This is a genomic window from Paenibacillus sp. Cedars (assembly GCF_003184205.1).
Classification (GTDB): Bacteria; Bacillota; Bacilli; order Paenibacillales; family Paenibacillaceae; genus Paenibacillus_AQ; species Paenibacillus_AQ glucanolyticus.
This window is the reverse complement of record NZ_CP020864.1, coordinates 173,014-230,684: the sequence shown is the minus strand read 5'-3', so window position 1 is coordinate 230,684 and position 57,671 is coordinate 173,014. Positions and strand designations below refer to the sequence as shown.

The 57,671-nt window shown below is 40.5% G+C and carries 50 protein-coding genes (1 of these 50 running past the window's edge); 39 read left to right on the top strand and 11 right to left on the bottom strand.

Translation table 11 applies throughout. From position 1 onward, the window contains the following. Window positions 1-726, bottom strand: partial view of a hypothetical protein gene (locus B9D94_RS01070; RefSeq protein WP_119851504.1) — the 5' end (the start) only. The gene continues 1,845 nt to the left of window position 1, outside the view; the window shows 726 of its 2,571 coding nt (coding positions 1-726); its start codon is at window positions 724-726; its stop codon lies beyond the left edge, outside the window. Between the two features lie 546 nt (window positions 727-1,272). Between B9D94_RS01070 and B9D94_RS01065 the strand changes: the two genes are divergently transcribed. After that, window positions 1,273-2,103, top strand: coding sequence for an ATP-dependent DNA ligase (locus B9D94_RS01065; RefSeq protein ID WP_172963875.1), 831 nt, complete (start codon window positions 1,273-1,275; stop codon window positions 2,101-2,103). 359 nt (window positions 2,104-2,462) lie between these two features. Here B9D94_RS01065 and B9D94_RS01060 read toward each other — a convergent pair whose 3' ends face one another. Further along, on the bottom strand, window positions 2,463-2,810 hold the full coding sequence (locus B9D94_RS01060) for a DUF4181 domain-containing protein (RefSeq protein WP_119851506.1): 348 nt from the start codon (window positions 2,808-2,810) through the stop codon (window positions 2,463-2,465). A gap of 300 nt (window positions 2,811-3,110) precedes the next feature. Between B9D94_RS01060 and B9D94_RS01055 the strand changes: the two genes are divergently transcribed. From B9D94_RS01055 to B9D94_RS00945, 23 genes are all read left to right on the top strand, one after another. Then, the gene (locus B9D94_RS01055) at window positions 3,111-4,253 is read left to right on the top strand and encodes a hypothetical protein (RefSeq protein WP_119851507.1); all 1,143 of its coding nucleotides are present in this window, start codon (window positions 3,111-3,113) and stop codon (window positions 4,251-4,253) included. Between the two features lie 1,507 nt (window positions 4,254-5,760). Beyond that, entirely contained in the window at window positions 5,761-6,522 is a 762-nt protein-coding gene (locus tag B9D94_RS01050; RefSeq protein ID WP_119851508.1) for a hypothetical protein, read from the top strand. Between the two features lie 93 nt (window positions 6,523-6,615). Next, complete coding sequence (locus B9D94_RS01045; protein ID WP_119851350.1) at window positions 6,616-6,999, top strand: PadR family transcriptional regulator; 384 nt, start codon at window positions 6,616-6,618, stop codon at window positions 6,997-6,999. 70 nt (window positions 7,000-7,069) lie between these two features. Next, window positions 7,070-7,732, top strand: coding sequence for a hypothetical protein (locus B9D94_RS01040; protein WP_119851351.1), 663 nt, complete (start codon window positions 7,070-7,072; stop codon window positions 7,730-7,732). A 622-nt stretch (window positions 7,733-8,354) separates the two neighbouring features. Further along, window positions 8,355-10,025: a serine-rich family protein gene (locus B9D94_RS01035; protein WP_139787294.1), complete on the top strand. Its 1,671-nt coding sequence runs from the start codon at window positions 8,355-8,357 to the stop codon at window positions 10,023-10,025. A 14-nt stretch (window positions 10,026-10,039) separates the two neighbouring features. Then, window positions 10,040-10,384, top strand: coding sequence for a hypothetical protein (locus B9D94_RS01030; RefSeq protein WP_006211803.1), 345 nt, complete (start codon window positions 10,040-10,042; stop codon window positions 10,382-10,384). 267 nt (window positions 10,385-10,651) lie between these two features. Then, entirely contained in the window at window positions 10,652-11,569 is a 918-nt protein-coding gene (locus tag B9D94_RS01025) for a tyrosine-type recombinase/integrase (RefSeq protein ID WP_006211804.1), read from the top strand. Window positions 11,570-11,583: 14 nt separating this feature from the next. Beyond that, the gene (locus B9D94_RS01020) at window positions 11,584-14,553 is read left to right on the top strand and encodes a Tn3 family transposase (protein WP_028598545.1); all 2,970 of its coding nucleotides are present in this window, start codon (window positions 11,584-11,586) and stop codon (window positions 14,551-14,553) included. A gap of 333 nt (window positions 14,554-14,886) precedes the next feature. Beyond that, the gene (locus tag B9D94_RS01015; RefSeq protein WP_119851352.1) at window positions 14,887-16,806 is read left to right on the top strand and encodes an ATP-dependent DNA helicase; all 1,920 of its coding nucleotides are present in this window, start codon (window positions 14,887-14,889) and stop codon (window positions 16,804-16,806) included. A 14-nt stretch (window positions 16,807-16,820) separates the two neighbouring features. Further along, complete coding sequence (locus B9D94_RS01010; protein ID WP_119851353.1) at window positions 16,821-17,537, top strand: metal-dependent hydrolase; 717 nt, start codon at window positions 16,821-16,823, stop codon at window positions 17,535-17,537. 3 nt (window positions 17,538-17,540) lie between these two features. After that, entirely contained in the window at window positions 17,541-17,894 is a 354-nt protein-coding gene (locus B9D94_RS01005) for a helix-turn-helix transcriptional regulator (protein WP_119851354.1), read from the top strand. A 301-nt stretch (window positions 17,895-18,195) separates the two neighbouring features. Further along, window positions 18,196-18,522, top strand: coding sequence for a hypothetical protein (locus B9D94_RS01000; protein WP_119851355.1), 327 nt, complete (start codon window positions 18,196-18,198; stop codon window positions 18,520-18,522). Window positions 18,523-18,588: 66 nt separating this feature from the next. Then, a complete protein-coding gene (locus B9D94_RS00995; RefSeq protein ID WP_119851356.1) occupies window positions 18,589-19,062 on the top strand; it encodes a hypothetical protein in 474 nt (157 codons plus the stop codon). Window positions 19,063-19,577: 515 nt separating this feature from the next. Further along, complete coding sequence (locus B9D94_RS00990; RefSeq protein WP_119851357.1) at window positions 19,578-19,934, top strand: hypothetical protein; 357 nt, start codon at window positions 19,578-19,580, stop codon at window positions 19,932-19,934. Window positions 19,935-19,949: 15 nt separating this feature from the next. Further along, window positions 19,950-20,684 (top strand): hypothetical protein, encoded by a 735-nt coding sequence (locus B9D94_RS00985; RefSeq protein ID WP_119851358.1) that lies wholly within the window; start codon window positions 19,950-19,952, stop codon window positions 20,682-20,684. Continuing rightward, the gene (locus tag B9D94_RS00980; RefSeq protein ID WP_119851359.1) at window positions 20,681-21,400 is read left to right on the top strand and encodes a hypothetical protein; all 720 of its coding nucleotides are present in this window, start codon (window positions 20,681-20,683) and stop codon (window positions 21,398-21,400) included. Before B9D94_RS00985 ends, B9D94_RS00980 begins: the two co-directional genes overlap by 4 nt. A gap of 40 nt (window positions 21,401-21,440) precedes the next feature. Next, entirely contained in the window at window positions 21,441-22,874 is a 1,434-nt protein-coding gene (locus B9D94_RS00975; protein ID WP_148246190.1) for a hypothetical protein, read from the top strand. Between the two features lie 16 nt (window positions 22,875-22,890). Continuing rightward, the gene (locus B9D94_RS00970; RefSeq protein WP_148246188.1) at window positions 22,891-23,298 is read left to right on the top strand and encodes a ThiF family adenylyltransferase; all 408 of its coding nucleotides are present in this window, start codon (window positions 22,891-22,893) and stop codon (window positions 23,296-23,298) included. Between the two features lie 623 nt (window positions 23,299-23,921). Beyond that, window positions 23,922-25,742: a reverse transcriptase domain-containing protein gene (locus B9D94_RS00965; RefSeq protein WP_148246186.1), complete on the top strand. Its 1,821-nt coding sequence runs from the start codon at window positions 23,922-23,924 to the stop codon at window positions 25,740-25,742. Between the two features lie 77 nt (window positions 25,743-25,819). Continuing rightward, a complete protein-coding gene (locus tag B9D94_RS00960) occupies window positions 25,820-26,323 on the top strand; it encodes a hypothetical protein (RefSeq protein ID WP_119851363.1) in 504 nt (167 codons plus the stop codon). A 293-nt stretch (window positions 26,324-26,616) separates the two neighbouring features. Further along, a complete protein-coding gene (locus B9D94_RS00955) occupies window positions 26,617-27,438 on the top strand; it encodes a phosphoadenosine phosphosulfate reductase domain-containing protein (RefSeq protein WP_119851364.1) in 822 nt (273 codons plus the stop codon). Window positions 27,439-27,474: 36 nt separating this feature from the next. Further along, window positions 27,475-27,855: a hypothetical protein gene (locus tag B9D94_RS00950; RefSeq protein WP_119851365.1), complete on the top strand. Its 381-nt coding sequence runs from the start codon at window positions 27,475-27,477 to the stop codon at window positions 27,853-27,855. A 129-nt stretch (window positions 27,856-27,984) separates the two neighbouring features. Beyond that, window positions 27,985-28,227, top strand: a complete 243-nt coding sequence (locus B9D94_RS00945; RefSeq protein ID WP_119851366.1) for a type II toxin-antitoxin system HicB family antitoxin — start codon at window positions 27,985-27,987, stop codon at window positions 28,225-28,227. A gap of 136 nt (window positions 28,228-28,363) precedes the next feature. Here the strand turns inward: B9D94_RS00945 and B9D94_RS00940 are convergent, their stop codons facing one another. Further along, window positions 28,364-28,699: a helix-turn-helix domain-containing protein gene (locus B9D94_RS00940; protein ID WP_244235586.1), complete on the bottom strand. Its 336-nt coding sequence runs from the start codon at window positions 28,697-28,699 to the stop codon at window positions 28,364-28,366. 166 nt (window positions 28,700-28,865) lie between these two features. Between B9D94_RS00940 and B9D94_RS00935 the strand changes: the two genes are divergently transcribed. After that, window positions 28,866-29,051 carry an aspartyl-phosphate phosphatase Spo0E family protein gene (locus B9D94_RS00935; RefSeq protein ID WP_119851510.1) on the top strand — a complete coding sequence of 62 codons (186 nt, stop codon included), beginning with the start codon at window positions 28,866-28,868 and terminating at the stop codon, window positions 29,049-29,051. 130 nt (window positions 29,052-29,181) lie between these two features. Here the strand turns inward: B9D94_RS00935 and B9D94_RS00930 are convergent, their stop codons facing one another. Next, window positions 29,182-30,129, bottom strand: a complete 948-nt coding sequence (locus B9D94_RS00930; RefSeq protein ID WP_119851367.1) for a tyrosine-type recombinase/integrase — start codon at window positions 30,127-30,129, stop codon at window positions 29,182-29,184. 238 nt (window positions 30,130-30,367) lie between these two features. Here B9D94_RS00930 and B9D94_RS00925 point away from each other — a divergent pair, with 238 nt between their 5' ends. The 9 genes from B9D94_RS00925 to xerS all read left to right on the top strand — a co-directional run bounded on the left by B9D94_RS00925 (window position 30,368) and on the right by xerS (window position 44,129). Then, window positions 30,368-31,792, top strand: coding sequence for an ApeA N-terminal domain 1-containing protein (locus B9D94_RS00925; protein ID WP_119851368.1), 1,425 nt, complete (start codon window positions 30,368-30,370; stop codon window positions 31,790-31,792). A gap of 398 nt (window positions 31,793-32,190) precedes the next feature. Further along, window positions 32,191-35,985 carry a DUF4073 domain-containing protein gene (locus B9D94_RS00920; RefSeq protein ID WP_119851369.1) on the top strand — a complete coding sequence of 1,265 codons (3,795 nt, stop codon included), beginning with the start codon at window positions 32,191-32,193 and terminating at the stop codon, window positions 35,983-35,985. Window positions 35,986-36,172: 187 nt separating this feature from the next. Continuing rightward, a complete protein-coding gene (locus tag B9D94_RS00915; protein ID WP_162939249.1) occupies window positions 36,173-37,474 on the top strand; it encodes a competence protein CoiA family protein in 1,302 nt (433 codons plus the stop codon). A gap of 188 nt (window positions 37,475-37,662) precedes the next feature. Further along, window positions 37,663-38,346 (top strand): SOS response-associated peptidase, encoded by a 684-nt coding sequence (locus B9D94_RS00910; RefSeq protein ID WP_119851371.1) that lies wholly within the window; start codon window positions 37,663-37,665, stop codon window positions 38,344-38,346. 100 nt (window positions 38,347-38,446) lie between these two features. Beyond that, complete coding sequence (locus B9D94_RS31305; protein WP_006210604.1) at window positions 38,447-38,770, top strand: helix-turn-helix domain-containing protein; 324 nt, start codon at window positions 38,447-38,449, stop codon at window positions 38,768-38,770. Next, complete coding sequence (locus tag B9D94_RS00900) at window positions 38,713-39,597, top strand: IS3 family transposase (RefSeq protein WP_210190097.1); 885 nt, start codon at window positions 38,713-38,715, stop codon at window positions 39,595-39,597. The genes B9D94_RS31305 and B9D94_RS00900 overlap by 58 nt, the downstream gene beginning before the upstream one ends. A gap of 804 nt (window positions 39,598-40,401) precedes the next feature. Continuing rightward, complete coding sequence (locus tag B9D94_RS00895; protein ID WP_119851373.1) at window positions 40,402-40,938, top strand: hypothetical protein; 537 nt, start codon at window positions 40,402-40,404, stop codon at window positions 40,936-40,938. Window positions 40,939-41,319: 381 nt separating this feature from the next. Continuing rightward, a complete protein-coding gene (locus B9D94_RS00890) occupies window positions 41,320-42,297 on the top strand; it encodes a DNA/RNA non-specific endonuclease (protein WP_244235587.1) in 978 nt (325 codons plus the stop codon). A gap of 761 nt (window positions 42,298-43,058) precedes the next feature. Beyond that, window positions 43,059-44,129: a tyrosine recombinase XerS gene (xerS, locus tag B9D94_RS00885; RefSeq protein WP_119851375.1), complete on the top strand. Its 1,071-nt coding sequence runs from the start codon at window positions 43,059-43,061 to the stop codon at window positions 44,127-44,129. 349 nt (window positions 44,130-44,478) lie between these two features. Here the strand turns inward: xerS and B9D94_RS00880 are convergent, their stop codons facing one another. The 4 genes from B9D94_RS00880 to B9D94_RS31850 form a co-directional block, all read right to left on the bottom strand. Further along, window positions 44,479-46,722, bottom strand: coding sequence for a hypothetical protein (locus B9D94_RS00880; RefSeq protein ID WP_172963874.1), 2,244 nt, complete (start codon window positions 46,720-46,722; stop codon window positions 44,479-44,481). A gap of 341 nt (window positions 46,723-47,063) precedes the next feature. Next, window positions 47,064-48,035 carry a PstS family phosphate ABC transporter substrate-binding protein gene (locus B9D94_RS00875; RefSeq protein ID WP_119851447.1) on the bottom strand — a complete coding sequence of 324 codons (972 nt, stop codon included), beginning with the start codon at window positions 48,033-48,035 and terminating at the stop codon, window positions 47,064-47,066. Window positions 48,036-48,197: 162 nt separating this feature from the next. Continuing rightward, window positions 48,198-48,638 (bottom strand): arsenate reductase/protein-tyrosine-phosphatase family protein, encoded by a 441-nt coding sequence (locus B9D94_RS31855; protein WP_162939253.1) that lies wholly within the window; start codon window positions 48,636-48,638, stop codon window positions 48,198-48,200. Between the two features lie 8 nt (window positions 48,639-48,646). After that, entirely contained in the window at window positions 48,647-48,943 is a 297-nt protein-coding gene (locus B9D94_RS31850; RefSeq protein WP_367613772.1) for a winged helix-turn-helix domain-containing protein, read from the bottom strand. A gap of 533 nt (window positions 48,944-49,476) precedes the next feature. Here B9D94_RS31850 and B9D94_RS00860 point away from each other — a divergent pair. Continuing rightward, complete coding sequence (locus B9D94_RS00860) at window positions 49,477-49,929, top strand: MarR family winged helix-turn-helix transcriptional regulator (RefSeq protein WP_103111013.1); 453 nt, start codon at window positions 49,477-49,479, stop codon at window positions 49,927-49,929. A gap of 222 nt (window positions 49,930-50,151) precedes the next feature. Continuing rightward, a complete protein-coding gene (locus B9D94_RS00855; protein WP_148246180.1) occupies window positions 50,152-50,646 on the top strand; it encodes an arsinothricin resistance N-acetyltransferase ArsN1 family A in 495 nt (164 codons plus the stop codon). 840 nt (window positions 50,647-51,486) lie between these two features. Here B9D94_RS00855 and B9D94_RS00845 read toward each other — a convergent pair. Both B9D94_RS00845 and B9D94_RS00840 read right to left on the bottom strand, forming a co-directional pair. Further along, window positions 51,487-52,146: a citrate/2-methylcitrate synthase gene (locus B9D94_RS00845; RefSeq protein WP_148246177.1), complete on the bottom strand. Its 660-nt coding sequence runs from the start codon at window positions 52,144-52,146 to the stop codon at window positions 51,487-51,489. A gap of 13 nt (window positions 52,147-52,159) precedes the next feature. Beyond that, a complete protein-coding gene (locus B9D94_RS00840) occupies window positions 52,160-53,437 on the bottom strand; it encodes an MFS transporter (protein ID WP_253805977.1) in 1,278 nt (425 codons plus the stop codon). Window positions 53,438-53,503: 66 nt separating this feature from the next. Between B9D94_RS00840 and B9D94_RS00835 the strand changes: the two genes are divergently transcribed. Continuing rightward, window positions 53,504-53,932, top strand: coding sequence for a universal stress protein (locus B9D94_RS00835; protein WP_148246175.1), 429 nt, complete (start codon window positions 53,504-53,506; stop codon window positions 53,930-53,932). A gap of 26 nt (window positions 53,933-53,958) precedes the next feature. On the opposite strand, the gene B9D94_RS00830 is transcribed toward B9D94_RS00835, so the two are convergent. Then, window positions 53,959-55,347: a SulP family inorganic anion transporter gene (locus B9D94_RS00830; RefSeq protein WP_253805980.1), complete on the bottom strand. Its 1,389-nt coding sequence runs from the start codon at window positions 55,345-55,347 to the stop codon at window positions 53,959-53,961. A gap of 340 nt (window positions 55,348-55,687) precedes the next feature. On the opposite strand from B9D94_RS00830, the gene B9D94_RS00825 reads away from it, so the two are divergent. Together B9D94_RS00825 and B9D94_RS00820 are read left to right on the top strand one after the other, a co-directional pair. Beyond that, complete coding sequence (locus B9D94_RS00825) at window positions 55,688-55,876, top strand: helix-turn-helix domain-containing protein (RefSeq protein WP_148246171.1); 189 nt, start codon at window positions 55,688-55,690, stop codon at window positions 55,874-55,876. A 190-nt stretch (window positions 55,877-56,066) separates the two neighbouring features. After that, window positions 56,067-57,662 (top strand): ribonuclease J, encoded by a 1,596-nt coding sequence (locus B9D94_RS00820; protein WP_253805979.1) that lies wholly within the window; start codon window positions 56,067-56,069, stop codon window positions 57,660-57,662. Window positions 57,663-57,671: the final 9 nt, after the last annotated feature.

The following is a 57,671-nucleotide window of genomic DNA, read 5'->3' as shown; positions in this document are numbered from 1 at the left end:
GTTGTTTCTCACTTGTTTGGCTGCATGATTTTGAAAAGAAGGATCATCCCATTGGTACCCACCAGCGCTAACTCTTTTGATATCGCGATATACGTCATGTAGTACAGGAACAGATAGACTAGAGGGATCAAACAAGTAAAATGTCCTTTGACCAAGACGAATAAAACCAATTATTCCGATGCCAGCCAAGATACAAATAAAAGGAATTGCGATATGATTCCTTGGTAAACCGAGTGCTCTCATAGCGATAAAACAAAAACTTATGAACGTGGTAAATGATAAAAGTCGCATATATACAAAGCCGATCTTTTCATTCGCCAACAGATTTCTTACTTCATTGGGAACTTTCGAATATATTGAACTCCCTACTGCGCTAATCCCAGCATAGTAGAGACCAATAAATACCCCTCCGATAGCACTAATCGCGCTGAATAAGGTGCCATATAATCCGTCCTCAGGTATATTAATATTTAGCTCCTTATAATAAGGCAAGAGATAATGGTCTACAACTTGAAGAAGAATTGAGATAAGTATTGCAAAAAGTAACTGAGTCACGGCTATTTTAGTAAGACTACCCATGCTTAAGATATTGTCCTTCTCTTCCCTAAACCCATAAATGAACTTGTATCGGAGAGTTTGCAATTTAAAAATAAGTCTTTTGGTTGTAGCTCGTAAACTCCAGAAAACCTTCCATTGTGAAAAAAGAAGTATAAATTTAGCTCCCATTAATTTGCCCCCATATGAATAATTCATTTAAATATTCGACATGATTTACCAAAAACCTCCACAAAAGAATCGACCTGTATTTTAGTAAGTGTAACTGCCATGAGTCGGTGAGATAATGCAGTTTCTTCATTCGAACGGAATATGAAGTATTTCATGCTTTAAATGCTGCAAAATTACGGTTCAACTATCACTTAAACAATTCCTACCCACCTCTGAAAGAGGGTGGGGGGTAAACAATCGCTCAGTTGTCGCGATTACACCCGGATTTTTTGTTTCGGACGGAATATAAAACGTTAACAACTTAGTTTCCCACGATAAATTGATGGTTACTATGTCACATGTTGCATCACTAAACTACTCTATCTTTAAGTGGGTGCATAACTAACAAGCTCGTCAAATTCCTCAGTACATAATTAAAATTATGTAAACAATAAATGGACAAGTTCCCTTATGAAACTTTACTGACCAACATATACCTGTAGGATTGTGAAAATTCGCATGCTACCGTTATATGTAGGTGGTGAGTTTTTGATGGAGTTTGAACCTATGTTATTAGCAGATACAAAAGAAGCGTTTGAGGACGATCGATATATTGCCGAATTAAAGCTGGATGGCATCAGAGCGGTCGCAGAAATCGATCATCACACGAGAATATATACGCGGCACAATAACGAAATCACTTTTAAATTTCCGGAAATCGTGAGTGGGGTTAAAGCTGCCGTCCCGAAAGGAACTGTGTTGGATGGCGAGCTCATTGTATCGGATCCAGACGGTAAGCCCAACTTTGAAGCCATGATGCGCCGTTTCATGCAAAACCGAACTCCCGCTCCCTCGCCAGGTCTAACTTTCGTAGCTTTCGATATTTTGAAGAAATGTGGCGAGGATGTCCGCCGGCTGCCGTTAATGGACCGGAAAGAGTTATTGGAGCAAACTCTCCGAGAGAATGATCTGATCAAGAGGATTCGGTATGTTGATCATAACTTCATCCCTTTTTACAGCGCTGTTGAGCGGGCGGCCCTGGAGGGCATTGTACTGAAACTCCGGAACAGCCGATATTATTCGGGGGCGAGGAGAGATGTTTGGCAGCGTGTTGTTTGCTACAGCCGGGAAACGGTCTTTGTCACCGGATATTCTCGAAAAAAACTAGCCTGGTCCATTGCCCTTAAGGAAGATGATCGTTTGATCCCGGTAGGGGTTGTTGAGTACGGTTTAACCGAGACCGTACGTAAGAGAGTGTTCCCGTTGCTGCAGCGTAAAATAATTCGAGAGACGAGAGATTTTGTCTTTGTCGAACCCCATGTACAGATAGGTGTTCGGTTTCGAAACTGGACGAGCACTGGAAAGATGCGTTTAGCTGTGCTGGAGTATGTCGTTTAAATAAAAAAAGAAGGGCCCGGTGGGTTCTTCTTTTTTTTATAGTATACAAGGAGCTTAGTATCCTTTAACAGCATATTAATGACACAGAAGGGGTGTTATAAGTTATAATTTTGAGAAAACTATGTGATTTATAGAGAGGAAAAATCCATGACATCTGAACATACTATATCTACTGTTGGACAAGACATTCCTTGAAGAGTTAAATTTTTCAGGTGTAAATTTGGATACGGATTCGACATGTCATTGAGAAGCGGGATGCACGGGCAGTAAATTAACTTATTTGGACGGTGTGGCTTAAAGATACATCTAACTTTTTGATACAGACATACTAACAGTTTAAGATCTTTGGCATCCCCGATTTACCACACTACAGTTAAAGCGTAAAGAGTTGTACCAATTACAGATAAGGCCATCATCGATAGTGAAATAATATGTTTTTTTGAATTTCGAATATATTTCCATTGAAATATTGCTCGAACACCGAACACTAGAGTGAGTAATACCCCAATCGAAACATAATTATAAGGAGGTTCTTTAATAAAAATAACTGACAAAATTATCGCAATTGCCCCAAACACGACGAACCCCCTGTATGGGATAACACCATCCGTATCTGATATCTTCTCATCTGTTTTGCTGATAGTTTTATCCAGAACCAGTTGAATAACAGCAGCAATAAATAATACAACAGTAAAAATATATTTCATTAGAATCACATTCACCTTCTTTTACCATTTGTTCAAATATACTACACTAATACAAACTTTTCATGCATCAATAGACATATGTACCAAATTCGATGTTTTGTACATATGTCTGAACATTCATAACAAATCTATGGGGGTATATTTACACCAAATAACAAGTCGTTTTTTCCTAATATTACAGTAGCACTTACATCTACATCGTGAAGTTATTTTTGTGGCATGGAAAAATTTGATGTGAAGTATTACTCCTTAATGCTAGACTTAAGTTAATATACTAAATTACTTAAACAGAGGGATATTATGATTAATCAAGAAATACTCTCACAATTAGAATCACACTTTTCTGAACATATTCCTGATTTTTCTGAAGTATTTGAAATCTTGAGGCTTGATTCAGAGCAGTTTATACTTATGTGTCAAGAGAGTGATTTGAAAATTGTGATTAACTGGAATGATCTCAGAAAAAAACTTCCAGTATATATTAGTGCAAAACTTAATAAAGACAACGAATATAGCAGTCTAATAGAGGATCTATACGATCATGATTTTAAGGAATTCAATAAAGGATTTTTGTTCATTGAATCTTGCGGATATCACTATAAAAGATATGGTGAGTTTCTCCTCACTTATCAAAATTACTTTTACTACAAGACTCCCAAAATTAATCAGTTTAAAATTGGAGATGTGGAGATAGAGATAGCCGTGCCTAGCAGCCTATATAGATTAATGTTTAATCATTTTACTAACGATGATAATTTCGTTGATGGGTGGGAGGGTTTATTTACATTAAGGGTAGTTGGTTGTGATAAGACTGACTTAGAAAGAACACTTCAACAGGCATTATTTCTTATCGCAAAATATGATCCACCTGAGTTAGTTGGAGACTACCCACAAATAATTCCTTTTGAGTTTGAAGGTGATAATTATCTATGGAATGATTCTTCAGTGGATGAACCTGAGAGTTATGATTTTGTAGCATTTAATTACACTGAACCTATCGCTTTCTATAATATAGGCAGAAAATTAAACGATCCACTATATTTTTACCGAGTTCTTGAATATTTTTTCATAATCAACAAGAAGTCGGAAATTCAAGGATTGGTGGATAATTACAATCAAGCCAATAAAATTGACACATTCGTTGAATCAATAACAAAACTGTACGGTACTCGGGAAAATGTTCTTTTAGAGAATCTGTTATCTAATTTATATGACATAGATAGTATAGTTTATGAAGCGTATAAGGACGGACTTATTCAGGTTAATGATATTCCTACATTTTCACAAAAACTATATGAATATAGAAATAGTATTGTACATGGAAAGAAAGATGTAAAACTTGATTTGAATGTTCCTAAAATACTTGACCCTTCACCTAATGATTATCATTGGAATGCAATAATTCAATCACTGGCAGAGAAAGTAATCGAGCAATTTTGTTGATATCCATCCTTGAGCTTCCTATATTCGGAACCACACTATGGACTAGTCGAAATATTCGACAGGTTCTAAACACTGTAAATTCATACATGTTCTTTCCTTAAATTTATAACTATGGCGTATTGAATTATCAATCTATTGTTCCAGACATAACAATTGAAGTTGAAAATAGTGAAACAATCCTTGAAGAGTTAAATTTTTTAGGTGTAAATTTGGAAAGCATCTATGGCGATTTTGATAATATAGCAAAATCTTAAAGTAAAATACTGATTAGATTATGTATATGAAGAAAAAACCTATCAAAATAGTATGTCTTTCAAACGGAGCGCAGTTATTCTTGGAATATCTAGGTGTCGGATAATACCATAACTTGCTATAATATAAATAGGACAAAGTGCGGTGGAGCGATCACGGATGTAGCCTCATGATAAAGGAGGTGACGCCTGTGATCGCACTAGACATTCTGAAGGGTATTGCAGCAGTCTTGAGCATCGTTCTCAGCCTGCGGAAGTTATACCGCTGGACTCGTCGGAAGCCAAACAAAAGAAAGACCACCTCTTAGCTTGGCGGCTAGGTGGTCTTTCGCAAAAGAATAGAACAAGCACATACCGTGGACAATCCACAGCCTTTGTTCTTCAGAGCCTTAACCGTTGCATCGGTGTGGGCTCTTTTTTTATTATAGGTACTTACCATTCGGAAAATACCTAATGATATCGTATATACAGCGTATATATGATATCTATCTCATACATCCATAATACCACAAAGTGTTCAGTTTTATGAATAGATTAGTATTCAGTTTTTTGAATACACGCGAAACTTATCAAAGGGGACCAGGATCGATGAAGTATGAACACAGGGCAAGTACTTTTTGAAAGGATGACTGCATATATCAATATTCGTGTTTTCACTAAGCGTGTTTGCACGGTTATTCCCTCACGTCGACCATTCCCCGCTTCATTTCCTTCCACCGCCTATCGTCATCACCAATCTGCCGTTCGGTCGGCTGTTCCACCCTAGAGACATAACTTCATGATTAACTTTTGACCTCCACAGTCCCACAGATGGCTCCCGCTCCTTTTTATCCGGATATTCGTAAACCTTCGACGATTTTGATGTATCTTGTTTTCGGATCCCTATATTGTGGGTTTGGTCACCTTTTCAACCCGGTTTTCGCGCAGCGCGCGCGGCCCCCCCGGCGGTCGGAAATCTGCTACTGAATTCGGATTAAGAGGCAAAGTTTAAATCTGCAGCTAAGTACGTACATGGCAGAAGAATAAATACGAATTAAGTAGCAGATTTAAATTTTGCAACTAGGTTCGAATCTAGATACCCAAGGAGTAGAAGGATGGTATAAAAGGGGCTGGATGTGAGAGTGCGACGTATGAAGGGGAGAGGGGGAGGCGAATCCGTGCAAACACGGATAGTAAAAACACGCTTTGAGTCTGCCTTTATACCATGATACAATTAGTTCATGAGTAAATCATACTTTTTTTAAGGTGGCGTTTGAATGAGAATTTCAACACGGTGCACTGTTTGCGAAATCCTAGAAAATGACTATGAATCTTATTTCATGTTCGACATCACTGATGAAATCATAATTCAGTCTGTTACTTGTCCTAAAGGGCACCCCAGTGTATTGATACTAACCCACCAAAGGTTCGAGCTGCTTTTTGACATGGGACTACACGCATTGAATGATGGTTACTGCCGTGAAGCCGCAACCAATTTTGCTGTCGCTGTTGAACGTTTTCACGAGTTTAGTATTGAGGTTATGACAGCTGCATTAAAAAACAACTTTGGAAAACCCCATGAGGGAAACAACTTTAATTCCCAATACTTAACCACTTGGAAGAAAATGTCCCAGCAATCAGAACGTCAACTTGGAGCGTATATGATGTTATATCTGCTTTCTTTTAATAAATCCCCTGATATGTTAAGCAATAAGACTACTCAATTCAGGAACGAAGTAACCCACAAAGGAACTTTTCCAAGTAAAGAGAGAGTAATGGAATACGGAGAAACCGTGTTTAACTATATCAAAGATAAGCTCGAAGAGCTCCGCCACACTTTTCCTGAAGCGTTTGAGTATGTTAGCCAAAAGCAGTTAAATCAGGCATTAGAGCAAAATGCTAACGGTGTTCTCGTTCAAATCAATCAAACCGCATCATTTAACATCGACGAGGAGACAGGGGAGTTATACCATAATTCTTTTGAAGAAGCCCTTTTTACCTGCTCCAAGTTTCAATTCTTAAAATCTGACCCGGTTTAGACTTATTCATTAGAGAAAGGTGCACTACGCATACACATAGTACATTTATATTGATAGCGCTCATTTATCGAACAATAGAAAGGAGAATCTTCTATGCCTCGAGACGATAATCCCATTGAAAAAGAAGGTACACTTGGTTACGTCATTAAAGTGCAGCAGGTGATTGATTTCGTAGTATTATCGGAACTTCAGGACGGTAAACAGCTTTATGTCAGTGAACTGGATAAGAAAATCGCAGCTATCCTGGGCGGAATCGGTGTGAACGATTCATACCTTAGCGCGAGGCTAAGGAAACTGGCTGAGAATGGACATGTTATTCGAGAATGGGGGGGCGATGATCGGTATAATCGCTACTATAGCATCACGGATTCAGGTAACGAATATTTGATGCAGATGTTGCGGGAGCTACCGGAGCGGGTTCGGCTGGCGCGGAAAGTATATTCGAATTTCGAAAAATACATAGCGCGATACAATTAATGTAGACTGAGGGAATCCCCATAAGTTGATGTGGCCGTGAAGTTAGAGAAGAATTCTCGGGGAGGAAAATATGGACGAGATGAGTTACTCGGAAATTATTCTTCGATTGAAGGAATCGTTTCCAAATGGTACTGTGAAGTTTCGATCCGATAACAATAAAGCCTATATACCGAATCAAATCTATACGGATAGGCTGGAGGCAGCCACTCAAGGGAAGTGGAATAAATCGATAAAAGACATTGAAATCAACCTTGAACATCTATATGTGAAGGTCATAGTCACGGTTACGATCGGTGACCACAGTCGTGACGGATACGGTTTAGCATATATCGATAGCGATAGCAAAGGGCGCCCTAAAATCTCCAATACACTAGATCAAGCTGCTGCCAGTGCATTTGTCGATGCCTTAGACACTTGGCAGATGGGTTGGAGGGACCTTGCCCCACATAATAAGATGGACTGGGGAGGTAATCCAGGTATTCGGCACCTATTGGACAGCGATCCGTCTATAGAGGGGCAGAACCAGGTACGTTTGGCAAATCCAAATCATAAGGTTGAGAGAAAGTGCATTATGGCTGGTTGTCATAAGACTTTAAGTGCGGATGAATGGGACTTGCTAAAGCAGGTACCGAATCTAAATAGAAACAAGATGGTATATTGTTTTGAACATCTACCGGATCATTACAAGAGAAAGATCCCTGAGCAGTATCTCAAAGCCTTTTTACGCGAGTAGCTCATGAGCTTACTCCAGTCCCGTGACGGAAATAAGATCATACACGATCTTAATTTTTCCGATCGATCCTTCAAGAACTATAGATGAATCTTGAATATAGATAGGGGTCCATCCAACATTTTGACGAAAATATACTCTAAGGATTTTTCTATATAAAAAAGCCAACGTTTCTTATACTTAAGGAATCACCGACTATTTGAGGTTGATCTTATTTCCGATTCTTTTCTCTTTTATATTCTTGGTAATCCCCCTAGCCCTTGCAAAGTAGGGAGGGTTTGCTTCTTTTGGATGGAATCATTTGGATAGATTGAGGCTAATAAATTTCAAGGTTTCTTAGCGTACGCTTTCCGCGTTTTGTTGGCAATACCCCGGTTGACTGTCCAGGGCAAGGGGAGCGAAAACCCGTCCTCCTGCATATATCAAACATAGGGTAGCTACACCTCCTTTGTCATGGACCTTACCTTGTCTTGCCGAGAGCGAGACAAGGTCTTTTTTTGCCCATTTTCTGTGTATTTGATAGATGGACAAAAATTTATAGGTAGATTCGCCGTTTCCGAGTTAATAGCAGGCAAATATACTAAAGGGTAGTCAACTACCCCCATCAAAGGAGAGGATAGAAGTAATGACAAAGGAATTTAGAAAAAGAAAAACAACCTGCAAAAAAAAATCTTCCCAGCAAACAGCGTGTAGCTGTCATCGTAAAAAACACAAACACCGCAAGCCGCCTGTCAAAGTGACGATTTCCTTAGCCAAGGCGATCGACAAGGCGATTGCCAAAAGCCTTGCTAAAAACCTTGCTAAAAACCTTGCTAAAAACCAAGCTCATGCCATTAGTAATGCCACAAGCACAAATGATAACGACAGCGGATCCACCATTAACGATCAACTTACAAGCGAAAGTGGCGCTAAAAATCATTCGGAAAGCGACAGCGACTCGAAAATTTTCGAAAAAGTCGATAACCAAAGTACGGCAACGAACGCCACTAATACCGATAGTGACTCTACCATTAACGAAACGGTTAATTCCACCAGTGGTGCAACCAACACCAGTGATAACGATAGTTCGGCTACTGTCAATGACACATTAACAAGCACAAGCGGCTCGAACAATACCTCTAATACCGATAGTGACTCTACCATTAACGAAACGGTTAATTCCACCAGTGGTGCAACCAACACCAGTGATAATGATAGTTCGGCTACTGTCAATGACACATTAACAAGCACAAGCGGCTCGAACAATACCTCTAATACCGATAGTGACTCTACCATTAACGAAACGGTTAATTCCACCAGTGGTGCAACCAACAACAGTGATAATGATAGTTCGGCTACTGTCAATGACACATTAACAAGCACAAGCGGCTCGAACAATACCTCTAATACCGATAGTGACTCTACCATTAACGAAACGGTTAATTCCACCAGTGGTGCAACCAACAACAGTGATAATGATAGTTCGGCTACCGTGACCGATACATTAACCTCAACTAGCGGCTCGAACAACGCATCAGACGCCACCAGCACTTCGTCATCGGGTGATAGTACCTCCACCAATGGAGATAATACCTCCACCACAAGTAGTGGTCCTGCGGCCAACTCATCGGATACGGACGCCACCAGCAGCTCAGGTGATAGCACATCAACGAATGGTGATAATACGTCAACCACAACAAGTGGTCCTGCAACAAACTCATCGGATACAGATGCTACATCGAGTGCAGGTGACAGTTCCTCAACCACTGGCGATAATTCATCCACAACCAGTGCCACTGCCACCACAGGTGATAACACCTCTACGCCTACAGCAACAGCGTCGACAGGCGATAATACTACCACCAATACCTCCAATGCTGACAACTCTTCAACGAACGACAACGCAAGCACCGCCAACAGCACGTTAAACTCCACCAGCTGCGCCACCAACGAATCCACGAATACCAGTGAATCCAACAACACCTTTGACTACAACAGCGCCTTAGTGAGCACGGCAAACGGGTTAGCGAGCTCGGCAAACAACTCGGCAAACACCGTCTCCAATGGCAACAACTTCACCGTTGGCAATCAAATTCAAATTAGCGACAATTCCGTGCTTTTAGCCTTATTGCTTTTGTTTTGCAAATGCCGTACCTGCTGTAACTGTCAGCCTTCTAGCGGATCAACAAGCGGCTGTACCTGCGGCACGTCGGGGACGACGAATTTGGAAGGGATTATTTCCAAACTGCTCGATGATGAAAAAAATAAACAACAGCGCATTTTTGATATGTTAAACCAAAATAATTCAATCGCTTAAGGAGGCGTTTACCCATGCTTGAAAACAGTTCAAAAACCACGTTCACGATGTCTCGCAAAAACGGAGAAACCACACTTTCGGTGGCGATCAACAATGGCAGCGACGAAGAAAAAAATATTAACATGGTCGTCAAAGACAGTGCAAACGGCAATGTATTGCCAAGTGTGATCGATGGCACAGCCATCGACAACGGGGTGACGCTGGAACCTAAAGCAATCAAAAACATGGTGATTGATACCACAAACGCCATCGGGCAAATTCTCGTGGAAATGGCAGGTGCAGGGAGGATGACAATGCGTCAAAAAAGTTCGTCATCCGGTGGCAAAACAAGCAACATCATCGAATTGATATTAAAATAAAAAATATGCTTCGTGAAGTATCGCGCAGAAACGATTCCTATAGCGCGATTCGTTGCCGATTCATTTGCTGCACGAGTGTTTCCTCGGTTGCGCAAATCGTCTCTACGAACCATCATGAAGGAATGATCTCCTAATATTAAATGACCGCTAATTAAGATTAGCGGTCATTTGGTGTTTTCAAAGCATACACTTGATGTCCGCTAATGTTTCGGTTAAAATAAGAATATCATGTCCGCTAATGTAAGACAAGATTTGGAGGCTTTGCTAATGAGAGAAACACCGGGGATTTCGGAACAGGGCGATCAGACGATTCAGGACTTCATTCACGCTCTCACCACCCACGAAGATTTGAATCCCAAAACACTAAAAGAGTATGCAAGCGACCTAAAACATTTCATCGGCTGGTTTGAGACCGCCTACCACCAAGAGGAAGAGATTATATTTCGAATTGAAGATGTGGCTACTCCAACATTAACGCGATATAGGGAAGCAGCACAAAAAATAATGGAATTGAAACCGGCGACCATTAACCGGCGGCTTATTACCCTGAAACGTTTTTTTGAATGGGCCGTGTCAGAATCCAGGATTCGCCGCGACCCTTCGAAGCCGGTTAAATTGGTTCCGGAAGAAAAGGTAAGCCCCAGACAGATGACAGACAAAGAAGAAGCTGCTTTGGTTGCTGCGGCCGAGCATGGCGGTTCTCTTCGGGATCAGACGATTCTAATCGTGATGTTTCACACGGGCTTACGAAGCATGGAAGTGTGTGACTTGGCTCCCGGAGATATTCAAATCGGTAAACGTAGTGGTCAGCTTACGGTCCGATCCGGAAAACGAAATAAACAGAGGGAAGTTCCTTTGAACGCCACGTGTAGAGTTGCTTTAGAAAAATATCTGGCAGAACTCCCTCCGCACAGTCCTTTTCTGTTTCCATCTGAAAAGACCGGCGATCGATTAACCGAACGTGCTTTACGTCATTTAATTCAAAAATATATGAAAGCAGCCCGGCTCGAAGGATTGAGCGCCCACGATCTACGGCACCGGTTCGGCTATGTGATGGCAGAAAACACGCCGTTGCACCGCTTGGCGCAAATTATGGGACACGATAGTCTGGACACAACGATGATTTACGTCAAGGCAACCCGTGCGGATCTGCAAGCGGAAGTCGAAAAAATAGCTTGGCAATAGGGGGATGAAGTACGATGTACGCGAGAGTAAGGGAACTGCTAACTCCGGAGGAACGGCTGCATTATTTGCAGATACCGCCTGATCTTGGCGAATGGGAATTGGGCACTTATTTCACATTTACACAGCATGACCTTGAAATCATACAGCAGCGGCGAAGAGATTATAATCGACTCGGCTTTGCCGTGCAGCTGTGCGTACTTCGTTATCTCGGCTGGACACTTTCTGATACAAAAGAAGTGCCGGTTCAAATTCTTCGTCATATTGCAAAGCAAATCAATGCCGATGTGGAGTCTTTTGCATCTTACGGCGACCGAGAAGCAACGAAGTACGAGCATCTGGATGAGATCCGGAAAGAATATGGCTACCAGACATTCACCTTGAGCGAATATCGTTCTTTGTGCAAGCATCTATTTAGCCATGCAATGGCAAACGGCAATCCCTTACACCTGATTCAACTCGCACTCGAAGATTTACGTAAGCGTAAAATCATTCTCCCTTCAATGGCTACAATTGAAAGAGCCGTTTGGGAAACGCGCAAACGAACAGAAGAAAAAATATTCAAGCTGCTCAGCAGTTCACTGACAGAATTACAAATTGCTAAGCTGGATCGCGTCTTAACCACCATGCCGGAAAGTAGCAAAACCTACTTAGCATGGTTAAGGGAAATTCCAGGTACTAGCTCTCCGGATTCTTTTTTGAAGGTGATTGAAAAACTCGAATACTTACGCGACTTGCAGCTGCAAGTCGATACGAAAGGCATCCATCCGAACCGTCTACGTCAACTTTCTAAAATCGGTTCGCGTTACGAACCTCATTCTTTCAGACGTTTTAATGATCCGAAAAAGTACGCGATTTTAGTAGCGTACCTATTGGAACTAATTCAGGATTTGACAGACCTGGCTTTCGAGATTCATGACCGGCAGATTATGATACTGCTTTCCAAAGGGAGAAAGGCCCAAGAGGAACTTCAAAAGCAAAACGGTAAATCGATCAACGAAAAGGTTGTTCACTTTGCCGATCTTGGAGCCGCTCTTATTAAGGCCCGAAGCGAAGGCATTGATCCGTTTGTTGCTCTTGATGCCGTCATGCCGTGGGATCAGGTCGTCGCATCCGTGGAGGAAGCTAAACGGCTGGCGCGACCAGTTGATTACGACTACTTGGACTTGTTAGAAAAGAAATTCTATGCGCTCCGAAAATACACGCCAACGCTGCTAAAATCGTTGGAATTTCGGTCAACTAAGTCCGCAGAGCCGCTAATGAAGGCGGTCGATATCATCCGGGATATGAATGAAACCGGGAAGCGGAAGGTTCCGGAAGGCGCGCCGCTGAACTTCGTTTCGAACCGCTGGCAAAAGCACGTTTACGACGATGACGGAACGATCAACCGGCATTACTACGAAATGGCTGTCCTGACAGAGTTGCGGAATTACGTTCGTTCCGGGGACGTGTCCATAGTCGGAAGCCGTCAGCATAAGGATTTCGAGGAATACCTTGTTCCGAAAGCCGATTGGAATGGCATTGATCCTAACGCTACAAAGCTTGCCGTCAGTTTGTCCGCAAAGGAATATCTTGAAGAACGGATTGAAGCACTTCTTCAAAGATTAAATTGGGTTTCGGATCACATCGATGAGCTGGACGGAGTAAATTTGGAGAACGGGAAATTGCACATTGAGCGATTGGAGAAAGATGTTCCCGATGAATCCCGAAATTTCAGTCTTTCCCTCTATGAGCTGCTACCACGAATTAAGCTTACGGATCTGCTCATGGAAGTAGCCAACTGGACGAATTTTCATGAGCAGTTTATTCACGCTTCCAGTAACCGCGCTCCGAACGAGGAAGAAACAACAATCCTTATGGCTACCCTTATGGCAATGGGAACGAACATCGGGCTTACGAAGATGGCTGAAGCCACGCCGAGCATTTCATATCGGCAAATGGCCAATACAGCTCAATGGCGGCTGTACGAAGACGCGATGAATAAAGCGCAAGCTGTTCTTGTCAATTTTCATCATAAGCTGGCGCTGCCTTCATATTGGGGGAATGGCACTACCTCCTCATCTGATGGAATGCGCGTCCAGATCGGTGTATCGTCTCTTCACGCAGATGCGAATCCTCACTACGGGACCGGAAAAGGAGCAACGATATATCGCTTCGTGAGCGACCAGTTTTCCACGTTCTATACGAAAGTCATCAATACGAACGCTCGGGATGCCGTACACGTCATCGACGGTTTGCTCCACCACGAAACGGACTTGTCCATTGAGGAGCATTATACGGATACGGCCGGTTACACCGATCAAGTCTTTGGTTTAACGCATTTGCTTGGATTTCGCTTTGCGCCGCGCTTACGCGACTTGGCTGATTCCAAGCTCTACGCTATCGGAAAACCGTCCATTTTCCCTAAATTGGAGAAGCTGCTTCGCGGACAGATTAATACAAAGATCATTCAAGAGAACTACGACGATGTACTCCGGCTGGCTCACTCCATCCGGGAAGGAACCGTTTCAGCATCACTCATTATGGGGAAAATCGGTTCCTATGCAAGACAAAACAGCTTGGCTACCGCGCTGAGAGAAATGGGGCGTATCGAGAAAACGATCTTCATTCTGGATTACCTTTCGAGCGAGGCGCTGCGGAGAAAAATCCATCGGGGGTTGAACAAAGGAGAAGCCATGAACGCATTGGCCAGAGCGATCTTCTTCGGCAAACATGGCGAACTGCGGGAACGTGCGCTACAAGATCAGCTCCAACGGGCAAGTGCGTTGAACATTATCATCAATGCAATTAGCGTTTGGAATACCGTCTATCTCCAGCAGGCAACTGAACACCGCAAAAAGCAAGGTAAGCTTCAGGAAGAACTGCTAAATCACATTTCCCCCCTTGGATGGGAGCACATCAATTTTCTAGGTGAATACAAATTCAACTTCAAGCAGAATACGTCTCTCAACTCATTACGACCGCTGAAACAACAGGAAGGTGAGTGATCGGTAGTCCGGGCGGTGTAGCCCGGACTATTGGGCTTAGAGTAAGAAAAAACGCTAAGCCAGGTACATCCGAAGGCTTAGCGTATATTATCGTTAAAATGTTGGCGGTACCCCAGATATAAATATCGAAGGTATAACATATAACAATAATAGACCGTTATAAAAACTGCTGTAAATAGGCCGTGTTCAAATTGAACATGGCTCTATTTATTTCCAGGATTTAACTCCAGAGAATAAATAGATGAAAAAGTTTGATTTTCTATAGCCTTATAGTACTATGTATATATATTAATTAATTAATTAATATATATACATAGTACTAAGGAGGTTTTTGTGGAAGAATTTATTCAGCGTGCGCTGGGAGCCGGTGGTCACCTCTCCAAACTTGTGAAAGGATACTCGCCGCGCCCACCACAAATGCTCATTTCGAATAAAGTAGGGGCAGCACTGGAGGATGAAAAACACCTTTTGGCTGAAGCTGGCACTGGAACAGGTAAATCACTTGGTTATTTAATTCCAGCAGCCAAGTGGGCTGTAGAAAATAATAAAACTGTCATTATTTGTACTCATACGATCCCGCTTATGACTCAGATCGTAAATGTAGAGCTCCCACGCGTACAACAGATACTGAAAATGGAGCATCAGAACTTAAAATACCAGCTCGTGAAAGGGAAATCCCATTACGTTTGCTATTCCAAACTGGAGAGCCTATGGCAGGAAACACTTCGAAGTATGACGGAAGAATCCAAAACCGTACAGAAAATATTCAAAAGAGTCACGCGAGAGCACGTAAACGACCGCACTGGCCTTGGATTCGATGTTGAAGATAGCTTGTGGAAAAAAATTTCAGCAAGCACCTGCCCGGCAATCAATAAACCGGAGTCCTGCCTGCTTGAAGAGTTAAAAGAGAAGATGCATAAATCACATATTATTGTCACCAACCACGCTTATTTCTTCTCTGACCTTGCTATACGAAGGAAGACTGGAAATGGTTCGCTTCCAAACTATGACGCCGTTATTTTTGATGAAGCGCATGAAATGGAGGACGTTTGCTGCCAGATTTTCGAAAAATCTGCTGATGTGAACCGGTTCGAATCATTATTCGAACATCTATTCCGTCGAGATTTCTTTACAGAATTAGATCATCGTACGCAGCTCGTGTTTTCTCAGATTCGTCAGGATATTCAGTTAAAACTCGATCAGGTATACACTGAGGTTGGAAATGGAATGCAAAATAAAGCGTATCAACTCCTTCATGAAAAAATCGATGTTGCTGATGTTTGCTCTTTGATAAAGGAATTCATTGATAAGCTGAAGAGTCTGAACGTCAAGGGCGCCTCTGATATTCTGGACAAGCTCTTCGAGTGCAATGACGATCTGGATTTTATAAGTAGTAATTCCAAACGGTCCTGGGCCTACTGGGCAACTGTTCGTGGTCGTGATCACATCACACTGCATGCAGCTCCACTTTTTCCTAAAGTCATCTTAGCTTCAAGCTTGTTCGAAAAGGTTCCCGTCATCTTAACCAGCGCAACCATGTCCAATGGGGGGAAATTCTCCTTTTTTGCAGGTCGAGTCGGGGTGAAGGAATATGATTCTGTCGTTGTTTCGAGTCCCTTTGATTACTTGAACAAGACGATGATCATTGTTCCCGATGATGCACCGGATCCAAATAGCCTGGAATTTAACCGGTACACGGCAGACAAGTTGGAGGAAATTACAATGTATACCGGCGGCCGCATGCTTGTTCTATTTACAAGCTTTGAGGCAATGAACCAGGTTGCTCGTTATTTTCAGAATTACTGCAGCGAGGTAGGTTACCATCTATTGGTCCAATATCCTGGCTGTAACAGGGAGGAACTGATCCAGCATCTTAAGAATGAACCGCGAACGATCGTATTTGGCTCTTCAAGTTTCTGGACTGGAGTTGATGTGGCTGGAGATGCCCTTACCGCTGTCGTGATCCCCAGATTGCCGTTTCCACATCCGGATGACCCATTGATCAAAGCCCAAATCGAGCTGCTGGAGAAAGCCGATCGTAGTAGCTTTTTCGATTACATGTTCCCCAAAATGATTTTTAAGCTAAAGCAAGGTTTCGGGCGGCTAAATCGATCCGTTTATTGTCAAGGTTCTGTCATTATCCTCGACAATCGAATGAGAACCAAACGATACAAAGGACTTATCATTAAATCACTGCCAAAATGTCAGTACTCATCGACCGTATCCGATTTGGTACACATTCTACCGATCTAAAGGAGCAGATACTTATGATGGGAAGAGCTCATTTTGTAATTAGTACAGGCCTATCCGTGTCTGTACTTGGACTAACCGGACACACCATTACAATTCCCGTTGTTGTCGTTGCCGCGCTGAGTTCGTTGTTACCTGATATTGATGAACCAAACTCTTTATTAGTTTCAAGAGCAATTCCAAAAACAGTGATTCGAGTATTTCAACTTTTCTTACTGTTGGCCGCTGCTGGTATTTGCTTTCTTGGGAAGCCATTTGCCCCTTGGAATTTTGTGGTGGCACTGTTCATAATGATATTCACAATGCTGCCTAATCGAAGATTAAAGAATGTGATCATGTTCCTCTGCGGTATCGGACTACTTACACTTGGCAACCAGTTCATACCCTGGAACTATATCGCTGGAGCGATCTTAATCATTGTGCCTTTCCTTCCGCATCGAGGATTAACACATACCCTATATGGATTAACCGGCTGGACTTTAATCTTATTTTTTGCAACGGGCGACCGCTCAATCTGGTTAGCCGGAGGTTTATCCTACATGCTTCATATTCTTGCTGATTCACTAACGAATCGTGGTATTCGTATTCTACCCCCATTTCACTTCGTCTTAAGGTTTCGAATTATGAGCACTGGAACATTTAAAGGCACCCTGATCGAATACCTTTGTATGGGGGCAACCGTCGGTGTCGTTTGGTTTACTTTTTTCATAGATTCCTATCTAACTGGAGGTTAAAGTATGAGTTTAGTTATGAAATTCAAAAACGCAAATTTGGACCAAGTTTTTCAGGACATTAAGGATACATACAGACTGTCATCACGAGAAATTGAAGTGGTAGCGGCTCTGGCCATCCATGGGGAGAATAACCGGGATCTCGGTTGTCGGTTGAGCATCCGCGAGCACACACTAAAAAATCATATGACCAGCATACTACATAAAACCAAATTAAGTTCGGCTCGAGAACTTCAAGCTCTGATCCTTAGAATGATGCTTTTGAGTTATGCAAACTCTGTTTATATTGGAGATCTTAGAGTAAAAGGTTATTCTGAATATAAAGGCAATAAACCGGTACTAATAGAGAGTGGGAGATAAACCATAAAAGTTATAGATTGAGGATGTAGCTGGTAGCCTCATGTCATGGAATGGATCATTGAACTTAGCTCGTCTAAAGACGAATTTTTCATATAGCGTTCGATCCCATGCCAGTGTTCTACTTTCGCTTGAAAAAGAATGTAGATACACAACTGCTACGAGCGGTGATTATAGAACCGAACTTGTAGCTGATAATCTATAGCAGTATGGAACGCTTTCTACTTTTTTGCTATGTAAAAAATTCTTCAAATAGGTATTATAGTTATACATTCAAAGCTACAATGAATAGGAGAGTGAAGAAATGGATAGAAGCTCTAATCTCAAATACTGGTTGGTAGAACTGGGTGATCTGTATTATGCAGGCGGATTGAAACGTATAAGCCCGTTAAAAGATGCTTTTAGTTTGGAATTTGTAAGCGATGAGTCACTGGCATTTCCATTCATTGAGGAAGTTTTTGCTAGTGATATAGCGGCTAAATGTGGTGGGTTAGTTATTGAAAGAGAAATGACCTTAGAGGAATATCCTGTTTATTATGAAAGACATAACAACTATATTAATAGTGAAGAGGAATGGAATAATGAACAAATGCATGCAATAATTGATGATCTGACGAGGCGTAACGAATAATACATGGTGCGACCTCTGTAATAGCAGAATTCACCATCCTTCACACATGAAAGGTGCGACTACATAATGAGTCAAAATCAGTCAGGTACCTGGTATGATCTCAAAGAATGGCTGGATGCTCTGCAACAAAAGCATCCAGAACTTAATTTATCTATAAGTGACAAAAGAATAAGTGGCCGTGGTTTCAATTATGTTTGGTGCGAGAATGGAAAAGTAATTTTCACGGATAAAATGGTTGTTGATGCTCCGATCAATGCAAAACTTGGGGGATCATATGTAATTTATGAAATCAGTATTTTAACGTCATCGAACGAAGAAACATATATTGAATCCTTTTTACAACCATCCTTAACGGTTAATTATTTTTCAGATCCACTCTGCGATCAAGCTCATCAAAAGATGTCGGCTGTAGTTGAGGAGATTTACCGGCCGCAAACTCAAGAAATTATCGATAGTTACAATAAGCCTTGGAACAATACCATAAAAGAAGGAACAGTGAAATACATAGGGATCGGGGTAAAGATAAAAGAGGATAACTAGAATATATAACGGCAGGCATGGATGCCTTCTAAAAGATCCCCCCCCCCCCCCGCTAATGTCTGGTACAAAGGCAAGATCAAAGCATCATATAGTAAGGAAATGTTCATAAATCATGGAGAAATTAAAAGAGAGATTAAATGAGTTGGTTGATCTTCCTGGACCGGATATAAGTGGTGTTTAATCTTATCAGCTTCAATGATAGGATTGCTTTTCTTGTTGTCTTATATAATCTAATGTAATTTGAAACTGAACTTATGTAAATAGTATCAGCAGCTTGCCTAATTTGACGGTACTCAAAACTTCACTCGGATCTCTCAGTGTGTTATACTTACTCTATTACGAGTAACTGAGTATTTTTCTTTACCGTCTATAATTCGGTGAAGAGAGGGAGTAGCGGCAATTTGCCGTCAAAAAAATCAGGCTAACAATAAGCCGTTGGAAACAAGAGACAACCGTTGGTGTGTCTTTTTTTGTTTCCAACGGCTTTTTTATGCCCAAAACAAGGAGGAATAGAAATGCGTATCAACCTGGATATTCTCAAAGAGATCCTGTCATGCCCCCCATTGAACCAAGTCTCATCGGCGGGGCAGAGCAACATCACACCACCTACGATTGGACTCTTCCGTGCGATTGAGGCAGCACATGACTCGGACAACAGCAAGGATGTCGACTGGAATTCATTCTCTCTTGCGGATGCTAAGGAGGCATTAGATCATGCAATGAATTATGAATCCTATGAACACATTGAGGAAGGCACTGAAAATGTCAACAAAGACAATGCCATTCACCAATACTTGCACAGTTGTAATCTTATTGCCGAACTTAAACGGTCTGCCCCTGAAAATCAAGTCTCGGAAGTTCAATTTTTTTGAAGGGTGGTTTAGAAAATGGAGAAATCCTACTTCTGTTCCGAGCAGATCGGACAAATGCAGGCAACCTACGATGCTCTTGTCATGTTGAAGATGATTCACGATGCAGGGTGTGATATCGTGAATCAACCAATCAATTACTATTGTTATGATTGGGGAGATCAATATCCTATCTTCATCACTTGCATTAAACGAGTATTTGGCGATGTAAGGAAGACATACGAAGGATTAAATCAACACTGGGAGGAAGTGAGTACATATCGGATCTCGTTTCCGGAAATGGCTCTATTTTTCGCTATCGTTGATAAAGAGAAAAGTGATAACTATGCTGCTAAGTTCAACAAAATGCTGAAGCAGGAATGCCAATATCTCGAATTCAATATGGATGGATTAGTAGCCACTTCCTGCATCCATATTACCCTAACCGGCTTCTATGGCATTCTGTCTCCATTTCTTAAGGTTTTGTTAAACATCCGGCAAGAGGTAAAGCAAGTTATTCGTGATTATAAATATCAAATCCAAAACGGTGCACGTAATGTTCAATTGTTAAAACAGGTCCAAGAGAGGATTGGATCCGTTCCAGACGTTGGCATCGGTGAAAAGACGGATATCGTTTTTGCAAAGATCATGGAATATCTTCATGCTGATTTGATAATGGAGAGTAAAGACGCATTTACTTTCGATATGATGCTGACAAGACTAACCCATGTTCTAGACCAGGAGACCATAAATAGGAAGGATGAAGTTGCATGAGTCAGGTGCTCTCAGTTCACAGTGGTGAAGGTAGGACGGGAAATGAATTGGTTATCCGGATTCGGGATCATTACGCGCTTCCGATCATTGAGGAATATTCCAATGGCGTGAAGGTTGGTGAAGGAATATACACCCACGAGGCAGTCGCCGGTGCGATCCTGCAGTCGCTAGAAACCGGAATGGTACGAACACCTGTTATGCCAAGAGGCTCACTCCACTATGTTGAACTGACCAAATCTCGGAGGTTTGTGTTCCTGGAAGTGTCCCCTCATACTAGGAAGGCATTTTATCATGAAGCCATCTTGGAGGACGTTCCTTTTCCGAGACTAGTATTCGGCTTTGAACTTCAGGCACGTGAAAAGAAATGGGCAATCGTCCATGTATATCTTGCGGCATTGGAAGACCAAATCATTCCCAATGAGGAATCGATGGTCTTTTTTTATCCTTACACAAACGTTCAAAGTAACTTTCAAGTTTGCTGGGGCGGACAGCAGTTGCCGGATATAGAGCGATTCTCGCAGCTCTCCACATTTCCGGAATTGTTCTTCAACTCCCCGAACTCGGACTGTTACTACCTAGACGCCAATAAAAGCAAGATGAGTTATCGAGAACTGGTGACCAAGATCAAAGGTCGAGAATTTCCGCAAGAATATCTCGCACCTACAAACCTTACGCTTCAGGAATGGTTTAATCGCATCGTTGGTTTGGAAGTGTAGGCACTAGGCTCAATAATAATAGACAATAGGAGGAATAGAAATGGCGAACGATTTTTTTGGTCAGAGTGATCTTTTTTCTTACTTTGGTGGTAACTTTGTAGATCCTCTTCAACAAAACGATGAGAAAAATGGAATACAAGCGGAGGGATCGTCTGAAAAGGGAACCACAGGTTTGACCGAATCAAAGGAAAGTGATCTGCCAAGTAGCACAGTGCCCGCTCCGGCCGAAAATAATCAAAGCATTAAGAATTCATCCAAATTAATCTCCCTAGAGCAGCACAGGGGGAAGGAAGGACGCGAAAAAGAATCTTCTCCCGCACCAGATGCCTGTACTGATGCCAATAATTCCGTGGCGTCTGCTGGAAATAATGACACTTTGGATGAAGAGGAGAGAGAGGCTTTAAAAGAGGAAGGAGAAGAGGAACGCGAAGCGGACATGCGCGAGCTCGCCGGCGAAAGCGGGAATACTTCAATACCCAAATCAGACATCAAAACGCCGTCGAACGCAACTAAGAAGGAAGTGAAAAAGCCTGTTTTTAATCATACCACTTTCATTTGTTACTCAGGTCTAAACCTTTCGATCACAAAATTCTTCTCCGTGGACAAGCTGGCAACACTTGAACTCGAAGAAGTCCGGAAACGGCTTGAAAAAGATTATCCCGAGCTATCGAAACAACGGACTAAAATGGAATGGGACGAGAAAAAGAATATCATCGTTCCAATGGTAACCGGGGGAAAAAAGGGCGCATATTTCATTAATGGTACCCGTGGCTTTTATTCATCCGCCAAAGAACTAATTGAGCACCAGGAGCCTATAAGCTACCTGGCTGCTCAAGATGGGTATTATGAAATACGCGAAAATCCAATTGGAGTCTTTATAGGAAAGTCTTCTTTTGAAGAACTATGTTACTGGGAAGGTTTCGAGGAATTTGATGCTGAATTGCCAAAGTCTGAATATCGAGAGCTATGTCGATCTGGCTTCAAATTTAAGTTACCAAGGATCCCTACACAGCTTCTTGCTCAACTTGTTTCCTTTTTTATGGACTATACAGAATATAACGTCGAGGTCATGGGTGTGTTTTATTTTGATATCGTACATGAGAGATACATCCTGGATGTCCCTTATCAACGCGTGACCAAAACTTCGATTGATCCGAATTACACCTTTTTCCCCGCGCATATGATCAAAGTTGCCGAGATCCACTCGCATAACACAATGCTAGCGGATTTCAGTTCGATCGATGATAATGACGAAGTCGGGACTATGCTGTACGGGGTGATCGGTAAGATTCATAGAGGGCAAGCGGGCAAAGTGTTCTTTGATATCCGAACGCGGGCTGGATTGGCTGGAAAGTTCATACCTCTTGACCCTCAGGTTTTTATTGAGGGGGATCTGAGAAGCCATCATTTCAACAATCGGATGGACTTCATAGAATATCCCAATGACTGGGTTAATAAAGTGAAATTCGTATAGAAAGGAGACAATAAATATGGTCAATCTTCTTAAGCTGACTCCTACATACAAATCTCTATACTACTACATCGTACTGATTGGTGCCGGTGGTAATGGTGGATATACAGTGCAACGTCTCACGAAAATGATGAGTGCGTTCTCGGAAGTAAGCTCCTTTCTTATGCTTGCCGATCCGGATATCGTAGAACAAAAAAACATTCTACGGCAGCCATTTATATCTTCAGATATTGGACTTAAAAAATCCGAGGTTCTGGCCAAGCGATACGGTGGCACTTATGGGCTGAAACTGGGATCATATCCAGAATCTTATGTTGAGTCGGTCGAGCAAATAGAAAAACTTTTCTCCTTAACGGATTACCGACACAAGAGAACCCAATTAATCCAAAAGGTGCTTATAGGAACAGTAGATAACGTGCGTCCGTAACAGACGTTTAGCTGAATGACAGGATAGCCTGCCAAGAGTGTAGCCTCTTGCCACTCCATACCTTACCTCGGAGGGAAACCGACTGGGGGACAATCGCCTGGTACAAAAGAAGCGACAAGAACGGAACCACGTCGGACTTGGGTGCTTTGGGAGTGAGACGATACGATATGGCTAAAGCTGGATTGCCTGAACCCAAGCTCTAGGAGGGAATAACGCGCCCCCCTTCACGTAACCGTGGGAAAGAGTGAAGGTGAATCTTAGGTTATGTGGGTTCGTTGTCCTCACATACGCTTACCATAGATTCAACCATTTGCGATAAGCAAGTTAAAAGAGCGAAATGGGAGCCTAAGTCGTTTCATATATCAGCTTAATGTTAAACGGAGAACACCTACGTTGGAATGCTTTAACAGAGCTATTAGACAAAGGTCTATGAATATCCAATATGGTGTCGGAGCTCTCGTAGTAGTCCGAGGAACCTGGATTAACAGGGATAGCCGTAAATTCGGAAGCGTGAAAGACGCCCACACATTCATGGAGGCATGAGTGACACCATCCTATAAGGTGCTGGCGAAGGAGAGCAGGATGGCTTATCTAAAACATACGAAAGGTTATGGTGGAATACCATGCAAAGACTCGATGTAGTTTTAGACATCCTACAAATAAAAACCAAAGTGGAGGATTATAAATTCACGGATTTGTACCGTATTCTTTACAATCCCGAACTGTTCCTAAGAGCCTACTCGAAAAAAGCATCCAACGAAGGCAACATGACGCCAGGATCGGACGGCAAAACAATCGATGGGTTTAGTCTCGATAGAATCAACAGAATTATCAAGTCTCTAGGGAACGAAAGCTATCGTCCCGCTCCCGCCAGGAGAACGTACATCAACAAGAGGAACGGTAAGAAACGCCCTCTCGGCATCCCCTCAATGGATGAAAAGGTAGTTCAAGAAGCAGTCCGGGTGATTTTGGAATGCCTATATGAACCAACCTTCTCGGAAGAATCTTTCGGATACAGACCTGGTCGAAGTTGCCATACTGCAATCCTCAAGATTAGGGATAGATGCAAAAGTACCAAATGGTGGATTGAAGGGGATATTGAAGGATTCTTTGATAATATCGACCATGAAATTCTTATAAACATCCTTCGTAGAAAGATAAAGGACGAAAGATTCCTAAATCTGATCCGCAAATTCCTCAAAGCAGGATATGTGGAGAACTGGATGTATCATAAGACTTTCAGTGGTGCTCCACAAGGAGGCATTCTGAGCCCCATTCTCTCCAATATTTATCTAGGTGAACTGGATAGATTCATGGAAAAGCTCATTCAGGAATTCAATAAGGGAGCTGCACGGGGACACAGCAATGCCTGGTTTAGCGCCAACTTCCAAGTCAAGAAATTCCGCAAACACTATGCGGCTAGTACTGAACTGAAGGAGAAAAAGGCGATCTTAGGACAGATAAGACAAGCTGAACTGTTTCAACGTAGCATGTCAAGTAAGGACGACATGGACGCGGAGTTTCGTCGGCTAAAGTATTTCCGGTACGCAGATGATTTCATTATCAGCGTAATCGGTAATAAAGAAGATGCGGTAGAAATTAAACAAAAAATCAAGCAGTTTCTTAAGGAAGAGCTCAAGTTAAATCTCAGCGATGAGAAAACTTTCATCACTCACAATTCAAAGCCTATCAGATTTCTTGGATATGAAATTGAAATCGCAAGGTCAAATGCGGGTATTCCAACAAAAAAGGGCTTAGTTAAGCAACTTAACGGGAATGTAATACTCCGCATGCCTCACGAAAGAGTAAGAGAGTTTCTCTTGAAAAACGGATATATGTTAATTGGTAAAGATGGAAGTTGGAAAGCCAAACATAACAAACCCCTAACTAACCTTGATGAACTTGAAATCATCAGATCGTATAACGCATCAATCAGAGGGTTTTATAACTATTACCAGCTCGCACATAACATCTTCACATTCCATAATCCGTACTTCATTATTCATCAAAGTTTCCAGAAAACGCTTGCCAACAAGTACAGAACGTCGGCAAGCAAAATACGCCGAAAGTATACGATCGACGGCTCTCTTGCAGTCACATATAAGAACAGCAAAGGGAAGATAGTAATTAACAAACTCTTTAACGGACCTTTTAAGCGCTCCGAGAAGGCGTTCGTTGATGTAAACGTCGATCTAGTGCCTAACAAGCTTATCTACACTGGAAGAGGAAGCCTTATGGCAAGACTAGCCGCAGACACTTGTGAATGGTGTGGAGCTTCCCAGGCCGATTTAGAGATGCACCATGTACGAAAACTCAAGGGCCTGAAGGGTAAAGAGCTATGGGAACGAGTAATGATCGCTAGACAACGGAAAACTCTTGCACTATGTAAGAACTGCCACGTGGATTTGCACAAAGGTACGCTGAGGCAATATGTAGGTTGTTAGTTATCTAGGGAGCCGGATGAGGTGAAAGCTTCAAGTCCGGTTCTGAGGGGAGCCTTGAGAAACCGACATGCGAGATCATGTTTGGCGCTTGGGGCTTACCCTACGATTATTCAAGGAATATTATGAACGAATATTTTAATCAAACAGACGATCTCATCTACATTGATGCCGGCATCGAGGGAGTATTTCTTCCTGCAGATGGCCGACCTCAAGACCAATGGACAAATGATGAAATTGAAAGACATGTAGAGAGTGGTTATTCAGGTCAAATTGTCGTAGGGCTCAAGAAAGAGGGAAGGGTGATCTTGCCTCCACTGAACGAGGTATACCCAATCAATGCTCAAGACGCAATCCCTCCATCTCACAACTGCGGCACTGAACCGTATCAACCACAACGTATGATTGCGAATGAGCAAGCTGCCATGCATATTGCAACAGTTATGAACGAGCTCTTCGCCTCAAATACCATTCATGTTCACGTATCAAATTTTTCGGCGAGAACTGGTGGTTGTCGTCCTATCTTTGTAGATGAAGTACTAGATCTAGAATCACTGAGCAATAAAGATCAAGAGATCTCTTAGTTCAAATTAGTGGGGAAGAAGAAATTCTTCCCTCGCTAATCCATAAAATATTTTAGGAATAATTGACGAGATTTGTCCTTTTTGCTATAAATATAGTATTACATGTTTTTCAGATTTTTCTTTGTCGTTGACGATTCGATAAAGAGAGAGTCAACCGATTTTCGGTTAATAAATATTTCGGCTTTATTTGCCATGGAGACATAGACACCTTTGGTGTCTTATTTGTGTTTCCATGGCTTTTTTTATTGCCTAATGGGAGGTTATAGACGATTTACGATCAAATATCTGATTCGATGAAAAGAGTGAGTGCAGATGAATTCGTGCTTCCCTCGCTACCATCTGACATGTATGCCATTGACCAGTATGACACCTATCACATTAACTTTTCTGGCGGCGCAGACTCGCTTGCACTCGCACTGATCATGAAATATGGATACAAAATACCAACCGAAAAGATGGTACTGGTCCATATGCGGGTTGACGGCGATCCAGAGAAGAAGCAGCTTTTCGATTGGCCGCAGACGGATGAATACTTGCGCTATGCAAGTCAGAAGCTGGGAATCCCATTAGTCGTAATATGGGGGGAGAAATCACTAGAAGAACGTATTCGTGACCGAAAGATGTTCCCGGATAAAAGTTGTAGGTTTTGTACCTCTTACACCAAACGGGATGTCTACGCCAAATGGGTACGTCAGTTCGATAACTGCAAAATACTAATGCTTACCGGGGAACGTTCTGAGGAATCATCCGATCGAGCCAAGGAGCCATTCTTTGAGTATCATCCTGCACATGCAACTGTTCGTAAAAAACGTGAAGTGCACTGGTTCAGACCTATTAAGGATATGCTCAAATCCCAGGTTAAGCAATTGGCCGCCAACCATGATATCGAACTCCATCCATGCTATCAATGGGTTTCACGCTGCAGCTGTCGATTCTGTATATTCAATACCGCTTCGGAAATGGAGCGAGTCGCTCAACTTTATCCGGAAGATTGGGAGTATCTGAAACGTATGGAATTACATCTTGGTCACACCATGAAGAGTAAGAGGGGCAAGCCACTCTCTCTTTCTGAGTTTGTGAACGAATCCCAACTCACGATAGCCAACTTTATATAAATCCTTGAATCATTTACTTTGAAGGAGGAATAAACAGTGGGGACTATTTTTACAGAAAGACCGAAACAGAATATGAATCCAGAGCTCATAAAACAGATGGAGTCCATAGTTAAAAGCTTGATCGTGAATAAAAAATTCCAATCTGATTTTTATTTACATGATCTTAAAATAATACAGTCGTCCAATGGAGGAGTATTTGCCTGGTATGTCTACGATTGTGGCACTCATTTAATACCGCTGAACAATTTGGATGAGGTGATCACATTTCAAAGAGACTGGCTCCAGAGCATGAACAACCTCCGCGATAAACATTGGATAGATCGCTTGTATGTCTGTGATACCACGCAAGGTGAACTTAAAATTGTAAAAGGATTCTATAAAGGGAACCTGGTTGAGCAGCTGAAATCAGTGATTTGACTTTGGATAGCCTTGAGAAGCATGGAATTGTTATGCTGATACCTATAGCTAACACTTCCATTCTTCAATTAGGTTGTCCAAAGTGACACCTTACTAAATTCATAACCATACTGGAAGGAGAATTTCGAAATGGCACAACCGTTCCACGACCAAGGTTTTATTATTATGATTGAACAAGACAAAGCAGAAAAGGATTATACAGCATACATCCCGGCACTTCGACTTGGCGCAAAAGGTGACACCATTGAAGAAGTACGCGAAAATGCGCGTGATCTGATTGCGATGGAGATCGAGTCAATGCTTAAGAGGGGTAAGACCATTCCAGACGATAACTGCATCGTTGAAACGCTCACGGTTTCAATCACTGTGTAAAACACCACTTCAAGAAAATCCTAACGAGTAATAGAGCAGCCGTCCTAATGGATCGGCTGCTTTTCTATTGGTTTGGATAGTTAATTGAAATTCGGCGTGGGAGGAGCTTCGTTCAGTCTAGCATTCCTGGAAAGGGTTATTTAATCGCTGTCAAAAACAACTTTAATAGAGCAATGGCATCCTTTCGCTGCTTCTCTGTGCAATGGTTGAGTGCATCTAGAATTAATTCGGTTTCATCACGAGTTGTATCTTGTAAGTTATCTAAAAGCAAGTCGTTGGGCGAAAGCTTAAGTAAGTTACAAATGCTTAACATCGTTTCAATGGACATCCCAGCATTCCCACGTTCAATATCTGCGCAAAATCGAGGTACTCTCCCAACCTGTTCAGCCAATTGTTCACGTGTAATACCCAAAGCCTTTCGCTGCTTGCGAATGCGCTGTCCTACCTTCTGTTTATCGTAAACAATCATCATGTATAGTCACCTCTTCTTCCCATAGAACATGAGTTTACAGCTCCTATTATGGTGAAGTACAGAGTTGACTTAAATGAGGTTTAAACTTACTATAAAAGGTAGTTTTTAACATACGTGAAGAGTGGGTTTTTAAATGGGCTTAATTTATGAACTGGAGGGCCGAAGGGTGAATGAATTGTTAAGGGAGCTGGAGATGGAGCGGCAAAAGTTAAACGAGCTTGGAAAACTTTCACTAGAGCAATCCATTCCCTTATCCGGCAACCACATGCTGCTGGAACAGAGTAGGAAGGTAGATGAGTTGATGGTTCGATATCACCATATGAAAATCAAGTATGAACAGTCGGCGCCTTGATGATCCGTAGGGAGTATAGGCGCCAGGCATTCCAAAGGTGTTCTCCTCTAAAGAGGCAAAGCGTAGAGCACCTATGCAGTTTCGTTTGATCCCACCTAGGCGCTTGTATAATGGCGAGTTCTTCCTTAGATTAATTCGCTTTGTTTTTCTTCCGTGACGTAAATGCAGGGATGGATGGACGCACTTTGTTCATGGCTCGTTCCTTTGCTTCGTCCATTACATGAGTATAAATTTGCGTTGTAGAGATATCCTCATGTCCGAGTAGCTCCTGAACAGCTCGAAGGTCAGCACCATTACGTAATAGGTCTGTGGCAAATGAATGCCTGAACTTGTGCGCTGATAAGGGTAATCCGGAAATTTGTGGGTACTGTTTGGTTAGAGCATCGAGCGTCTTTTCAGAGATGGTTTGCACCATTCGCTTACTAATCCGTCGCCGAAACTGTGATACAAAAAAAGCAGGATCCTTGCTATTCCAGGGATTGATTCGTTCCGACAAATACATTGCTAAAAGTTGGTTTAATTCGACTGGCAGCGGGATATACCTCCACTTCCCCCCCTTACCCAAGACCCCTATATTTGAATTATCTCTGTCGTAATCAGGTATATTCAAACGGACGATCTCACTAACACGAAGTCCAGCATACGCCATTAGGGCAACTATCGAGACATCTCTTATTAGATATCTTCCTTGAATGAGTTCCAGAGAGGCATCAAGAAATTGTTTTTGAAGGTAGGCTGGTTGTCTTTTTTTCTCGACTTTCGCCTTTTCAATATCCATCGCCGGATTATGATCGGTTACCTTAAAACGAATCATTACTTTATAGAACAAGCGAATGGCAGATTGACAACGATTGCGATACCTGGCGCCTGCCCCTGTCTCTCTCACTTGGGTTAGATAGTACATAACATCAATATCCGAAACATCACCAATGGCTTTGTAATTCAAACTCAGGAGAAAATGTTTTATATCATGGAGGTAACCTTTTTGAGTATCTAAAGAATATTCTCGATCCTTCATATATACCAAAAAAAGGTTTAATTCGCGTTCATAGTGCTCAAGAATATCCGCATACTTCATCAAATCACACCTATTCAATCGTTTAAAATCGAAATTGCGTTAAACGTGCATTTAACGCAATTTAATTATAACAGATTAGAGTTAAATAATGTTAATGCTATGCTTTCACGATTTTGAATAATGAGTGATAATGAATTTAATAATTCTTTTATCAACCAGGAAACAAATCTTTATGATACACTGGCTACGTTTCTATTTAAGACACAGTTAGTAGTTGAGCAGAGGAGCGCGTGTTAAAATGGCTAAAAAAGTGAAAATCTACGATAGTGTAGAATACAGGGGAAATTGGTGGCTACCTGGTGAAGAGGACAAAAAAGTTCATGGTGTTTTAGTTTGTTCAATAGAAAAGCAAATTAGACTAGAGGTTAGTGGGGAATTACCTAGTAACAGCTCACTTATGAATTCTGATCACCCTAGTGAGATTCCTATTGTCTTGGGCGATTGCTACGATGGTTTTGTTACTTTATTATGTTGTCTGGGATCTTCGCCGGGGATGCAAGTTGACAATAACCAGGGTACTTCTAGGATGAGAGTTACTATGGTTTTCGAGAATGTTATATTTGGAGAGCATTACGAATCTGTTGATGATATCTTCTTCCCGCAATTCATTGCAGAATTTTCTAATTTAAAATATTGGATGGATCAGCCTCCTGTCACTGTGGATATCTTTGAAAAACTGACCATTGAGGAACACTCAATTCGAGAATTAGATGTTCGAATTGAAAAATTATCCCTTAGAATAAAATCAGGACTATTCTATCAAGATGTAAGTGACCAATATGAATATGTTGGAATTAGATATACATATTACCTTTCGTTTGAACCCGACGAACCACAACCATTAGCATGGTACTTAAATGTAGTTGATAAATTCAGGCACTTTTTATCGATATACACCGATTCATTGAACTATGTTCTCGCTTTGGAAGGCATTAATGAGGATCGTGCAATCTCAATATGCAGTATTCCATCGCCAGATTATAAAGAAGTAACCATTCGTCGTTGGGAAGATTTTATTATTTCTATTTATAACATGTCTGAGAATATATCTGACATACTCAACAATTGGTACGCACTAGAACAGGAAGATATTATCTATACCTATATCGGAAATATTCCAAGTGATAGAAAAACAATTCAGGAAAAATTCTTGGGTTATGCCAGGATAATAGAAAGTTTACATCGTCTTCAAGATAACGGTGTCAAGACAACATTTATTGATCCTGACGATTACTTAAGAATTATTGAAAAGGTAATGAGTTCGTTCAAAGAAGAGGTGCCCACCGATTTATGGAATAAATTAAGAGATAACCTGAAATTTGCGAATGAATTTGGGTTTCAAAGAAGAATTAAGGAAGTTCTTAAGGAACTACCCGATGAAATAAAAGAAAGTGTCTCTTATGGAATTAAACCTTCTAAGTATGCTGATATTGTAAGAAACAACAGGGATTATTATACTCATTTTCATTCAAAACCCAATAATATTCTGAATGATTATCAAATGCTAGCTATGAATTTTAGTTTGAAAGTAATATGCATGTGGATGATATCTCGTAAAATCGGTATAAGTGAAGAGGATTTATCTCATGCTCTGCTTCATCGAGGTCGTTGGCTCAGTATTTTAGATTCATATAAGGATAAAATAGCTAACTCTATCCAATAGATTTGTTTTAAGGCCCCATGGTAATTCTAATTTCGAAGGTATAATCAGATCAGAGTAAAGTCGTCTTCACCGACAACCTTCATTATCATTGGTCGAACCATTAGTTGGTTAAGGGGATTTACACAATGAATTTTAAAGAGGTTAGAACGTGCAAAAAGTAGCTGGTCAATGTGATCAGTTGCTTTTTTTTGTAAAGCTAGCGAATTTGATACATTATGCGGATATTTACTCCATATCATTACAGCTTTCATGAATATACTAAGTTATTTTCGTATTTCTTCTTGATATCTATTGTGACAATCAAAAATACATAATATGATTAATAGGTATTTTGGAATATATTTCTACAGGATATTAGGAGTTACGACATAGTCTGATGGGAGGAGTCTCGGTTAAACATGACATTTCAAAAAAAATTTAGGGTTGGGGCACTCGCACTTGCGATTAGTACGGTGATGAGCTCTAATGCAGGCGCCGCTTCTAGCCTTAGCATTACAACATTTAAGGATTTAGGTGATGCATCACCTTGGGCACGTTCATTGATTCAAGAAGCACAGGATAAGCAGCTGATTACTGGAGATCCAGGAGGATTATTCAGACCTCTTCAGACCGTGACACGTCAGGAGGTGGCTGCTGCTCTTGCAAAGGCATTCAATCTACCTGTTGAGGCTAACTCAGGTTCTTCATTTTCTGATGTTTCTAAGGATTTATGGAGTGCAGGTGTCATCAATGCAGTAAAACGTGAAGGATGGATGAAGGGAGACAGCAATGGAGCTTTTCGCCCTAAAGACAACATTACTCGTGAAGAGATGGCAGCCATCTTGGCCAGAGCAGCGGGTTTAGATAAGTCGAATGAAATAGAAACAGTAATCTCTTCTTTTAAGGATTCCGGCAATATATCTTCCTGGGCAAAGGAATCTGTAGCAACCGTTGTCTCCTCCGGATTAATGATTGGGAGTAATGAGAGGTTTTCACCCCAGAAGACTATTCTCCGCCAGGAACTTGCTACTATTCTGGTTAGAATCAATTCAGACAATGGTGATCTTCAAAACATTCAACGAATAGAGAATGGTATCGTAACGATCGGAGAAGCTTCATACACCATTGCGGACTCTTTGAAGCCCTTGTTTAAAGATTCCAACATTCCGGTTTTAACAAACGCGGGGGTTCGTTTTGTTGCGGATAACGGACAAATAACACAAATACTGTCACTAGATATCGTCACCTCAGGCAGCGCTGCAGGAGAAGGCCAAGCTGAATTCTCAAAGAATCTGATATTCGATGGCGGCAAGGCCAGTATTGATGGCAATCTCAAGATTGCGGCAGATTTTATAACCATTAAAAATTTGAACATCAATGGTAATTTGGAAATTGGTGAAGAACTCGAACATGACTTTTATGCACAACAAGTTACTGTGAAAGGAAGCACCTTTGTAAGAGGAGGCGATGAAAACACCGTCGTATTTGACCAATCTTCATTAAAGGGCATGGAGGTTAGCAAGGACGGTGTACGGGTAGAAGCAACTAACAAGACAGTTGTTCAAGAGGTAAACATTAACTCCAGGGAATCAGGGCTTTGGGGTGACGAATCAATTACGTATCAAACAGTGAAAGTTGAAGAAAGTGCTTTCTATGTTTATTTAGCAGCACATATCAATAACTTAGAACTAAACGCGGGGTCAGGCGAAACCATTGTATCAGGTAATGGTGTTCTTGATAACGTCACAGTAAAGGGATCTGGTGAGATTTCGATACTTAACAAGGGTGCCATCGGAAAGTTAACCATTACAGACATAGAATCAAAAATCACATTACCATCCAATGTGCCCATTCAGAGCATCGTTTTACCCCCTGGAGTCTCTCCAGAACAAGTAATTAAAAACTATGATACTGTTAAATCCCAAATAGCGAAAATTAACGACCTTGACAATCCAGACTACAATACCAATGCCGGTCAGAAGGAGAGCCCTTCTACTGGAGGCGGAAATGGTTCAGGGTCTTCGAATGGAGGAGGTAGTCCATCTAACCCTGAGTCTCCACCACCTACAACTAACCCAACAAACCGTAACCCGCTACTTTACTACAGTTATCAAAACCGAAATGCTTCATCTGCTGACGTACTTGTAACAAGCGAGAAAACGGGAACTTTTTATTACTTGGCGATCCCGTCAGACATCGATTTCCTGTTACCAAACAAAGACCAAATTAAAAGCGGTAGCTTGCCCGGCTACGATTCGGTACTTAGCGGGGAATTCACCGTGAGTGCTAACCAGAAAACTGTATATAAGCTCGATGGAATGCAGGAAGACAAACGCTACAGAATATGGGGGTTCTTCAAAGAGTCTGGTACAGGTGTCGAGTCAAATGTAGTGCATCTCACTTACATCTTGAATTATCATCCCAACTCAATTTACGTCTTACCCTATCCAAAAGCTAATTTATCTCAAATCCGTATTCAGTTCACTGGAAAGTTAGAATCACAAATCACCAACACACTGGATCCCGCTGCAATTATTAAAAGTGGCCGGTTACGAAATTATGGATTTGGACACATTCCTATAACATCTATCAATTGGGACTTATCGATTCCTGATATGCCTATCTTAAATCTAAATTTTGATACCGTAACACTTGGCGATGGTAAGTCATCCTATATCGATTGGTCTTATACAGAGAATGGTTTATACATCATGGATACACATCCCGATGGTACGATTTATCAGAAGACATTTGGTGGAAATGGTTCATATGGTGGAGAGGATGTTGTCGCACTTATTACTAAACAACTTTCCATCGAAGCGGGCAATATAGAAGATCCTACGAAAGCAGATGACGTGCTGCATGTTCTGAAAGCTTATCCGCATCCACTCGAGATTGAGTTAGGAGTGATTGATTTCAATGCAAAGGCATATCAAAAAGCGCTATCGGAATCAGATAACTACTTGACCTATGCTGATGTCCAAAAAATCATTGCTGCAGTGAATGAAAAATATCCAGCTCCATCTACTTATGAGGCCGATGCCATCAGGTCGATGAACCATACAAATGATGCTCTTATTATGCAAGGATTACTAAGGTCTTACGCATCTGTCTTAACGATAGATAAAGCGGAATACGAAGAACTTCATGAACTTATTCGTATAGAAATTGCCCAATCTATGATTAATCAACGTGCTCTTGATCCATTCAAGAAGTATTCAAGCATTGAAGAAATTAACATTGCATATGAGAAGGCGTACCAAACCGTTTCTATGGTTCCAACCAGCATTCGCTTTGTTGATTCTGATAATCAAGCCGGCATTATCGGTGGTGAAATTATCTGGACGCCAGGTAAAGTGGACGATGTCGTAGATCATTACGAAATTCTTTGGGGAACTGATGGCCAGCCAACCTCAACCATTGCTAATATTGATAAACAAGCAGGGAACGTGTATATTTTGCAGCATGGAACAATGATCCCTGCAGGAGCAAATCAATTATTTGTACGAGCGATTTTGAAGAATGGAACAAGTACATTAGCAATCTCTATGGCGTTGGAGGATACTTTACCTCCAACACCTTCTAGCCCTAATGTTCGTAAAGACGAAATAAGGAATCTCCTTATCGGCGCCGATGATAGTATGGAGTTCTCTGTCGATGGGGGAAATACTTGGTCCCCTTATGATGAACGAAATCCACCTACCTTCCCAGGTGATGTATCTGTCAGTATTCGGGTAAAAGCAGATCCAGTAAACCAGGTGCCTGCTGGATTCATTACGACCGTTTCTTTTGTAGATGTTGTCAATTTGTATATCGCACACAACGATGTTAGGAATACCTTTGAATCGATTTATGCCACTTCTGCATTGGAGTATTCAGTTGATAATGGTGCCACTTGGACCACTTTCGATGAACAAAATCCACCGGAATTTCCAGGGGATATGAACGTTCTTCTACGTGAAAGAGGAGGGCAATATTTGCCTCCGGGCCCAGCCAAAAGCTTCTTATTCACTTCAAAGGTACACATGCAATTTCCAGGCAGCGATTATCTTTGGACCACAAGTAGTGTAGCAGAGTATTCACTAAATGGTGGAAGCTGGATCCCGCTTCCATTTGATCAACAGGTTAAATTTCAGCCAGGAGATGTGGTAGATGTTCGTGAAGCAGCTAGAGGTGTATTTCCTGCAGGAGCCAAAGAAACTTATACATTTTAACTGGGATTATTCTATAAAAGCTAAAGCCGCTTATTGCGGCTTTTTTGCTTTATAGTGATCTACACGAATCGGCGAGTTATAATAGGCAATAACTAGAGTGATTTTTTTCTGAACTGAAATAGTCGTCTTTCTTCAGTGGATGCTGATCAAAATACGAAATTTGATAATTCTACAAGGGTGGCTCAGTATGGACATAGGGTTATATTTGGGGAAACTTATCAATATCAAGACAATAATAAACAGTGCAGCGGAGCGGGATTCCGAAATTGAGAAATATCGAAAATATGCGGAGAAGGAAACCATAACCTGTCCGTTCTGTATGGCAAACCTGCTGTTACGAGCTGGCGATATCCGGGATATTCATTTTGCTCATACCCGAGGAAAAACCTGTCAACTAGCTCGAGCTTATGATTCTTACCAGGCTCAAGTAAGCAGGGAGAATACGAAGCACTCAGTTATTAAAGAGATCATCTACACGGATCTAAAAGGGCAAGAGCGAATCAAATCTGATTTAAAAGTTGAGTATGGGTACAAAGAGAAGGGGCCGGAGTCATGGAGGTATTATCCGGACATTTATATCAACAACAACGGCAGGGAGTTCGCAGTTTCAATTATTACCAATGTGCACGAAATTGGTGACGATAAAGTTGTTCAGCTTATCAATAGGCGGACGAAGTATTTTAGAGATCGAGGACTCCAGACAATCTGGTTCGTAGAAGACCGGGAGTTGGCTGAGGATAGTGATCATAATATGCTCCATCTATGGGAAGCTGAGTATGGACTAACGATGAAAACGGCAGAGGATAGCAAATGGGACCAGCTGCTTGAAGATTTATCTGAGGAGTTCCCTGACGTGAATATCCCCGCACTGTTTGGCTATCAAGCGCATGCGCCTTTGAACTTTGATGTTCGTAGCTTATATTATGTTCACTCCAAGGAAGACAGCATTACGATTTCAGTGCATCGTTTAATTTTGGATCAGAAGAAAACGCCATATCGTGCCTTTTCTTTGACCAGAGGGTATCAGCTCAGTATTTCACATGCCCTCATCGTCCGAGATGAAATACTCCTTAGCGATGTGGAACAAGAGGATAAGGAACGAACAAAATTCGCTACCGATCTGATCCTTAAAGTTGAAGAACGCCGGCAGCGTTTAACATCTTTTAATGAAGGCTATATGGAACAGCCGAATCCAATAGCTGAGGTTCGGCAACCCACAACGGAACGATCGAGGTTCACCTCTCCAACAACTGATTCTGCAAACGCGGATCCAGACTTTGACCTGACAGGAAGCATTCTAATGCTAAAAAACTGCTCAATTTCGGAAGCAGAAGCGAAGCAACTTTATTATTATGTTCGTTTCAACCGAAGTGATTTAGCTGACTATGGACTAACCTTAAAAGATCTCGATAAAATGATTCAGTTTGCTTTGGGCAGGATTCAAGCCCCTCAAATACGTAAATGGCTTGTTGATATTCAATTTTTATAATCCAAAAAGAGCTGTAATTATGCATTTCTACCTCTGGAGAGTCTGACGGTACCCGTTCGATCGTCGCAGATCCCGGCGTGACGCTCCAGGTTGTGAGCGATGACTCAACGTAAACAATCCTGTTGTTTTGTGGAAGTTAATTATCGGTGATATTGGATAATATATTAATAAGAATGGGGGGATATCAGATGTGCGGAAGATTTACCCTAACTAGTAACGAAAATGAAATCGTTGATCATTTTAAAGTGAGCAGGGTCGAGTATGAATTAAAACCGCGTTACAACATAGCGCCTTCTCAAACAATCGCTGTCATAAATGGAAGCAGCGGAAGAAGGGTATTGGAAGGATATAGATGGGGGCTTGTTCCATTTTGGGCCAAAGATATTAAAATTGGTTATAAGATGATTAATGCCAGGGCTGAAACGATACAATCTAAGCCGGCCTTTCGACATCTTATTACCACGAAACGTATTATTATCCCGAGTGACGGGTTTTATGAATGGAAAAGAGAAGGGAAGGACAAAAAGCAGCCTTATCGATTCCAGATCAAATCAAAGGGCGTGTATGGCTTTGCCGGTTTGTACGACGAATGGAAGGATCCGGACGGAGAGACACTGCGCAGCTGTACCATAATTACTACGAAACCAAATGACTTGGTGGCAAATGTTCATGATAGAATGCCGGTTATTTTGGATGATAAAGAAGCCGACATCTGGCTGGATCCGGATGTACAAGATAAAGAAAAGCTTCAGGAATTATTATGTCCTTTCCCTACAGCCAACATGCTGTCCTATCCAGTTTCTGCTGCAGTAGGGAACGTTAAGAATACGGGTTCCGAATTAATAGATGAGATTCCGTTAAACTCAAAATAAGACCCAATTTCACGCTAAGGCGTTGAAGTGCACCCCTTAGAATGGACATTGGAATAAACCCCTGGTTTATCCGATGAAATTCTAGGGGGTGCATTTTTGTATGGCAATTAAGGGACAAAAGTATAAAACGTATTCGGAAGAGATCAAGAAAGAGGCGGTTCGTCTGCATGTTATCGAGGGATGGACTTACCGAAAGATTAATGAACACTTGGGGATTAATGATCCTCAGCGGATGAAGAAATGGATGCGGAAGTTTCGGGAACAGGGCGAGTTTGGACTGGTGGATCAGCGAGGTCGACGGGAAGCATACATCGACCAAGATCGGTATGTTCAAAAGCTCAAGCGGGAAAACGAAATGCTAAAAAAGTGCTTGGAAATCTGGATGCAGGAGGTGAAAAACAGAAATATAAAGTCATTGAGATAGCTGCCTCTAGCTACCCCGTCAGCAGCCTTTGCAAACTCTTCAAGGTCTCTCGTAGCGGCTACTACGCCTATCTGAAGCGCAAACATATGGACCGGGACAAGGAAGCTGCATTGCTCATTCGTCGGGTGTATGCGCGCTACGAAGGGAAATACGGCTACCGCCAAATCCAGTTGTTCTTGTGGCAGGATGAGGGCATATGGATGAACCACAAGAAAGTATTGCGTCTGATGCAAAAGCTCGGACTTCAATCCAACATTCGCCGCAAACGCCGTTTTAACACGGCGTACCATGCGGGGGAACGCGTGGCGGAGAATCTGTTGAAGCGAAATTTCACAGCAGAAAAACCGAACCAGAAATGGGTAACAGATGTGACGCAATACCGGGTAGGTGAGCGCTGGCTGTATCTTTCGGCAGTCAAAGATTTATTCAACAACGAGATTGTGGCCTACCAGCTTAGCGAACGCAACGACAACGAACTGGTACTAAAGACGTTCGCCAAAGCGTTTGCCAAGCAAAAAGACGTGACCGGATTGGTCGTTCACAGCGACCAAGGGTTCCAGTACACGTCTCATGCTTACCATGACATGCTGCCAAAGGTTAGCGCCCAAATCAGCATGTCTCGTCGGGGCAATTGCCTAGACAATGCCTCCATGGAGAGCTTCTTCTCGCATCTCAAAACGGAAGGGCTCTACCCTTATAATATCCGAAATCTGGCAGAGGCACAAAACCGAATTGAAAAATACATACGATTTTACAACCAGAGACGACCGCAGCGGAAATTAAACAAACTGACGCCGGTAGAGTACCGACGCCAGTTTGCAGCTTAGGTGTTTTTCCAATGTCCACAAAATGGGGTCTTGACCACGTGGGAGTAGGTCTTTTTTTTTCAGTACGTGACCGATGGTTTTGCTATTCGTTTAATTCAGATAATTAGCTATGCGGTACTGGATGTTATTATATTATTATAGGGGGGAATCAGTTTCGTCATTCTTCGTCTTCTATGTAGGAGATGATAAGATGAGATATAATGGAAGAAGCGAGCCGAAATCATCGGCTGAGAATTCCACTGTTCTTCTTTCTGAAAAATCATGAATGACTGGATGAAACGCTAGAAGAAATCAGATACAAGCACAAATTGAAGGAAGGGACTGCGTAAACTTGGGATGGATTGCAAAACGATATGACAACGTTTCAGATGTTAGCCAAGAAGCTAATAAAGAGGAAGTGCTACAGTTCAGTAATGCGGAGTTACTTCTAATAGAAGATGCATTGAACATCGCACAAAGAGAGTCCGGTCAGTACATTAGCATAGGAAAAACACTGTACAAAAAAGTGCGCGGTTACTTAGAGTCCCAGGGCTATAGATTCAATGAAGACGGATCATATTACCACATTTCTCGAGGTTAACTCAATCTCCTAAAGGTAAAATTATTGGGGCAGACGGCGATTGGATTGCCTTGTACTATCAGCAGGGTTAATAGCCTATTTGTCTGGAGAGTTGTATGAGGTGAAAAGAAAAGTGAATAAGTAATATGAGATGAAGGCTTATTTTGGCCAGCTGTCAGCCGCGACCTGTGTGCTTGTTGAAGGAATTAAAACACTAAGCAAATCACCGAGGGAGAAGAACTCAATTGAAAATAAGATTGCAGATAACCGAGTTTGTATTTTCATTATCATTCACTATGACTATTATCGGGAGTTTTTTTGCTTTTCGAGCTAATATTCTCGGTACATCAATTTCTCTTATTTTAATAATAGCTGCTATTATTTATGCTATTGTCGAAGTAACCATTTCCAACAAAAAATACGGACAAGGTATATGGTACAATCGGTTGTTTAATACGTTTGAATTTCATATTGGATCCCTCACGGATTGGAGTATGATTGCCAAAAGAGCGGCAAGAATTCGACGACTAGCTTTGAAAAAGGGGGGTAGTGTATTATTTTATACCGATCATTACAAGGAAGAACGCCTTCATGAACTGGCAAAAAATATGAATATTTCAATAGAGATTCGACGGGCAAATCCGTTGCAATGGTTGGCTTATAAATATACAAGTATTGCGGTTACTTTCTACAAGCTAGAGGCATGGAAACGTAAAAAGTATCCTTTAGTCCGCTGTATCATGGAGCCTGGCAATAACAAGAGTGGCCGTGTGAGACTTTAAAAGAAAGAGCGATATAAATCATCATCTTCCCTACGAGTGGCCGCGTCAAAGACTCCGAGAAGTACAACCATTGTCGCGTGACAAAAACAATGTTATCAAGTTCTTGTCATTATATAATATTCATAATGAACGGATTTGAGATTGAAATAAACAAACGACAAAGACAAAACAAAAACTTTCCTTACCAAGCCACTACGCTAACGGGATACGATAGTTGAACCAATACAGGGAGCAGAACGCCGCGACGCTGCTCCCTGTTCTATTGTAATTGGCAGGATAATTCAATAGGATATTAGTCTTTTATGGTAAGATTATAGAACAAGATAAGTTATAGTCGTCGTTTTTAGAATGAACAGTATGAAATTATAGGGGAGTCCTAAATTGAAAAAGAAAATGAACTATTTAATCTTAATTTTAACGATCATCTTTATGGTTGGTTGTACCAATGTAGAAGATCCGCCTATTACAAATGGAGAAAACGCCATACAAGAAGTAACCAAAGTTGATAAAGAAGCAGAGGGAGCTATTACCGAGGCCATTAAGGAACCAAAAGGAGAAGAAAAGGTTGTTGATGAACCGGCAGTCGAGGAAACACCAACCCAACCAAATAACGATCTATTCTCAGGATACGAACGTATTGAAGTGGATGCTTGTGATTTGTCTGGCCATCGTGAACCTAACGTCGTTGTGGATGTTGGTTACGGGAAGCGTGAATACTGGGCATTTACAAACGAACACGGGCAACTAGTGCGTGTCATTGCTGATAAAATCATTCTACAAGATGACAATAAAGAGCCTGTGTCATCGTCTGGTAGGTATTGTGCTGATGAAGCAAAGGTCCCTGGGGTTGAGAGTGCTGTTTTAGACGAAGGACATGCCATAGCTGATTCTCTTGGCGGTGTATCCAATGCTTATAATATCACCCCACAAGATAGTACGCTCAACCGACATGGTGATCAAGCATATATGGAAGACGCTATACGCAAAGCAGGTGGAGCTACTAATTTTGAAGCAATTATCACCTACCCGAACACGAAAACGCAGATTCCCTCCAGTTATCAATACACCTATACGTTAAAGGGTAACGTGATTGTCGATAAATTTGATAATGTGAATCCTGACGAAGTAAACAAAACCCTTGGTTTAACAGACAGTAAGCCTTCTGATTCAAAAAGTTCTAACACAAAAGCGACTAATCCAAATACAAAAGATGATCTTTCTAGTGTTGATACCAATGGTAACGGGAAGATAACGATAAAAGAAGCGAAAGCAGCCGGTTATAGTCTGCCAATAACGAGTGATCATTGGTTATACAAATACATGGATGATCGTGATGGTGACGGTATGGTAGGTGAGTAAGACTAAAATTAAATGAACGGAAGAACAGAACATACTCCTGTTTTCCACAATTCCCTATGGATGGTTATAACTAGAGATGAACATCCTGAATGGTTTCAGAGTATTGAATAATAACTCTTGATAAGTCATGGTGGTTGAACTAACGGGAAACGATAGCTTAATAAAAACAGCAGCGATCGGTTTAGATCAGCTGCTGTTTTTATTAATATAACCGGCTGAGTATGGGATCGTGGAAATGTTATCAAGTTCTTGTCATCCAACAATAAGATTGCAGATAACCTTCTACACATGAAAGAATCAATCTTAATTACGCATAACTACAGTTAGACGAAATCATAGTAAAAGGAACTTATGTTTGCTATAATATATGGACAGCTAAACACTAATTAATGCCATTAATGATTACATAGTCATCGGTTTATACGCAATTTTCCATATTTATAACACTCAATTTGGAGGTTATATGTTATTTGAGCCTAAGCATCGCTATCATGTAACTTTTAAAAACGGTAATGACGAATGGGAAACAGTGCTTTTTACTGTTAAAGGTCTACTAGAAAGTCTACTTTCCTTCCTGAATCTAATTGATGCAAGTGAGTGCTATGTGGATGACTTCATTCGAACTGAGAGAATCTTCTTTGCTGTAAAACGCGGCAACAATTTCATCATAAAATTCCCTTCAGCTTTAGAAGACCATTCCCTAACGGAATCTGAGATTTACTTATGTATGCGTTCATAACTTAGAACTTGTGGAGGTCACTATGCACATCGACGAACGTAAACGCTTATTCAAGAAAGCCGACAGCAAAATGAACGAGCTGCCGTGGTACGCTCAGGAATACATAGAGCGCAGCAAGCGCAAGAAGTCGCCAAATACGCTTCTGAATTACATCCTAGATTATATCTCATTCTTCAATTGGCTTATCTCAGAAGGCTTCTACCGGGGCGAGCGCAGTGATCTACCACTTGATGTTTTAGAGAACCTTAGAGCATCAGACGTCGAGAGATACGCTGATTTCCTTGCGATTGATCAGGGTAATTCAAAGGATACTATTGCTCGTAAATTCGCTTCTCTCAAATCTTTATTCCATTTCCTATCACAGATTTCGGAGGATGATCAAGGATTTCCTTACCTAAAGCGGAATGTCATGATTAAGGTTGAAGCTGACAAAGAAAAACTCACAGTGGAGAAAAAAGCGGCACGTATCGAGGAAAAAATCCTGCGAGATGATGAAATTTTTGATTTTCGACTGTTTGTAGCAGAAGGCTTCCAGGGCATATGCGGGCCCAATAAGCGTATCCTTAACTCTCATTTAAAAAACAAGGAGCGGGATTTGGCTTTAGTCAGCCTTATTCTTGGATCCGGACTCCGGATATCAGAAGCCCTCTCGCTCGATCTTGACGATATAGACTGGTTGAAAGCAAAAGTCTCTGTCACTCGAAAAGGTAATAAAAAGGACAGCGTAACGATTAGCGATATTGCGCTTCAGGATCTACAATCGTATGTGGCGATACGAAAAAGCCGTTACCGTGTCGGCGACAATCAGGCTGCCGTGTTCCTTTCCCTCCCCACTGGACCGAGTGGAACGGTTAGCCGCCTGTCCGTGCGTGCCGCGCAGAAAATGCTTGAGCGATACGTTGATTCGTTCGGCCGACCGGCTTTGACGATCCATAAACTGCGACATACCTTTGCGACGAAATTTCATCAGGAGAATAATGATCTTGCCATGTTAAAGGAGCAACTCGGCCATTCCGATATGAACACGACTATGATCTATACTCATATTGCACAAGAGGATCGCCGTCATTCGGTAAACAAGGCGGATAGTTGAAATTCTGTTATTAAAGCGGATAGTTACCAAACGGTTGAAGGCAAAAATAAAATGAGTCAGGTACAGTACCGAACTCATTCTGAGAATGCTGCCTAATGAATAACTGTATCTAAATTTTGGGGGTCACTTCAAAATAGCGACTTCAATAGGAATATGTTCTTGTCCCTCGACAAACATACACAATTGCTTGTGTTAGGTGTCTATCTGGAAACTGCCATTACCACCTGTGTGCGGTGCCCGTATACCTATTATCTCTTAAATATTTATCTGTTTTTTGAGCTGTGGCTCCTCCATTCTTTTGATTAAAGCGACATGTAGAAATTCTAAATACAATAATTTAGTATTAACTTTAAGCAGGTTTTTCTTCTCCTGATGCTGCAACATACTGTGATCCTAGTTCCTCTGTATATATTAAAGCATTCACACTTGCATAAAGATCTTTCAGGTGGTGTTCAGTTAAGTCAAGTATTGGTTCAAACATAAATGAGTTTAAGTGTATATTCTCAGGAGTCATTAAGTTTACCTTTTCTAGTATTTTTATTTGCTCTATCTCACTTGGAAAATCAGTTTTAAATTTTCCAAACAATTTACCTGTCTGGTTACTTCTAATTTCTGAAACAAAGGTAGGATTACTGATTCTTTGAATCATGTAGCGTTCTGCATTAATTCTTGTTGCAATGGATAAAACCACTTTATTCTCCAGATTTAAACCTACCTCACCTTGTTCAGCATAGATCTCCTCAGCAACCTCAAAAATTAAATCAAAGACAAGTTTATCAGAATCATCTATTTCTAATGCGCTCATATCTTTAAAAATTTCTTTATAAGAATTTTCGATATCTCTTAATCGAAGCTGTAGAGAATTATTTTTCCAATGCAACATTGAGGTTAGAACATTGAAATTATTGTCATCTCCTATATGTTCTGCTATGTTTCTTGCGAAAGAGATCGACGCTATTAACTTAGCTTTGTTGGTATTTAAATACCTCTTCCAGTCAGCAAATGGATTGCTAATATATTTATATCCTGGATTTATTAGATCAATTGAATCAACCTTTTTGACAGCCATACAAGAGTGAGTAAACTTATTAGTGTTTATTCTATCCTGTACTGTTCTGTAAAAATCAAAGTTATGAGTTAATATAATGATATTGAAATTATCAGAATCAGATAATTCTTTCAGATATTCTATAATTGCATATTTGTTCTTATAATCAAAAGAATCTGCGATATCGTCAACTACGAGTAATGTTTTTAAATTCTGTATTCTCCGACATTCTAATTCAAATATAATGTTTAATAAGTACAATGCTCTTGTCTCACCTTGACTTAACACTGATAGTAGTAAGTCTTCACTAATGCTTTCGGAAAGTCCGGTTCGATCATTAAATATATATTCAATGCTTGGTGCTTCATCTTTTAAGATACTGTCAGCTTTATTACTCATTTTAAGAGTGTATGGTACATGAAATCTTCTATTAAAAATATCAATTACGTTTTCCCATTCTGTTTTTTCTCTATTCGCTTGCTCGATAATTCTTTTCAACTCATCTTGCGACTCTTTGTATTCTTTAGTTAGATTCAGAAATAATACAGAACATTTTTGGAAATAGGATATCCAAACAGATCTTTTCAAATTATGAATGTTCTCCAATTCAACTAACAACTCTTGATTTTCAAATAAGTAATCTCTAAACTCCCTCAATTGAGCGTTTGATATTTTTTTATCAATGTCTTCAAATATTTTTTGGAGTTCAGTATCGGATAATATTTTTAATTTTTCTTCATTAATCAACTTTTCCAGCTCAGCCGGTGAGCCTATTTCTTGTTTGGACCCATTCATGTTTATATTTATCGTATGCTCTGCTTTGAAAAATCCATTATTCGCTAAATTTTGTTGAACAGTGTCTGCATGATAGTGATTAAATTCTTTACGCAAGAACATTGAGTTTTTTATTAAGTCATTATATTTTTCTATGTATTTCCTTATTTGGTACTTAAAATCTCCAGTGGCAAGAAACTGGATAACTTTTTGGTCGAATACAATTTTATAGGATACATTCGAAAACTTTTCAACTAAATTTTCACCCAAAACAAGATTTTCAAGATTATGGATGATCTCGATTATATTTGAATTTTGTGTTGCAAAAACACTGAGAATTTCTTCTTCTACTTTGTTTATTTTTGTTACTTTCTTCAACTCTTTCATGAGTGATGCTTTTGCGTCGTTAATCTTTTCGTGAAGGTCCACATATTTCGTTTTTAGATCTTGATTCACCAGTAGATTTGAGACACGGTTAGTTTTGAATTCTTTTTCGTATGGTCTTATTACAAAAACAGACTCTTTATTGATTTCCTCCCCTGTAGCAGCTGTAATTTTACGTTTAAAAAGCGCTGTGTTTGGCATAATGAACTGCAGAATAGGTGTAATAAAACTTAAGGCAAAATATCCATAAACAATGGTGGGTACTCCTGCCAACACCTCTAATATAGGCTTGATCAGGTTTCGAACTCGCTCCGAAGCATACTCACTTAAATAAATAGCTGAGGCCAAACCAATAGGGATCGCAATTACTGAAGCAATCATAGTCACCAGAAAAGTACCCAGTAATAGCGGTATAACGCCAAAGCTTATCGGCTCGATTAAGGGAGCCCATTTCATTCCAGTAATAAAGTCATTAATGGGTACTTGTTTGAAGAAAGTGATGGACTCTGAAAATAAGGTGTATACGATTCCGATCGTCGTCAGAACGGATACGAAGGCGCACAAAAAAAGAATGATCGGCATGATATAATCACCGAAATGAATTTTACTTTTTCGGAATGGATTCCTATACATGTCTACCATTGATTCTTTTCCTCTCTAATTGAATTCATACAAATAAGGTGTGATACCCTTCCATGGTGGAAATGTACCACACCTTATTTACCACCCTATTTCAACTTTGCGAGCCCCTCATCATACATTTCTTGAGGTAATCGGATGTAGCCCACTTCCTCTGATAAATCTCCAGCGTTATTTAAATAAAAGTTTATAAATGCATTCACTTCCGGCTTTTCAAGCTCCTTGTTATTCACATAAATACTCAACGGTCTTGAGAGAGGTTTATAAGTCCCGTCATTAATGGTTTCAGGCGATGGAGATACAGGACCATCCCCTGAGTCAATTGGAACGAGTTTAAGTTTGTCTTGGTTCTCTTCATAATAGGCATAACCGAAATATCCAAGACCATTCTTCTCGCCTTCTATTCCCTGAACAAGGGTGTTATCATTTTCGCTAAAAGTAACCTGGGGATCGTTTCGGCTTTCTTGTGCTTTCCCGTTAATTACTTCTGTAAAATAATCGAAAGTTCCCGAATCCGCACCTGGAGAAAATACTTTAATATCTTCTGCCGGCCAATCTGGACGTATATCACTCCATTTTTTCACAGTGCTATTGGGTTTGAAAATTTCATTTAATTCTTTCACTGTCAAGTAATCAACCCAGTCATTTTGAGGATTGACGATTACAGATAAACCATCATAGGCAACTTCTAACTCGGTGTACTCAATACCATTAGCTTTAGCATCTTCTGCCTCTTCTGGTTTGATAGGTCGCGAGGCATTTGTAACTGCGATCTCACCTGTTGTAAATCTTTTGAAACCTCCACCGGTTCCAGATATCCCGACCGTAACGCGGACATCTTTATGTTCACTGCCAAATTCCTCCGCCACAGCTTCAGTTAAGGGATAGACCGTGCTGGAACCATCAATTTCGATGGTGCCCGATAGCTTTGCTTCCTCACTTGCATTGCTCTTTGGAGTATTGGGCTCACTTTGAGGCGTATCTCCGGATGTTCCTCCACTACAACCTGCTAACAAAATTGAAAATGCTAAACCTACAACGAGTGCTTTACCCCTCTTCATCTGAATACCGCTCCCTCTTTAAGAATATTTTTATATTACGATATAAGAATATCGTTATATTGTAAAAAAGATTCGGTATATTTATTAACTCCATGTAAATATCAGTCTAGGGGACGTCATTTTCTAGTTCTAAACGTGCTTTATTTTCCATCTCTCCCCCCACTAAAATGACGTTTGACTGCATGGCAGGTCAAATTGTTTACACAATTCTAGGACATGCATTCTTATTAAATCCCTTATTCTCCGAAAATCCAGTATGGTTGATGTATCCATCACGAGTGGGTCAACGAAGTTCCAATGGATAGATGAATAACTTGCAGGAAACCGGGGACACCTCTCGATCCGATCATTGCACAGAACGACGATGAGATCTGAATGAATTAATGTCACCATATCAATCTGAACAGATGACGGTCTGTATAACGGAATACCGACTTCATCCATAACCTGAAAGGTTAAAGGATGTATCTGTTGTGGGAGAATGCCTCCGCTGCCTACCCTCACTCTCTCTCTTCCACAAAACGACATAAACGCCTCTGCCATCTGACTGCGACAGTAGTTGTTATGATAGCTTAAAAAGAAAACACGCACAGGATATTTCATATCACACCTCATTCATGATCTGATATAAGGATTCGGTATCCAATTTTCCTTCTGCTCTTGACTTCAATTTTACGACTCAAGTTCAAAAGCTTTTTACGAAGGTTCATGATCAGCATATTAACTGTTTGTAGTTTTATCTCTTCTTGGTTATTGGATAGTACACATTGTAACTCCCAGAGCTTCACATACTTATCGAAGTTTTGAAGCAAGAATATGAATAGATGTAATTCCTTTGAACTCAGTTGTAATGTCTGGTTATCCGTCACTATCTCCAGCCTCTCAGGGTATATTTCGATACCGTACATTCGAAATGCTTTTTCATTTTCCGAGAGTTCTATGGGTAGAATTGTATTTCTTTTCGTGATCGTGTTTACTTTGTATAACATTTCTCGAAAATCAATGGCGGCATCCATCTGATCCACTACAAATCGATCCAGTATGGTAAGCGGCGTGTCAACAGGATTTTTGTCTTTCAACTCCAAGATAGGGGGGTAGTACAGAATTAAATTGTTCAAACCTCTCGTTCATCTTCATCGAAGTTTCGATAATGATCAAATCAATTGAGCTTAAATCTGTGTGATGACTCAAACCTTCAATTACATCATACCCTTCTTTAGTTAAGCCATAATGAATTACCCTCGCTAACGTTCGATCGGAATGAACGAGAAGAATACGCTTCGTTATAAATGGAATCCATTTATGTTTCAGAAAACCACCTCCTACACCCTTATAATAAAATAATTATATCTAAATATCATTATTATTTTTAAATCACAATAAATTAATGGTTGCATTTTGCAAATATTTTATGATATAACTTTTACGAGGTGATTCAAATATGGAAAATGCACGTGAATTGTTTCAAATCATGACTCGTAGATTTGGTCTTCTGAATAAAAACTGCTGCAGTATCGGAGGAAATGACGTTTCTTTAGTTCAAAGCCACATCTTGTATGAGATTGACCGGCAGCACAACCCTTCTATGCAACAGATTGCTGAAACACTAGGAACCGATATTACGACATTTAGCCGACAGGTCCAGTCCCTAATCAAAATGAATTTAGTTAAAAAAACACCAGATCCGCAGGACCGAAGAGTTCACACACTTGCCCTTACGACGGAAGGTAAATTTATTGCAACAACCATTGATATGCAGATGAATGACTATCTTAACGAAGTATTCTCTTATATGACCGAGTTCGAAAAAGAAACAGTGCTTCATTCCGTTAAAATTTTTAACGACGCGATGGCGAAATCCAATAAATGCTGCGGCCCATTATCTGAATCATAAAATTGATCTATAGGAGATGAATTATGATGTTGCTTCATTCTTACGTTGCAGAGTATTTAATGAAAAATGACCTTCACATTCAAAAAAGCCGAGAGATAACCAATAAAGAACTCAATAGAAAAAAATCCCGTAACCTGTTCTCGTTTTCAAGGCAACCACGCATGAATACCTGCTGTGTCTCCTGCTGCTAAGCTTATATTTCCTACATAGGAGGAACTAACAATGAAAACCACTTCGATTAGACCGGCAGTCATTGACGATGTGGAACGAATATTGCACATTTATAATCAAGGAATCGAGGATCGTATAGCTACACTTGAAGTTGATCAAAAAGATATTGCATACATGAATAACTGGTTTCAACAACACCAAGATCGTTATGCAGTCATTGTAGCTGAGTACGAAGATGTCGTAATCGGCTGGGCTTCCCTTAACCCTTATTCTCAACGATGTGCTTATGACGGTGTGGCCGACCTATCCATATACATCGATCGAGCCTTCAGAGGTAAAGGAATAGGAAGTATACTTCTCCAGCGTCTTGAGGAGATTGCTAAAGAAAAAGACTTTTATAAAATCGTGTTGTTCACCTTTCCATTTAATGAAAACGGTCAGCGTCTATATCATAAACTTGGATACCGTGATGTGGGGGTATTTGAAAAGCAAGGGGTCTTGGATGGTAAATATGTGGATGTTAAGATCATGGAAAAATTGTTGTAAATATTATGTTATTCAGATCCCCAGATTCGGAACTTCAGGCTGATTCTGGTCTTATTCTACTCTTGACCCATTCCTCATCCGCCAAAACGGATATTTGTACGCATCTGCCCCAAATCCTTCACAGCGATGCCCAACAACTTCACCAGGATATACAGTATCATCAATTAAAATATGACACTTTTAACATAAGTGAGTGCCCTTTCCATGGCAGGGCAGATGGTTATCAAAAGGTCTTATTTATGGGTCCCATCCATAATGCAGAGATGGTTACTGGTTAGGGGGAGATTTAATACCTAACTCGTGTTAGCTGCCCAAACAAAACAAGAAAGGACTTCCTATTTATAACTCGGAGGTCCTTCTCAATTAGAAAATATTCATACTCAAATACCGTTCTCCCATATGCGGCGCCCCCCGTTCCTTTCAGAAGAGTCGCTCGCCATCTCATTTTTCGGACCTCAAAATATCGCTTTAGAAAATCTTTATTATGCAGAAATGACACCTCTATATATAATGCGTAGTGACGGCATTATTATGTGAGAAGCCATAGAATCAATTGACCACAGCTCGATGAATACCATTCATACTATTTACGCTGTATCAAAATAGAACCATGAACCTCAGCAAACCACTGAGTAAGTCTCCCAATAAATGCAATTGTAAATAACGATGAAGTTGGCAAATTCAGTTGCTTCATTAGTAAAACTCCAAAAAATTCAATAGAAGGATAACCCCCCTTCTTTTCTTGAATTAATTCAATTTTCTTAGCGGACTTATAATAAACCAAATCATTTTTAACTTTACCAATTTCAAACAATACAATAGCATGTCGATTTCACTTAGTTATTCTTTTTTTTCTCTTGTAAAACCAGGAACCTGATCTGTATCCATGTCTATGCTTGGGCTAGTTTGAGTAGGTAAATTCTCTATAATTAATGATAGGTCATCCAAATAGTTACTCTCCGATTTTCTTAAAATGTTTGACATATTACGCCAAGCTTTCCCTTGTTCATAAGATACTGTATTGCTGAATAAAGTATAGACAGTTAACAAATGATCCAAAGCCTGAACTTCCTCAGCATAAGGTGCTACACCCGTAATCATGTAAATGAAATTATACGCAAATGATGCATTTTGTTTAGGCGACGTCCATTCAGTATTTAATTTTCTACAGGCCATTTGGGTTGAGTAACCAGCAATTAAGCCAACAATCTGACCGATTTTTTTAAAATCAATCTCATACTCCCAGTCGGTTGCTACCTCATGAAGTGCGGAGCGAAATCCCAAAGATTGAAATGCATATTGTTCTTTTATTTGGTCTTCAACATCGATATTCAGACGCTTAATGTTTTCGGTATATTCCTTTAACTCAGATCTAAAACGGATCGCTTGTTTACGATCTGGCCATTCCTTTTTACATAAATAGAACAGTAATTCATCAAATGTACTTTGAGGTTGATTTTTCCAATCCAGATAAACTTGATTTAAATGTAAAGTGGTCATAAACAATGCTCTCCTAGTTATTTATCATATTTATTGTAGATATTTTATGCGGTTTTGGACTCATTAAAGATAAAATACATCCGATCCCGGGGAATACAATCATGATCCAAAGGATCTCTGAATATCCTCCGAAAAAATCAAAGGCGATACCAAACGGTAGCGGACCAAATGCAGAACCAATAACGGTTGAAGTCATGGTTATACCATTAATACTGGCTATACTGGATCTTCCATAGTAATTTGGCCAGATCGCGCTTAGAGTAATAGATTCAAACCCTGCAACTATACCACGCACGACACCGAAGAGTAATGCCACAGTCACATTATCAGCAGCAATCAAGATAAACATCGTAATCACTTGTCCTACAAATACTCCAGCTAATATATGATGAGATTTAAACTTATCGTTGATATAGCCCGAGACAAATGAAACCGGAAAAGAAAGTAACGCCATGAGGCTTAGAACTAAGGCTGATACTGTGGCGTCTATTCCCTTAGATCCAAAGATAGAAATTAAATGAAATGTTAAGCCTGTATTGACCATAGCAGGAATACCAGCACAAATTAGCAGCAACCAAAAGGATCTTGTTTTTAACGTTTCTCCTAATGTCCAATGCTCCTCCAATGTTACCGGTTCCTTATTCTCCGTCTGTTTATGCAGATTATCAGGTAATAGTCCTACACTCTCCGGAGTGTTACGAACGAGAAAGTAAGCAAGTGGTGCAAAAAGAAAACAAAGCATCGCCCCCCAAAAAAGCCAAGTGACAGTGATACTGTAGCTATTAATTAGCCAGGTATTAATCATTGGAATAAAAGCGGCACCACCAAACGTCCCAATCGTCATTAAGCTTAACGCTCTTCCTCTATACGCTACAAACCACTGTGACACAAGGCTTACTGGAATTAATGTCATAGAACCTTGGCCAAACAAACGTGATAAGAAAAAACCAATGAACAGCATAAAAGGCGTTACAGCAATACTATTCCAAAAACAGGTAAAACCCAGTATAATAGCTACAACTACTATTGCTTTACGTTGACCTGTTCGATTGACAATACGTCCTAAGAAAAATAACAACATTCCCGCTAAGAAAGTGGCTATTGAATACATACTTGAAATTAAAGAACGACTCCATCCATACTGTTCGATATATGAATCTATAAATATCGAGATAGAATAAGTTTGCCCTGGGCCTGAAAAAAACAACCCAACTCCAGAAATCATGACAATTATCCATCCATAAAAGAAAGGTAGTTTGAAAGGGATTTCCGATTTGATCGAGTTTCTCACACTGATTCATACCTCCACCAACATCAGCTATGTTACAAATTAAAAGTACGATTAAGGGGGATCATTATGATAAGAAAGATCTTAGTCGCATCAGATGGTTCTAAACATGCGCATCACGCTGCAGAAAAGGCTCTAGAATTAGCCAAACAATTGGGAAATGAAGTTACCGTTACGCTGTGTCACATCGTTTCCAAACCAATTTCTCGTGGACAATTGATTCAATCCAATTTCAATGTAAGATCATTACTTGAGTCTGAAGCTCATGAGGCACTTATTCGAACAGAACTGCTCTTTAAGAAGGAAGATGTACCTTTTGAACTTCATGTTGCCATGGGTGAACCAGCCGAAGAAATTATTAAAAAAGCAAATCTCGAAAGCTATGATCTTGTTATCGTAGGTAGTCGAGGTTTAAATAAAATAAAGGAATTAGTAATGGGAAGTGTCAGTAGAGAAGTTGCTCATGCTGTCTGGTGTCCCGTTCTTATAGTAAAATAAAAGCACTCCCATCAAGGAGTGCTTTTTTAGTGCCCTGTTGGGGCAGCTAGCCCTACTCGTTCAACGATTTTTGAACTTTCTTCATTTAGGCCGAGTATTTTGACTTCTTTGTTAAACTCTTGATACTTGGCAATCACTTTTGCTATACCATTTACAGCTGATTGATCCCAAACATGAGTATTTGAAAAATCGATAATAACCTGTGATGGGTCATCACTATAATCAAATTGATCTACAAAATGATTCATCGTCCCAAAAAACATTTGTCCTGATACACTATAAGTTTTCGTACCTGAAGCAGCGTGTGTAGTAGTCTTGATTTTAGATATTTTCCATGCGAATACTACAGCACTCATGAGTATACCAATTAATACTCCAATTGAAAGATTATGCGTAAATACGACTGTGATTACGGTTACTACCATTACTAGTGCATCAGATAAAGGAATTTTGTGAAGTGATTTCAATGAATTCCAATCGAAAGTACTTACGGCAACCATGATCATAATCCCAACAAGCGCTGCCATCGGTATTTGTTTTACCAGAGTTCCTAAAACAATGATCAAAAACAACAGAAACACACCAGAGACTAATGTGGATAATCGAGTTTTCCCACCTGACTTAATATTAATCATCGACTGGCCAATCATTGCACATGAAGCCATTCCACCAAAAAAACCTACCACAATATTCGCTATACCTTGTCCTCTAGCTTCCCGATTCTTATTACTTTTACTATTGGTCAAATCATCAATTAAAGTTGCGGTCATTAAAGATTCCAACAAACCTACGACCGCTAGTGATACAGAATAAGGCAGGATAATAATCAGAGTTTCCCAAGTAAATAAAACTTGGGGAATATGAAGTACTGGGAAAGCGCTCGTGATCGTCCCCATATCTCCAACGGTATTCACGTTAAGGCCTAACGAAATACTTACGACGGAAACAACAATTATTGCTACCAATGCTGCCGGTATTGCTTTCGTGACTAATGGGAAGAGATACACAATTGCTAAAGTTAGTGCCACAAGTGAGTACATGATCCAACCTTGACCAACAAAATGCTCTAATTGAGATATAAATATTAGGATGGCTAAGGCATTTACAAACCCTGTCATTACAGACTGTGGAACAAAACTCATTAAGCGCCCAACTTTAAGTAGTCCAAGGACGATTTGAATAACTCCGGTCAGAATGGTGGCCGCAAATAAATATTCCACCCCATGGTCTTTGACTAATCCTACCATCAACAATGCCATTGCACCTGTGGACGCTGAGATCATTCCTACCCTTCCACCGGTAAAAGCAATCACTACAGCCATACAAAACGAGGCATATAATCCAACCATTGGGCTGATACCTGCAATAATCGAAAATGCGATTGCCTCTGGTATCAATGCAAAAGCCACGGTCATACCAGATAGAATATCTCCTCGTGTGTTGGAAAACCAACCTTTATTAAGTTTTTTTACAGACAAAAATTTATACCTCCTATAATTTATTTGTGACTTTTCAGTCTCAGAAAAGTCAAACCCGATTCAACACTCATGCGGTCGATTATATCTGCTCTAAAAAAAAATGACAAAGTTCATATTCCCTTATGTAAACGCTTGAAAATACGATTTCCTTCATAATTCAACCCCGTTCTATATCATCCGATATAAATTAGTCAAAATTTAATTAATTTGATTAGTTTGAGTATAATGTATTATAATTGAGTATAATTAAATTTATCCTAGAGGAGAGATTTCTAACTTGGAAGAAAATCATGAAATTATGACAATTGCACAAGTGGCAAAATACTTACAGTTAAGTGAAATAACGACATATAAATTAGTAAATGAGGGCGTTATTCCCGCTTTTAAAATTGGACGGCATTGGCGAGTGCAAAAGAGTGATCTATCAGAATTGATCGAAAGGCTGAAAAAAGGCGAAAGAATATAAGAGAAATCAGATCTAACCTTTCCCCTATTTATTACTAACAGTCTTCTCCTTATACAAAGTAGAAAGGATTTATTATATGATTCAACAGCTACCCATTGATTTACAACTAAATGAAAAAATAACTACTTCTAAAAAAGATCCTGTAGTCCGTATTTTCTCGTTGGGTGGACTAGGTGAGATTGGTAAAAATATGTACGGAATCGAATATAAAAACGAAATTGTTATTATTGATGCCGGCTTAAAGTTTCCAGATTATGAAATGGCAGGCGTTGATTACATTATTCCGGATATTCGCTACCTAATCAGCAAAAGAAAGAACATTAAAGGTTTATTTCTTACCCATGGCCATGAGGATCACATAGGAGCAGTTCCCTTTCTACTTCGCCAACTCTCCATCCCTATATATGGTGCTGCTCTCACAATCGGACTCTTAAAAGCCAAGTTAGAGGAGCACCAATTGTTAGACCAAACCAAACTCTATGTTATTCAAGAAGATGAACGTTATAGTTTTGAAAATCTCCATGTTCATTTTTTCCGAACGATGCATAGTATTCCTGACGCGTTCGGAATTGTTGTGGATACACCATTCGGCCCTATTGTTCATACCGGGGATTTTAAATTTGACTTTACTCCTGTAGGAAAACCTGCAAATCTCCATAAAATTATGAAATTAGGGAATAAAAGGGTTTTAGCATTATTAGCCGACAGTACGAATAGTGAACGTGAGGGATTAACCCCATCCGAGAATGAAGTTGGGAAATCGATTTTGGAGTCCTTTAAGGCATGTCCCGGTCGCATCCTGTTTGCTACCTTTGCTTCTAATGTTCATCGTCTTCAACAAGTCGTTGATGCAGCTGTGAAGTGCAATCGAAAGATCTTTGTAATTGGTCGAAGTATGGAAAAGGTTTTTTCTATTGGTCAAGAACTTGGCTATATCCATGCTCCAAAGGGATCATTGATTAGTGCAAAACAACTCCATGCTTTACCAAATGAGGAAGTATTAATTATTTGTACAGGTAGTCAGGGTGAACCCAATGCTGCATTAACAAGAATTGCTGCTGGCTCACATCGAACGATTCAAGTGTATCCTGGTGACACTGTTATTTTTTCTTCCTCGCCTATTCCGGGCAATGTTCAAAATGTGAATCGCAGTATTGATATGTTAATGCGTGCTGGAGCATCTGTCATTTATGGTTCTGTATTTGACATTCATACATCTGGACATGGCTCACAGGAAGATTTGAAACTTATGCTTCGTGCCATACGTCCTAAGTATTTTGTTCCTATTCATGGAGAATACCGTATGCTTGTAAAGCATAAAAGACTTGCTGAACAAACTGGGATATCCCCTTCAGAGATATTTATACTGGAGCTAGGTGAAACGCTCTCCCTTTCACAAAATAACGCATGGAAGGGGCGAAAAATTCCTTCTGGCAGCGTATTCGTTAGCAATGGTGAGATGCGTCACTTTGAGAAACATTTAATCGAGGAAAGGAACCAGCTAGCACAAGATGGTGTCGTCGTTGTCGTTATGGTGATTCATATGGAAGAAAATCGAATATTAGTCGGTCCTGATGTGATTAGTCGTGGTTTTGTATATGTGAATGATGCCAAGCATTTACTTAAGAAAACCGAATTAGAGCTTAAGAATGAGCTTTTGAAATTGTGCAATAAAGAATTTGATCGATCTAACTGGAATAATGAAGTGGTTAGGGTATCACAAGACGTCTTTTCTCGTGAACTCGGAAGAACCCCTGTGATTCTTTCCTCAATTCATGAAGTATGAGTTGCAAAA

Excerpts from the sequence above, each read along its gene's own strand:
- B9D94_RS01065 (WP_172963875.1), top strand. The coding sequence starts at position 1,273 with ATGTTATTAGCAGATACAAAAGAAGCGTTTGAGGACGATCGATATATT.
- B9D94_RS01060 (WP_119851506.1), bottom strand. The coding sequence starts at position 2,810 with ATGAAATATATTTTTACTGTTGTATTATTTATTGCTGCTGTTATTCAA.
- B9D94_RS01055 (WP_119851507.1), top strand. The coding sequence starts at position 3,111 with ATGATTAATCAAGAAATACTCTCACAATTAGAATCACACTTTTCTGAA.
- B9D94_RS01050 (WP_119851508.1), top strand. The coding sequence starts at position 5,761 with ATGAGAATTTCAACACGGTGCACTGTTTGCGAAATCCTAGAAAATGAC.
- B9D94_RS01045 (WP_119851350.1), top strand. The coding sequence starts at position 6,616 with ATGCCTCGAGACGATAATCCCATTGAAAAAGAAGGTACACTTGGTTAC.
- B9D94_RS01040 (WP_119851351.1), top strand. The coding sequence starts at position 7,070 with ATGGACGAGATGAGTTACTCGGAAATTATTCTTCGATTGAAGGAATCG.
- B9D94_RS01035 (WP_139787294.1), top strand. The coding sequence starts at position 8,355 with ATGACAAAGGAATTTAGAAAAAGAAAAACAACCTGCAAAAAAAAATCT.
- B9D94_RS01030 (WP_006211803.1), top strand. The coding sequence starts at position 10,040 with ATGCTTGAAAACAGTTCAAAAACCACGTTCACGATGTCTCGCAAAAAC.
- B9D94_RS01025 (WP_006211804.1), top strand. The coding sequence starts at position 10,652 with ATGAGAGAAACACCGGGGATTTCGGAACAGGGCGATCAGACGATTCAG.
- B9D94_RS01020 (WP_028598545.1), top strand. The coding sequence starts at position 11,584 with ATGTACGCGAGAGTAAGGGAACTGCTAACTCCGGAGGAACGGCTGCAT.
- B9D94_RS01010 (WP_119851353.1), top strand. The coding sequence starts at position 16,821 with ATGATGGGAAGAGCTCATTTTGTAATTAGTACAGGCCTATCCGTGTCT.
- B9D94_RS01005 (WP_119851354.1), top strand. The coding sequence starts at position 17,541 with ATGAGTTTAGTTATGAAATTCAAAAACGCAAATTTGGACCAAGTTTTT.
- B9D94_RS01000 (WP_119851355.1), top strand. The coding sequence starts at position 18,196 with ATGGATAGAAGCTCTAATCTCAAATACTGGTTGGTAGAACTGGGTGAT.
- B9D94_RS00995 (WP_119851356.1), top strand. The coding sequence starts at position 18,589 with ATGAGTCAAAATCAGTCAGGTACCTGGTATGATCTCAAAGAATGGCTG.
- B9D94_RS00990 (WP_119851357.1), top strand. The coding sequence starts at position 19,578 with ATGCGTATCAACCTGGATATTCTCAAAGAGATCCTGTCATGCCCCCCA.
- B9D94_RS00985 (WP_119851358.1), top strand. The coding sequence starts at position 19,950 with ATGGAGAAATCCTACTTCTGTTCCGAGCAGATCGGACAAATGCAGGCA.
- B9D94_RS00980 (WP_119851359.1), top strand. The coding sequence starts at position 20,681 with ATGAGTCAGGTGCTCTCAGTTCACAGTGGTGAAGGTAGGACGGGAAAT.
- B9D94_RS00975 (WP_148246190.1), top strand. The coding sequence starts at position 21,441 with ATGGCGAACGATTTTTTTGGTCAGAGTGATCTTTTTTCTTACTTTGGT.
- B9D94_RS00970 (WP_148246188.1), top strand. The coding sequence starts at position 22,891 with ATGGTCAATCTTCTTAAGCTGACTCCTACATACAAATCTCTATACTAC.
- B9D94_RS00965 (WP_148246186.1), top strand. The coding sequence starts at position 23,922 with ATGCAAAGACTCGATGTAGTTTTAGACATCCTACAAATAAAAACCAAA.
- B9D94_RS00960 (WP_119851363.1), top strand. The coding sequence starts at position 25,820 with ATGTTTGGCGCTTGGGGCTTACCCTACGATTATTCAAGGAATATTATG.
- B9D94_RS00955 (WP_119851364.1), top strand. The coding sequence starts at position 26,617 with ATGAAAAGAGTGAGTGCAGATGAATTCGTGCTTCCCTCGCTACCATCT.
- B9D94_RS00945 (WP_119851366.1), top strand. The coding sequence starts at position 27,985 with ATGGCACAACCGTTCCACGACCAAGGTTTTATTATTATGATTGAACAA.
- B9D94_RS00940 (WP_244235586.1), bottom strand. The coding sequence starts at position 28,699 with ATGATGATTGTTTACGATAAACAGAAGGTAGGACAGCGCATTCGCAAG.
- B9D94_RS00930 (WP_119851367.1), bottom strand. The coding sequence starts at position 30,129 with ATGAAGTATGCGGATATTCTTGAGCACTATGAACGCGAATTAAACCTT.
- B9D94_RS00925 (WP_119851368.1), top strand. The coding sequence starts at position 30,368 with ATGGCTAAAAAAGTGAAAATCTACGATAGTGTAGAATACAGGGGAAAT.
- B9D94_RS00920 (WP_119851369.1), top strand. The coding sequence starts at position 32,191 with ATGACATTTCAAAAAAAATTTAGGGTTGGGGCACTCGCACTTGCGATT.
- B9D94_RS00915 (WP_162939249.1), top strand. The coding sequence starts at position 36,173 with ATGGACATAGGGTTATATTTGGGGAAACTTATCAATATCAAGACAATA.
- B9D94_RS00910 (WP_119851371.1), top strand. The coding sequence starts at position 37,663 with ATGTGCGGAAGATTTACCCTAACTAGTAACGAAAATGAAATCGTTGAT.
- B9D94_RS31305 (WP_006210604.1), top strand. The coding sequence starts at position 38,447 with ATGGCAATTAAGGGACAAAAGTATAAAACGTATTCGGAAGAGATCAAG.
- xerS (WP_119851375.1), top strand. The coding sequence starts at position 43,059 with ATGCACATCGACGAACGTAAACGCTTATTCAAGAAAGCCGACAGCAAA.
- B9D94_RS00875 (WP_119851447.1), bottom strand. The coding sequence starts at position 48,035 with ATGAAGAGGGGTAAAGCACTCGTTGTAGGTTTAGCATTTTCAATTTTG.
- B9D94_RS31855 (WP_162939253.1), bottom strand. The coding sequence starts at position 48,638 with ATGAAATATCCTGTGCGTGTTTTCTTTTTAAGCTATCATAACAACTAC.
- B9D94_RS31850 (WP_367613772.1), bottom strand. The coding sequence starts at position 48,943 with ATGTACGGTATCGAAATATACCCTGAGAGGCTGGAGATAGTGACGGAT.
- B9D94_RS00860 (WP_103111013.1), top strand. The coding sequence starts at position 49,477 with ATGGAAAATGCACGTGAATTGTTTCAAATCATGACTCGTAGATTTGGT.
- B9D94_RS00855 (WP_148246180.1), top strand. The coding sequence starts at position 50,152 with ATGAAAACCACTTCGATTAGACCGGCAGTCATTGACGATGTGGAACGA.
- B9D94_RS00845 (WP_148246177.1), bottom strand. The coding sequence starts at position 52,146 with ATGACCACTTTACATTTAAATCAAGTTTATCTGGATTGGAAAAATCAA.
- B9D94_RS00835 (WP_148246175.1), top strand. The coding sequence starts at position 53,504 with ATGATAAGAAAGATCTTAGTCGCATCAGATGGTTCTAAACATGCGCAT.
- B9D94_RS00830 (WP_253805980.1), bottom strand. The coding sequence starts at position 55,347 with ATGACCGTGGCTTTTGCATTGATACCAGAGGCAATCGCATTTTCGATT.
- B9D94_RS00820 (WP_253805979.1), top strand. The coding sequence starts at position 56,067 with ATGTACGGAATCGAATATAAAAACGAAATTGTTATTATTGATGCCGGC.